Annotated in this window: 34 protein-coding genes (1 of these 34 only partly in view); 13 read left to right on the top strand and 21 right to left on the bottom strand. The window is 37.5% G+C overall.

Annotation, left to right across the window (positions count from 1 at the left end; genetic code table 11):
• Positions 1 to 63 precede the first annotated feature (63 nt).
• Positions 64 to 1,143 carry an IS110 family RNA-guided transposase gene (locus BUC21_RS06745; RefSeq protein ID WP_073400511.1) on the bottom strand — a complete coding sequence of 360 codons (1,080 nt, stop codon included), beginning with the start codon at positions 1,141 to 1,143 and terminating at the stop codon, positions 64 to 66.
• Between the two features lie 759 nt (positions 1,144 to 1,902).
• Here BUC21_RS06745 and BUC21_RS06735 point away from each other — a divergent pair.
• Both BUC21_RS06735 and BUC21_RS06730 read left to right on the top strand, forming a co-directional pair.
• The gene (locus BUC21_RS06735) at positions 1,903 to 2,964 is read left to right on the top strand and encodes a M20 family metallo-hydrolase (RefSeq protein ID WP_073400507.1); all 1,062 of its coding nucleotides are present in this window, start codon (positions 1,903 to 1,905) and stop codon (positions 2,962 to 2,964) included.
• 6 nt (positions 2,965 to 2,970) lie between these two features.
• Positions 2,971 to 3,921, top strand: coding sequence for a GNAT family N-acetyltransferase (locus tag BUC21_RS06730; RefSeq protein WP_073400505.1), 951 nt, complete (start codon positions 2,971 to 2,973; stop codon positions 3,919 to 3,921).
• A 4-nt stretch (positions 3,922 to 3,925) separates the two neighbouring features.
• Here BUC21_RS06730 and BUC21_RS06725 read toward each other — a convergent pair whose 3' ends face one another.
• The 7 genes from BUC21_RS06725 to dut form a co-directional block, all read right to left on the bottom strand.
• On the bottom strand, positions 3,926 to 5,542 hold the full coding sequence (locus tag BUC21_RS06725) for an asparagine synthase C-terminal domain-containing protein (protein WP_073400503.1): 1,617 nt from the start codon (positions 5,540 to 5,542) through the stop codon (positions 3,926 to 3,928).
• Between the two features lie 10 nt (positions 5,543 to 5,552).
• The gene (locus tag BUC21_RS06720; RefSeq protein WP_073400501.1) at positions 5,553 to 6,740 is read right to left on the bottom strand and encodes a glycosyltransferase; all 1,188 of its coding nucleotides are present in this window, start codon (positions 6,738 to 6,740) and stop codon (positions 5,553 to 5,555) included.
• Complete coding sequence (locus BUC21_RS06715) at positions 6,715 to 7,971, bottom strand: oligosaccharide flippase family protein (RefSeq protein ID WP_073400499.1); 1,257 nt, start codon at positions 7,969 to 7,971, stop codon at positions 6,715 to 6,717. The genes BUC21_RS06720 and BUC21_RS06715 overlap by 26 nt, the downstream gene beginning before the upstream one ends.
• A gap of 6 nt (positions 7,972 to 7,977) precedes the next feature.
• Positions 7,978 to 9,399, bottom strand: coding sequence for a murein hydrolase activator EnvC family protein (locus BUC21_RS06710; protein WP_073400497.1), 1,422 nt, complete (start codon positions 9,397 to 9,399; stop codon positions 7,978 to 7,980).
• Complete coding sequence (locus BUC21_RS06705) at positions 9,396 to 10,256, bottom strand: lipoprotein insertase outer membrane protein LolB1 (protein WP_073400495.1); 861 nt, start codon at positions 10,254 to 10,256, stop codon at positions 9,396 to 9,398. Before BUC21_RS06705 ends, BUC21_RS06710 begins: the two co-directional genes overlap by 4 nt.
• The gene (locus tag BUC21_RS06700; RefSeq protein ID WP_083547624.1) at positions 10,253 to 12,067 is read right to left on the bottom strand and encodes a tetratricopeptide repeat protein; all 1,815 of its coding nucleotides are present in this window, start codon (positions 12,065 to 12,067) and stop codon (positions 10,253 to 10,255) included. The genes BUC21_RS06705 and BUC21_RS06700 overlap by 4 nt, the downstream gene beginning before the upstream one ends.
• A gap of 73 nt (positions 12,068 to 12,140) precedes the next feature.
• The gene (gene dut, locus BUC21_RS06695; RefSeq protein WP_073400493.1) at positions 12,141 to 12,575 is read right to left on the bottom strand and encodes a dUTP diphosphatase; all 435 of its coding nucleotides are present in this window, start codon (positions 12,573 to 12,575) and stop codon (positions 12,141 to 12,143) included.
• 106 nt (positions 12,576 to 12,681) lie between these two features.
• On the opposite strand from dut, the gene BUC21_RS06690 reads away from it, so the two are divergent.
• Positions 12,682 to 14,007, top strand: a complete 1,326-nt coding sequence (locus BUC21_RS06690) for a deoxyguanosinetriphosphate triphosphohydrolase (protein WP_073400491.1) — start codon at positions 12,682 to 12,684, stop codon at positions 14,005 to 14,007.
• A 42-nt stretch (positions 14,008 to 14,049) separates the two neighbouring features.
• Here the strand turns inward: BUC21_RS06690 and BUC21_RS06685 are convergent, their stop codons facing one another.
• The 3 genes from BUC21_RS06685 to BUC21_RS06675 all read right to left on the bottom strand — a co-directional run bounded on the left by BUC21_RS06685 (position 14,050) and on the right by BUC21_RS06675 (position 18,224).
• Complete coding sequence (locus BUC21_RS06685; protein ID WP_073400489.1) at positions 14,050 to 15,987, bottom strand: KUP/HAK/KT family potassium transporter; 1,938 nt, start codon at positions 15,985 to 15,987, stop codon at positions 14,050 to 14,052.
• A gap of 404 nt (positions 15,988 to 16,391) precedes the next feature.
• Complete coding sequence (locus BUC21_RS06680; RefSeq protein ID WP_073400486.1) at positions 16,392 to 17,378, bottom strand: glycine N(alpha)-acyltransferase GlsB; 987 nt, start codon at positions 17,376 to 17,378, stop codon at positions 16,392 to 16,394.
• Positions 17,379 to 18,224, bottom strand: a complete 846-nt coding sequence (locus tag BUC21_RS06675; protein WP_073400484.1) for a lyso-glycine lipid O-acyltransferase GlsA — start codon at positions 18,222 to 18,224, stop codon at positions 17,379 to 17,381.
• Between the two features lie 206 nt (positions 18,225 to 18,430).
• Between BUC21_RS06675 and cysS the strand changes: the two genes are divergently transcribed.
• Both cysS and BUC21_RS06665 read left to right on the top strand, forming a co-directional pair.
• The gene (cysS, locus tag BUC21_RS06670; RefSeq protein WP_073400482.1) at positions 18,431 to 19,906 is read left to right on the top strand and encodes a cysteine--tRNA ligase; all 1,476 of its coding nucleotides are present in this window, start codon (positions 18,431 to 18,433) and stop codon (positions 19,904 to 19,906) included.
• Positions 19,907 to 19,977: 71 nt separating this feature from the next.
• Positions 19,978 to 20,382, top strand: coding sequence for a hotdog fold thioesterase (locus tag BUC21_RS06665; RefSeq protein WP_073400480.1), 405 nt, complete (start codon positions 19,978 to 19,980; stop codon positions 20,380 to 20,382).
• Here BUC21_RS06665 and BUC21_RS06660 read toward each other — a convergent pair.
• From BUC21_RS06660 to BUC21_RS06640, 5 genes are all read right to left on the bottom strand, one after another.
• A complete protein-coding gene (locus BUC21_RS06660) occupies positions 20,372 to 21,160 on the bottom strand; it encodes a DUF3108 domain-containing protein (RefSeq protein ID WP_394332751.1) in 789 nt (262 codons plus the stop codon). The genes BUC21_RS06665 and BUC21_RS06660 overlap by 11 nt on opposite strands.
• A 25-nt stretch (positions 21,161 to 21,185) precedes the next feature.
• Positions 21,186 to 23,084 (bottom strand): Ig-like domain-containing protein, encoded by a 1,899-nt coding sequence (locus BUC21_RS06655; RefSeq protein ID WP_073400476.1) that lies wholly within the window; start codon positions 23,082 to 23,084, stop codon positions 21,186 to 21,188.
• A gap of 97 nt (positions 23,085 to 23,181) precedes the next feature.
• Positions 23,182 to 23,832 (bottom strand): carbohydrate-binding family 9-like protein, encoded by a 651-nt coding sequence (locus BUC21_RS06650; protein ID WP_073400474.1) that lies wholly within the window; start codon positions 23,830 to 23,832, stop codon positions 23,182 to 23,184.
• A gap of 82 nt (positions 23,833 to 23,914) precedes the next feature.
• Positions 23,915 to 24,433, bottom strand: a complete 519-nt coding sequence (locus BUC21_RS06645; protein WP_073400473.1) for a DUF4348 domain-containing protein — start codon at positions 24,431 to 24,433, stop codon at positions 23,915 to 23,917.
• Between the two features lie 79 nt (positions 24,434 to 24,512).
• Positions 24,513 to 25,781, bottom strand: a complete 1,269-nt coding sequence (locus BUC21_RS06640) for a DUF2851 family protein (protein WP_073400471.1) — start codon at positions 25,779 to 25,781, stop codon at positions 24,513 to 24,515.
• Between the two features lie 115 nt (positions 25,782 to 25,896).
• Between BUC21_RS06640 and dapB the strand changes: the two genes are divergently transcribed.
• From dapB to BUC21_RS06620, 4 genes are read left to right on the top strand one after another with little or no spacing between them, the layout of a single operon-like run.
• Positions 25,897 to 26,616: a 4-hydroxy-tetrahydrodipicolinate reductase gene (gene dapB, locus BUC21_RS06635; RefSeq protein ID WP_073400469.1), complete on the top strand. Its 720-nt coding sequence runs from the start codon at positions 25,897 to 25,899 to the stop codon at positions 26,614 to 26,616.
• Between the two features lie 10 nt (positions 26,617 to 26,626).
• The gene (lepB, locus tag BUC21_RS06630; protein WP_073400467.1) at positions 26,627 to 28,111 is read left to right on the top strand and encodes a signal peptidase I; all 1,485 of its coding nucleotides are present in this window, start codon (positions 26,627 to 26,629) and stop codon (positions 28,109 to 28,111) included.
• Positions 28,111 to 29,061 carry a signal peptidase I gene (lepB, locus tag BUC21_RS06625; protein ID WP_073400465.1) on the top strand — a complete coding sequence of 317 codons (951 nt, stop codon included), beginning with the start codon at positions 28,111 to 28,113 and terminating at the stop codon, positions 29,059 to 29,061. Before lepB (BUC21_RS06630) ends, lepB (BUC21_RS06625) begins: the two co-directional genes overlap by 1 nt.
• Positions 29,061 to 29,690 carry a WbqC family protein gene (locus BUC21_RS06620; protein WP_073400463.1) on the top strand — a complete coding sequence of 210 codons (630 nt, stop codon included), beginning with the start codon at positions 29,061 to 29,063 and terminating at the stop codon, positions 29,688 to 29,690. The genes lepB (BUC21_RS06625) and BUC21_RS06620 overlap by 1 nt, the downstream gene beginning before the upstream one ends.
• Positions 29,691 to 30,118: 428 nt before the next feature.
• On the opposite strand, the gene BUC21_RS06615 is transcribed toward BUC21_RS06620, so the two are convergent.
• The gene (locus BUC21_RS06615) at positions 30,119 to 31,339 is read right to left on the bottom strand and encodes a M16 family metallopeptidase (protein WP_073400461.1); all 1,221 of its coding nucleotides are present in this window, start codon (positions 31,337 to 31,339) and stop codon (positions 30,119 to 30,121) included.
• Positions 31,340 to 31,446: 107 nt separating this feature from the next.
• Here BUC21_RS06615 and BUC21_RS06610 point away from each other — a divergent pair, with 107 nt between their 5' ends.
• The 4 genes from BUC21_RS06610 to BUC21_RS06595 all read left to right on the top strand — a co-directional run bounded on the left by BUC21_RS06610 (position 31,447) and on the right by BUC21_RS06595 (position 35,572).
• Positions 31,447 to 31,983: an LOG family protein gene (locus tag BUC21_RS06610; protein ID WP_073400459.1), complete on the top strand. Its 537-nt coding sequence runs from the start codon at positions 31,447 to 31,449 to the stop codon at positions 31,981 to 31,983.
• A 10-nt stretch (positions 31,984 to 31,993) separates the two neighbouring features.
• Entirely contained in the window at positions 31,994 to 32,599 is a 606-nt protein-coding gene (locus tag BUC21_RS06605; protein WP_073400457.1) for an SIS domain-containing protein, read from the top strand.
• Positions 32,587 to 33,507, top strand: a complete 921-nt coding sequence (locus BUC21_RS06600) for a carbohydrate kinase family protein (protein WP_073400455.1) — start codon at positions 32,587 to 32,589, stop codon at positions 33,505 to 33,507. The genes BUC21_RS06605 and BUC21_RS06600 overlap by 13 nt, the downstream gene beginning before the upstream one ends.
• Positions 33,508 to 33,697: 190 nt before the next feature.
• Positions 33,698 to 35,572, top strand: coding sequence for a DEAD/DEAH box helicase (locus BUC21_RS06595; protein ID WP_073400453.1), 1,875 nt, complete (start codon positions 33,698 to 33,700; stop codon positions 35,570 to 35,572).
• Positions 35,573 to 35,725: 153 nt separating this feature from the next.
• On the opposite strand, the gene BUC21_RS06590 is transcribed toward BUC21_RS06595, so the two are convergent.
• The 4 genes from BUC21_RS06590 to BUC21_RS16725 all read right to left on the bottom strand — a co-directional run.
• Entirely contained in the window at positions 35,726 to 37,858 is a 2,133-nt protein-coding gene (locus BUC21_RS06590; protein ID WP_073400451.1) for a S46 family peptidase, read from the bottom strand.
• A gap of 123 nt (positions 37,859 to 37,981) precedes the next feature.
• Entirely contained in the window at positions 37,982 to 39,475 is a 1,494-nt protein-coding gene (locus tag BUC21_RS06585; protein ID WP_073400449.1) for a lipopolysaccharide biosynthesis protein, read from the bottom strand.
• 95 nt (positions 39,476 to 39,570) lie between these two features.
• Positions 39,571 to 40,596 carry a Holliday junction branch migration DNA helicase RuvB gene (ruvB, locus tag BUC21_RS06580; RefSeq protein WP_073400447.1) on the bottom strand — a complete coding sequence of 342 codons (1,026 nt, stop codon included), beginning with the start codon at positions 40,594 to 40,596 and terminating at the stop codon, positions 39,571 to 39,573.
• Positions 40,597 to 40,845: 249 nt separating this feature from the next.
• Positions 40,846 to 40,881: the end of an OmpA family protein gene (locus BUC21_RS16725; RefSeq protein WP_073400445.1), read on the bottom strand. It continues 1,050 nt past the right edge of the window; only the last 36 of its 1,086 coding nucleotides appear in the window; the start codon falls outside the window, past its right edge; it ends in the stop codon at positions 40,846 to 40,848.

Here is a 40,881-nt window from a genome sequence, read left to right as displayed (position 1 = left end):
AGCAGGCATAGCTGCAAGAGGTGGCTAGCGGTCACTCTTTATATAGGTTTTATATGGATATTATTATTTAACCATTCCATATTCGTATTTATGTTTCTTTTTTAGAGTGTAATATATTCTGTTTAACAATTTTCTTGCAATTCGTATGATTGCTTTATTGGGTTCCATTCTTTTGCAAAGCTTAATAAAACTATGCGTCAGAGCTGGATCTATTCTTGAAGCAACCCAAGCACTTTCAATCAGACCTTTCTTTAAATGAATTTGCCCTCTAAAAGTCATTTCTCCATTGTTGCTTGTTTCTCCACTCGAATGACAAGTTGGTATTATTCCTACAAAACAGGCTAGCTTGTCCGTGTTAGAAAAACGTTCTATATTTTCTATTTCCAATAGAAAAGTAAGTCCTGTAATCAAGCCTATTCCGGGAACACTTCTTATTAATTCCATCTCTTTAATATATTTATCAGAAATAGCCAAGCTATGAATTTTCTTATTCACTTCTAATAAAAGAAGGCGCTGTTGTTCTACTTCTCTTATTAATAGGGATAATGCTTCATTTCCATTTTGCGTATTTAGAGATATTTCTTTTAACCATTTAAGAAAGCGTTTTGACCAATGACAAGATGACTTTTCAAATTCAGGAGGATAAGCTATTCCATAAAAATAAAGAAAAGACTTTATTCGCTGTTTGAAACGAACCAGATCCTTGACCAACATTTCTCGAGAACGGACAAAAGAACGATTTTCTAAGGTCTCAATCAATGGAATATGTATTCCGGTGAGTTCTTTTGCTCTCAGAGAACGGGCTATTTTCTTGCTATCGTAAGAATCATTCTTATGCACATGTTCCTTTTGACTAGTCGGTATGTCAGCGGGATTGACTACTATGTTTTTTATATTCAACTTTTCCAGTTCAAAGTGAATATGAAATCCACAGAATCCGGCTTCATAAGCAGAATAGTAATTACCACCAGGAAAATTTTCATCCAGATATTTCCATAATAATATGGGAACTGGTGGCTGACTAAAAGTCTTATGATGTAAATGTTCTGTGTAGATTGTCACTGCCCAACTCTTTAGATGAACATCAATTCCAACATAAATATTTTCTCCATTGAAATTTACTTTGTTACTTTGTGTACGCATAAGCTTTGAATATTTGAATGTTTAAGTTTGGTACCTCAAATATAAAAAATACTCTTAGCTTATGCTTCTTATTTTTTCACTTCAGCATATTTATTGCAAACATAGGATCTGCCACCTACTAAAAATTATACTTCTAGTAATCAAATGAATACAAAATTGGCTAGTAGGATAAGCTGCATAAAGGGTGGAGAGGGTGGAGTAAAAAAGAGCTTTTTCGGTTTCCAGAAAATAAATTTCAATAATTCAGCAATTTGCGGAATTATTGAAATTAGATTTCTCAGAACGAAAAAAGAACAATTTCTCTCCACCCTGTCCACCCCCACAAAATAAATTGATCTGATATTCAACACTATACAAAATAGCGAAAACAAATTCAGCAGGCGATTGAGAAAATTACCGATTATCCGTAATCGGTTTAATGCACTAAAGAAGTCAACCCGTCTATGAATTAATAAATTAGTAAGTCAACTGATTATAGGCTTAGGAACAGTAGTAGTCAACTGGAAGCAGTTTAAGGCAGCTCCCGGCAAATATTAATCATTTATTGGCGGGAGGTTGAAACGAACATGTACATGTTCGGGTGCAATCATGTACATGATTGGGTTCAAACATGTACATGTTTGAAAAAAGGCAACCTTTTGTTTTTGCTAATATCTGGTCAATGAGATACTAATTTATACTTCAGGAATCTTAAACTGACGAAAACATTTATACAAATCATAATTATACGTATATTTGTGTTTCAAAAAGCTAAATTTAATGAATACAGAATATCTTTTATCTGAAGCGGTAGGCTTACTAAAGTCTCTTATTTCTATCCCTTCTTTCAGCAGGGAAGAAGAAGCTGTTGCCGATTATCTTCAAAACTACATAGAATCCATCGGAATTGAGACTAGAAGAAAAGGGAACAACATTATTTGTGTTGCTCCTATGTTCGACTTAAGAAAACCTACGATATTGCTTAATTCGCATATAGACACGGTTAAACCGGTTAATGGATGGCGAAAAGACCCCTTTTCACCGACTGAAGAAAACGGGAAACTGTACGGATTGGGTAGTAATGATGCAGGGGCAAGTGTGGTTACGCTTTTTCAGGTTTATCAGGAATTGTCTAAAACGGAACAGAGTTATAACCTTATTTTCGTGGCTTCCTGCGAAGAAGAGGTTTCCGGAAAAGAAGGGATAGAAAGTGTGCTCTCTGAACTTCCGCCTATTACTCTGGGAATTGTGGGGGAACCTACAGAAATGCACCCGGCCATCGCTGAAAAGGGACTAATGGTTCTTGATGTGGTGAGTTATGGAAAGGCCGGACATGCTGCTCGCAACGAAGGGGTAAATGCCATTTATAAGGCTCTTGATGATATCAGTTGGTTTAAGGATTTCAAATTTGAAAAGGAATCGCCAATGCTTGGACCGGTTAAGATGAGTGTTACTCAGATTAATGCCGGAACTCAACACAATGTGATTCCGGACAGATGCTCTTTTGTGGTGGATATTCGCAGTAACGAACTTTACTCCAACGAGGATTTATACAACACGATTAGGAAAAACGTGAAAAGCGACGTTAAGGCCCGCTCTTTCCGCCTCAATTCATCGCGCATATCGGAGGATCATCCTATCGTGAAACGTGCCGTTAAAATGGGAAGAAATCCGTTTGGATCTCCTACTCTTTCCGATCAGGCATTGATGCCTTTCCCTAGTGTGAAAATGGGGCCGGGAAAATCATCTCGCTCACATACTGCAGATGAATATATTCTTATAAGCGAAATTGAAGAAGCTATTGAAATATATCTTAAGTTGCTCGACGGACTTAATATTTAAAAGAGAATGAGTGCAAAAGAACAATACCGGGATCTATGCAAAGAAGAAAACAGCATTCCTCTCTTCTGCCAGGATTGGTGGATGGATGCTGTGTGCCTGGATGAATGGGATGTTCTTTTAGTCGAAGAAAAGGGGCAAATTGTTGGAGCATTGCCTTATCATCTAAGAAAGAAACTTGGTTTTCGCTGTATTGTTCAGCCACAGCTTACGCAATATAACGGCATCTGGATAAGAAAAAAGCAGGTTACCGCAGACTATGAACGTATTTCCTACGAGAAAAGGGTTTTCAATAAGCTGATAAAGCAGCTGGAGCAGCTTGGATTATCTTTTTATCAGCAATGCTTTCACATGAGCATTACCAATTGGCTTCCGTTTTACTGGCATGGCTACAAAGAGACTACCCGATATACTTATGCGATTAACAGCATTGGTAATCCCGAAAAGGTTTTTAGCAGGTTTAGTCCGGCCAAACAAAGGCAAGTAAGGAAGTGTGAGGATAAATTGCATCTTTCCTTGGATATGAGGCCTGATGAGTTTTACAGCCATCATAAACAATCATTGCAAGAGCGTGGCGAGGTGATTAGTTATTCATACGAGCTGTTTCAACGGATTTACAAGGCTGCCCAAAACAACAATGCCGGACAGATATTTGCCATTAAAGACGATGAGGGCGAAACTCATTCATGCCTTTTAGTGGTTTGGGACAAAGCATCTGCTTATACGCTGCTGTATTCCATATCGCCTAAACATGCATCTTCGGGGGCATCTACACTGGTAATATGGGAAGCTATTAAGTTTCTGGTCAATAAAACAAAGAGTTTCGATTTTGAAGGGGGGATGATTGAAGGAGTTGAGAACTCTTACAGACAGTTTGCAACCATGCAAAAGTCTTATTTCTTAATTGAGAAGTACTATTCAAGAGTGTTTAAGTTGCTTTTTAAAATCTATAAAAAGTAAAAAACTACTTTACACTATATTCTCTCTCTAACTGCAGTAAGTACCAGGCAAATGTTGCTCCATTAAAACTTCGCAAATCTTTATCCATTCCCTTTTCATGGAGCTCTTGCATCAATGCTCCCATCATGTATTGAAATCCCACAGAATCGAATTTCCATAAGTTTCGCTTGCCTTTAATGAAAGGGATATATCGCTTTATTATATTTTTTAATGCATACAGAAACGGATGAAAGGCTTTAGCCAGACAGAAATCGTCTTCAAATGCAATGCCTTCCTCTGCAAAAAGCTCTTGTAATACTTCGTCATACAACTTTTTACCCAACTTATAGTCGAAAGGCATTGAAGAGAAATAATCCATCAGCTCAGCATCAAACAAAGGCAGGCAATAACTAAATCCAAAATACTCCCAAATCTTCGATGAATTGACTATATATTTAGCTTGTCTCTCTTTCTGATCCCAGTTTTCTATCTCTTGAAATGAGACTGATTGAGAACTAAATTCATTCAACTGACTGGTAAGAGATAACATTATATTTTTTCGCTCTGCCAAAGCTGCATCTTTTCCTTGAAAGTGCGTATTAAACAGATCGGTTGCAATTTGTTTTCTATCACTATAATTGCGCATAAACGGACGAAGATGACTACCTGCTATAAAATCTCCACCATGTCCGGGAAGGAAAATTGTATCAGAAGATATTTTTTTCTCCTTGATAAGATACTGAATTGCCGGATACTCCTGATAGAAATAGCAGGACGAGAATTGCGTGATATAGCTGCGATAACCGAGGAACTGAGGATCATAAATATACCTGTTATCGCCATGCTTCATGTAGTCAATAAACAACCACTCAAAACCAAGGCGGTTTGCCACTTCCTTAGAGTGCTTAAGCTCTGCATTATCTACAGGTTTACCATAGGTGAAGCACAAAACACGTTCATATTTCTCTTTATAGAGCAAATAAGCTATCAGCCGTGAGTCATATCCTCCGCTTAATGGAATTGCCACCGGACGACCATCTAATAGATAAACCAGACGTTTCCCAACATTGGATATTATCTTTTTCAATCCTGATTTCCAAACATCATACTCTCTGTTTTTATCGATTTCACCGATCAATGAATGATATATTACAGAATAGACAGACTTACTGTCCACAACAATATATTCGCCCGCCTGAATCTGGCAAATGTCTTTTAGTAAAGTAGACTTCCCGGTTGTATATCCAAGAAAAGCAAATTCATCTTTCCGTTCTTTGTCTATAACAAAAGAAGTAACTCCGGCAAGGTTATTAATATCATCGGTTATATAAACCTTTCCATCTACACAGGTATAAAAAACAGGGAATGAACGCACTCTGTCTACTGCTGCCCAAACCGTTTTTTTGTGTTTTATCAAAACAGCAAAACAGCCGTTTGCCTCTTTTATCTTTTTTGCAAAAAGATCTTCTGATTCTACATCCGAAAAGTAATTCAGCAATTCTTTATCCTGATAAAAAGAGCCATCAGGTGCAAAAAGATATCCTTTTGCGCAGATTCCATCGGCAGAAAACCATGCACGGTTATTATTTCGCTTCAGTGTAAAGCAAATCCTGTCGCTGCTATATGATATTACTTCTTGCATATTCTATCTGTTATTTCTTTGTATAAAGAACTTTTTCGTAAATAGAAATCAGTTGTTCTGTCACTACATCAGGGCCTGACACAGAATTTACATGAGCAGAGATTGCTTTGTAATCAAACTTATCTCTGTTAAAAATCATCGTTTTCATCGCATCAGCCAAAGCTACTACGTCTTCCACCGGCACTCTATATCCTTCTTTAGGAGTAACAATAGCTTCGGGAACAACCTCTGTACAAACAACAGGCAATCCGGTGCTCATAGCTTCAAGAACAGCTATTGATTGTGCTTCAACTCTACTTGCCAAAACAAAAGAATCGGCATTCTGAAGTTCAGAGAGTACACCTCTTGAATCATTCCATCCGGTAAAAACAATTCGGTCTCTGTGCATGCATCCGGATAATATCTTCTGAAAAGTTTTATCTTCGAAATTATCTCCAACAATAACTAACATAACATTCGGAATATTATTGCATAGACGATCAAATGCAGGTAAAAGGATATCGTATCCTTTGGGCTGAGAGAAACTATTTACTGTAATAAAGGTAAAATTATCTGTCCGTTCACGAGGAAGATAATGAAAGAAATCTGTATCCAGAATATTTGAGATCACCTGAATAGGAACTTCCTTCAGCAAAAACTCTTTAATCTTATCAATCAGCTGTTGAGAGACAGGAATAACATAAGATGCATTCGAAAAGCCTTTTTCCAAAAATGGTTTATAAATTGGAATAAAGCCTTCTTTTGCCAATGTAGAACGCAAGCCAAATCTACCTCGATGCTCTGTTATCACATAAGGAATATCATACTTTTGTTTTATAAGATAGGCAGCATAACCACCCCACATGCAGCTATGAGCATGTATCAAGTCTGGTTTACCGTATATTTTAACGTATTCATCGAACAAATTCATTGTTTGTTTGCTCCATGCAAGTATATTTGCTTTATCCAGTTTTGGTATTCGTCTATAGTAATAACGGAACGTTAGCAACCCATCTTCCATTGATTCAAAAGAGTGCCATGGAAAGGTCAAAGCCTTTAATTTATACTTCTTCCAAGGCAAAGCAACGTTTGCTAGAATATGAACCTCCAAACCTTTTCTTTTAAGGAATAGAGATTGATCTCTACAAAACTCTCCGCCTTCCGGAAGATACCAGGAAGGAAGCTGCAGAATTCTATATGGTTTTAAGGGATTGCTCATACTTTTTCACCAATAGCAGATACCAGGTTAATTGCGCCATTAAGACAACAGCAGAGACAAAACTAAACAAAATAATTGCCCAGACAAAGTTTTGGATATAAATACCTATAATTAAGGAAATAAGACGAGCTACAATATAGATTATCTCTATTATCAAGGCTATTCGTTGTTTGCCAAAAATAGGTGGAATAGATGATAAGGAGGCAGTAAACAAAGAAATTATTAGCCAGGGTATCATTATCTGAATATACAAAGCCGATTGTTCCCATCTTTCTCCTAAAAAGTATCTGAGAACTAACGGGGAAAGGAAAAACGCGAGTATAAAGAGTGGAGTAACTATGAGAAGAATCTTTTTAATTGACTGAATTAAATTAGTCCAAATAGGTTCCAGCTTATTGATCCTTTCCGCCATGCTTTGCGAAATAACTTGATCAAGTGAAGTGCTTAACAAGTTTATTGGTCTGAATCCGATTGTAATTCCCATTGAAAACAGCCCGATCTCCGCCATTCCAAAGTAACCGGACAAGAGCAGTATGGGCAGATTCCCAGAAACCATATTAATAAACGTGTGAGGCAATGTATATAAAGGAAATTTGCGATGCTCTGAAGCTGCTACCAGAATCTCTTTTTTATTAAAATGAAAGAGTTGATTCCATGTTTCTTTTCGGGTGAAACAACTTAATATGGAGATGAAATGGCTCGATAAATTGGCCCAAACGAGTCCCATAAGTCCGGCTTTCAGGAAACCGGAGCCCACTTTCAATCCATTATTAATAAGTCCTTGCCACAAAGTATATCTTGCTGTTAAAGCAAATCGTTTATTGTAATTAAACCAAAAGATAGATGCCTGAGCGAAGGCCACTATAAAAACAAAGAAAGGTAAATAGTAGATTACTCCTTCCAGACTTTCATAATGGAGTATACTTAAAATTTGGTGCGAACCTAATAATAAAACAATAAGGATGAGTAATGAAAAAACAGCATTTATCAAAAAGCAAAGATTAAAGGTGTTGGCTGCCATTGATTTGCTTTTCGATAAAACAATAGCCGAATCATACTTTCCGTTTGCAATAACTGATAATAGCCCTTCTATACCAAGAAACAATGCCAAAATGCCCAATTCATCGGGCGAATAAAGACGAGCAATAACCGGCAAAACTGCAAACGCAATCCCTTGTGAGATTGCGTTTGCAGAAAGCAGAGTAGCGCTGTTCTTTATAAGTTCTTTCATCTTGTATTATCTGCTAATCCATGCTTCCGGGTTCAGTTTGGATGTTTCTTTACGCAACTGGAAGTGTAAGATTGTACGATCTCCATCCGATGGATCGGAGTAAACTCTACCAATTGTTTGTCTTGTGCTAACCTTTTGCCCTTTGCTTACTGAAGCTGATGACAGGTTACAATATACAGAGATATAGCTACCATGACGAATGATAACATTCATCAGTCCGTTTACCTGGAATACAACCGCCACTTCTCCATTAAAGATAGAACGTGCCAATGCTCCGGGTTGTCCTTGTATGTCAATTCCCTTATTATCTAATTTCACATTTCTCAGTCCTTCTACTGCATACTGGCCATAATGACTCACAATAAGATGTGGACCGGTAATAGGTGAAGGCAAAGATCCTCTGTTGCGTTCAAAGTTATCCGAAAGCTGTCTGTCAGAGCTGTCCATTGAAAAGACTGGTGCCGGAGCTACCTTTTCTCTTTCTCTGGTTTCAACCTTCTCTACTTTTTCTGGTTTTTCTGCTTTTGCAACCCTGCTGCTTTTTTCCGTTCTTTCCGATTTGCTTTCTGAAGCAGCTCTGCGTCTTGCCTCTTCTGCAGCTTCAGCCTTTCTACGTGCCTCGGCAGCTGCTTCTGCTTTACGACGTGCTTCGGCAGCAGCAGCTTCTTTTCTAGCCCTCTCTTCCGCACGTTTGCGGGCCTTTTCTATTTCAATATTGATTAAACGGTCAATCTGCGCATTCAGCTGATTAGCTTCTCTTCTATGTTTAGCAATCTCTGATTGCAATCCTTTTTGCTTTTTCTGGAGATCAGAAACCATAACTTTCTTCTGCTGTTCCTGCTCTTCAAGTCTTTTCTTTTCTTGTTCGCCTTGAGAAAGAAGGTTCACTTTTGCAACTTTTACCTGTTCAACCTCGTTCTTCTTTGTACCTATCTGGGCTTGTCTTTTAAGAATTTCCTGTCCTTGTATTCGCTGATAAGTTGCATACTCTCTTACATAACGAAGACGGCGATAGGTTTCACTTAAAGACTTAGCAGAAAATATAAACATCAGTTTCTCTTCAATGGTTTTATTCTTATAGAGATACTGAACGGAAGAAGCATATTTCCTCTTTTTATCGAGCAAATCGAGTTCCAGATTACGCAGTTGCTGAGAAAGGGATGTTACTTCCTGATCAATGGACTGCACATCTCCTTCTATCACCTTTATGTATCTTTTTCTATCTTCAATTTGTCCGGTAAGTGTATTTAAGCTCCTTAGCTGACTACCTACATCTTTTTTTGTAGTCTTTAAAAGAGATTCTTTTTTTGATATTTCTTTCTGAAGCACACTTCTCTTGCTTTCAAGCTGCTTTATTTTTTTATTTGTCTGAGCCGGAAGAGCCGTTATGAGGAGAAAGCTCATCAATAAGAATAAGAGACGCTTCATAATCCTAATAATACTTTTAATAAATCGTTGAAATCCATCTTTTTATATTTTGAAGAGACAGTTGTAGGGTATTCCCAATCTCCATTCTCTGTCAGTTTGGAAAGGTCTATTTCCGCAGAAAATGGTTTCTTTCCGCCTTCAAAAGAGATATCCATGCGAGATGGAAAACTTTTAAGTCCAAATGGCTGAAAGTCTGAATACTTCCAGTTTAGCTGATAAGGAGCCGAAATGGTAGATATTGAGCTTTCAAGCAACTGCCCTGTATTTGGGGTAGCAGAGAAACTGTATAAGAAGCCTTTTGATTTTTTCTGTATTTCCATTGTCTTGTTATCAACACTGGTATTGACAGTAAACTCCGACAACAGATCATTATTTATCTCCTTCTTTCCCGGAACAAAAAGTGCATTGGTGAAAAGAGCCTGTAAAGTATAGAAGTCCATATCTGTATTAGCCATTGTTGTAAGCTCAGAAATAGGTTCTTCTACGTATTGCTTATTAATCCGGTCGATAATCAATACTTTAGTAGGCGTAAACTCAACTCTTCCGGCTTCAATGCCAAGGAAAGGAACGATCGACATTTGAATAACTTCATTCTTCTTCATGCGGATTGTTCCGTTTACAGATATGTCTTTACCATTAGAGTTAATGGTTAATTTCATTTTCGACGAAAAATTGGTTATCGAAGGAGTGTTGTTTGCTACACTTCCCAGATAATCCAGATTCTCTGTGACTGCAGCAGCAGGTTTGCTTATACTCTTTGCGGACTTACAAGCGGATAAAGCCAATACTAAACAAATAACACTGAATCCTAGTATTGTCGTTTTCTTACAACGGCACTTCAAAGCACTTTTTCTCATTCTGCAATATATTTCTTTTGTTCTATTTTCTTCTTTAATACCTCTGATTTGTTCCCCATTTCACGGGACTTTATCCAATATTTCAACGCATCTTCTTTCAGCCCGTTCATATAGTATACATCTCCGCAATGTTCAACAACCACTTCACTTTTATCGCCTCCTTTTTTCATGGCATCGTCCATGTAGACTTTGGCTTCGGTGTATTTCTTTTTAATAAAAAGTATCCATGCATAAGTATCGAGATATGTATTGTTATCGGGCTCTGCCTTTATTGTTTTATAACTCATCTCTTCGGCTTTATCAAGGTCTTTCTTTTCCACAGAAAGATAATAAGCATAGTTATTCAGTGCACCATTATTATCGGGATTATAAACCAAAGACGAATCATAGGCAGCGTAAGCTAAATTTATCTGCTTTTTAGTATGGTAAATGTCTCCCATCATACTATAAAAGTCGGAAACTATTTTTTTATCACTTTTATCGTTTACGTGCTGAACACCTTTCTTAAAAGTACCCAATGCATCGTCTATACGTTCTGCCTGATAATATGAAAGTCCCAGGTAGTAATAAAATTCCAGAGACTCGGGAGTTATTTCAATAGCCGGTTCGCAAATTTTAATAGCCTCCTGAAAATCGTTTCTTTTTATTGCATAGCTTAGCAGTTGCAAGCGTGCCGGAGTATTTTCAGGTTCTAATTCAATTATTTGTTTCAAGATTGGTTCCGACTCTTTATCCATTCCTTTGGACAGAAGATACTGAACATACAACATGGGTATCTGTGCATCTTCCTGTTCACCTTCCATCATTCTATTGAATAGAGGAATAATCCGGGTGCTGTCTTTTCCTGTTTGCTGAGACTTTGCAATCATCTGACGCATGATGTCTGCTTTGATATCACTTTCCACTTTCTTATTAAGCAGCACAGAATCTACTTGCTGTTCATACTTATCCAACTGTCCCGTTTGTTGATAGTAACTGGCTAAGGAAACAAGTACTTGTGTGTTTCCAGGTTCTGTTTCCAGCACTTTCTGATAAGTAGCGTATGCTTCTTTTGGTTTTCCGTTATTCAAATAAACATCGCCCAACACACACAAATATCGCATATCGTTAGGATATTCGTTGGCAAGACTTTCTATTTCATTGAATGCTTTTTTGTTGTCCTCCATCAACAAATACATACGGAATTTCTCCATACTAATCTGCTCGGTCTTTCCGCTTTTCTTTTCTAAAAGATCAAGCGCTTTAACTACTTTAGCATAATCCTTTGACTGGTTATATAAATCAATCAAAGCCATGATGGGTTCCTGACGATCAGGAAATTGCGTGGTCATTCTTTCGAATGCTTCGACGGCTTTCTCACTCTTTCCTTGTTGCTGATAGATTGATGCAAGGGTCTGGTTGTACCAGTAATTACCAGGGGCATTTTCTACAGCCTTTTCTATGCAAGCCAGTCCTTTTTCGGGCTGCTTGAGGAAGAAATAGAACTGTGATATTTCTGAAAGAGAGGATGCAGCATTTGGATCAATAGATAAACAATGCTGGAAAAGTTCAAATGCCTGAGCGTATTCGCCTTTTGATTTCTGACGGGTTGCTTCAAGAAAATAGTAATCGTATTTTCTCTGTAATTCGGGAGATAATTGGGTTGCAACTGTTATTGCCGGAGACTCTTTCGTATTTTGGACTGTTTTCGTCGATGTACCACAGGAAGAGAAAAACAGCAAAGCTGACAATGCTCCAATATGCCACGAAGCTAAACCTGCGATAATCGGCTTTAGTCTGTATGTTTGAGAAAAATCAGTTAGTGCAACCATTTCTTATTTTAATATTTATCAAATTAAACTTTACTGTCGTGATTGTTGTCTCACCAAAGCATTTACTACCCAGTTACTTTTTACCGGTGTGACCAAAACCTCCGGCTCCACGTTCTGTTTCACTCAAAACTTCAACCTGTTCCCATTGGGGTTGTTCATGACGTGCAATGATCATTTGAGCCACACGTTCACCATCTTGAATGACAAAATCATCGGCCGACAAGTTTACCAGGATAATACAGATTTCACCGCGATAATCAGCATCGATGGTTCCCGGAGTATTGAGAACTGTAACGCCTTTTTTTATGGCCAATCCGCTGCGTGGACGAATCTGTGCTTCGAAACCTTCTGGCAATGCAATGTAAAGTCCGGTTGGGACCAAACATCTAGCTAAAGGTTTTAACGTGATTGGTTCATCAATATTGGCACGAATATCCATTCCTGCCGATAATTTGGTCTCGTATGCCGGAAGCTGATGCTTCGACTTATTTATAATTTGTACTTTCATAATCTGTTGTTATACATTTGATTTGCGAAAATACGTATTTCGTCTCAATTAAATGCTTTATTAAAGGCTTTTTTATACTTTTGCAGGTAAATAAACAGTATAAAGAATGAATTGGAGAGATTTGATTTCGGCTAAGCGTTTTGGGATGGAAGAGTTTCACAAACATCGGGAAGAAAACCGTTCTGAGTTTCAGCGGGATTATGACCGATTGGTTTTTTCGGCTCCTTTCCGTCGCCTGCAAAACAAAACGCAGGTTTTCCCTCTTCCGGGTAGCATCTTTGTTCACAACAGACTGACGCACAGCCTGGAAGTTTCGTGTGTAGGACGTTCATTGGGTAACGATGTAGCGAAAGGACTTCTTTCTAAACACCCCGATCTTCATGATTCTTATATCTCTGAGATTGGTGCTATTGTTTCTGCCGCCTGCATGGCTCACGATCTTGGAAATCCTCCTTTCGGACACTCTGGAGAAAAGGCCATTTCAACATATTTCTCCGAAGGAAACGGCATAAAACTAAAGGAGAAATTAGAACCAAATGAATGGGAAGACATTATTCATTTTGAAGGAAACGCAAATGCTTTCCGACTTCTGACTCATCAATTTGAAGGAAGGCGAAAAGGTGGCTTTGCGATGACCTATTCAACTCTTGCTTCCATAGTAAAATATCCGTTTTCATCGAGCCTGGCTGGGAAAAAATCTAAATTTGGCTTTTTTATCACTGAAGAAGAAGATTTTAAACGAATAGCAACGGAACTTGGTATTATTTGCCTTAATGAGAATCCGCTTAAGTTTGCACGGCATCCGTTAGTTTATCTTGTTGAAGCTGCAGACGATATCTGCTATCAGATGATGGATATTGAGGATGCACATAAATTAAAGATCCTGACTACCGAAGAGACTAAAGAACTGCTTATGGGATACTTTGGGGAAGATCGTCTGATTCACATGAATGAGACAATGAAAATTGTTAGCGATACCAATGAGCAAATTGCATATCTCCGTTCGTCTGTAATTGGTTTGCTTATAAAGGAATGCACCAATGTATTTCTTGAAAACGAAGATTCAATATTAGCCGGAACTTTCAATGGCAGCCTTATAAAGCATATATCTCAAAAGCCAAAAGAGGCTTACGAACATTGTGAAGCTGTTTCTTTTAAAAAGATCTATCGTTCGGGAGATGTGCTTGATATTGAACTTGCTGGTTTCAACGTTATAAGCACATTGATTGAATTATTTATAGCTGCGGTTACTTCGCCCGAGAAGGCTTATTCTCAGTTACTAATTAACAGAATGTCGGACCAGTATAATGTAAATGCTCCTACTCTTTACGGCAAAATACAAGCAGTACTGGATTACATTTCAGGCATGACTGACGTTTATGCGCTAGATCTATACAGGAAAATAAAAGGAAATAGTCTGCCTGCGGTATAATAACCACTGACAGACTATTTATAAAATTGGAACGTTTAATATTTAAACGTTTTCTTTTTTATCCAGAGGAGGAGTGCTCTTTAATGGAACATATTCCAATGTTACTACAGATGGATCCAAATCCAGAATCTGAGTATCGGATGTAGAACATTTCTTGATTAAGTAATAGAGCAATAAAAGTGTTTTCTTGATTGCCGATAACTGCAGATTACGCGCAATTCGTTCAACCACAACAAACCTGAAATCTCCCTCGATATTTCTTTCCCTTAAAGACGGATATCGGCTTAACAAATCAACCTGACCGGTTTCTTCCATCTCTTTACAGATAAGGTGAATAAACTTATCCATGTGAACACCTTGCTTGAATCCAGAATAAATATCTAACCGGAACATCTTTTGAGGTACAAAAGTTTTCACGGTATATTTAAAATGATAAGGTTCATCACTACGGTGAAGATATACAAACCAGTATGTATCTGCCCTCTTAGGCTGTTTGTTGATAAGAGAATAAACGATTTTACTCTCCATTTCATCGGGATACTTAGCACGGGTAACGTATACCAGGTGAGTAGCAAATTTAGGAATAGATTCATCTTCCGTAATCTCTTGAAGACACTCAATAGTAGGCGCAATAGGCTCGTATGTTGAACAGTGGTTCTTTATACGGCGGCCATTATACCACACATACATAATAGCAAATATGCAACCGGCTATAAGCAATGTTGCCCAACCTCCATGAGTAAACTTAAACATATTGGCTATAAAGAAACTACCTTCCAGTGAAACGAAGAAAGCAGTTAAGGGAATGCTTACAAACAACGATATTTCTTTTAACTGGAAATAAATAAATAGCAAGAATGTTGTCATTAACATCGTAATGGTAATGGAGAGTCCGTAAGCAGCTTCCATATTTGAAGATGAACCAAATGCTATTACTATCAGCGTACATAATATCATCAATGAATAGTTCACCTGAGGTATAAACATTTGCCCTTTTACTTCTGTAGGATATTTAATTTTGATATTTGGCCACAAATCCAGTGATATTGCTTCACTGATAATTGTAAAGGAGCCGCTTATCAACGCCTGGCTGGCAATAATTGCTGCCAATGTGGCCATTGTAACACCGATAAATGAGAACCACCCCGGCATGATAGAAAAGAACGGGTTGATATCTGTTACAATCTTGTCAGGGTGACTGATAATCCATGCACCTTGTCCCAAATAGTTTAGTATCAAGGTTAGTTTTACATAAACCCAGGATACACGAATGTTGTGCAATCCGCAGTGACCAAGGTCGGAATAAAGAGCTTCGGCCCCGGTAGTACAAAGAAATACAGCACCCAATATAATAAATGCATCCGGGGATTCTATTAACACCTTAATTGCATAGATCGGGTTAAATGCTTTAATAATAAGAGGATACTGGAAATAAGCTAAAAGACCCAGAATTCCAATCATTGTAAACCATAAAAACATAATCCGGCCAAATGGCTTTCCTAAACGGGCTGTGCCCAATGGTTGAATGAGGAAAAGTGCCAGAATAATTGCCAGAGTGACAGGTATTACGGGTATTGAAGGAACCAGTGCGTTTAATCCTTCCACAGAAGATATGACCGTAATGGCGGGAGTAATAATACCATCGGCCAGCAGAGTGGCTGCTCCAATCATAGCAAAAACGTATGCCCAACGATATTTTTTTCGGATTAAGGCAAACAAAGAAAGAATACCTCCTTCACCCTTGTTATCTGCCCTAAGGGTTACAACCACATATTTGATGGTTGTTTGCAAAGTCAATGTCCATATAATACAGGAAATTGCTCCAATGATATAATCCGGACTTGCACGCAATCCATCGGGCATGCCATTTACAATAGCTTTCATTACGTACAAAGGAGATGTTCCGATATCTCCATACACAATTCCGATGGCTAAGAATATACCCATCATTCCGAAGGGTACTTTGTGTTGATGTTTCATTTTTTATTTTTTAAAAAGCGGCGCAAAAATACGTAAAAATCTCATCTAAACATACAAAGATAGTAGTTATTAATAGAGGGAAGCATCGCTACACAACAAATTTATCTAAAATTACCTATTAACCTCTCTAAATTAATAAGATAATGGCTCTAAATCTACTAATAAGCAACAAAATAAAATAGAGAACCGACAGCTATTTTGTATCCTCCGATTGATAAAATTGATCTATATACTGGAAATAATATAAAAGTTCACCAATACATGTTGATACCTTGTACAAAAGATTGTTTTCTTTTGTACAGAGGAATTAATTGTTTTGTACAGAAGAATGCAATCTTTTGTACAGGGAAATAAAAAAGGAAAGGTTTCCCTCTCCTTTTATCTATTATATTTATTATAAATAACTAGTCGGCTTTAAAAATAATCTTATTGGCACCAGAAGTTATCAGGCACGATTGAGGATTTTCTTTAGCAAAAGAATCAATATGACGAATTCGTTTATCTTCAAGAATCTCATCTACAGCAATCAGAATACCGGTTTCTTCTACATCTCCAAAGCCATAATTGATAGCTGTTCCAAACATTTTCATTGTGGGAGAGAGTCCCATATATGCATTTACCAAAGGAGGAATGTTATAGCCAAGCTTACGAACTTCTGTATTCAGGACCTTATAATCTTCCTTGAAGGCATCTTTGTCAAAAAGCTTAGCAAGTTCAGACTCATCAGCTTCCAATTCCAATGGTTTCATCGGTGTAATGAGGTTTTCCTTATCACCAAAATGTTTTCTTAAGAAATAGAGGATCATGTCTCTGCCATGACGATGAAAACTTGGATACATGGTAACTTTACCAAAGAAATATTTCACAGTTGGCATTATTACAGTCAAGGCTCCAAGCCCATCCCATAAATTATCCAGAGCAAACAGTCCCTTTGCTCCTGCCCTTGTGGATTGATACTCAAGCGTTACGAAAGATCGTCCTAATTCTATTGTAGTGGGAAGATATTCTTTAATGAACTTCTCGGAAAAGTCAAACATGTGAGAAGTAGCAAGTATCGGATGTCCTTTCTCGTCAAAATTGACATCTGTACCAAGTATATAACGATAACCTCCAAGTATTTCTTCAGCTTCAGGGTTCCATACAATCAATTGCTTATATGGATTTTCCATTGTATCATACTCATCGATATCTACCGAAAGGCCCGAACCTCCTCCGGCAGCACGGAAGGCTATCTCTCTTAAACGCCCAATTTCAAGCATTACGTTTGGAGAATCCTGATGCGTAACAATATAAATATAATTGTTACTTTTATTGGTCATTCGCAAGCGTTTATCATCTGTAAGTTCTGCCTTCAAAACTTCTTTGCTGATCGGCTTTATTATATCTTCCATTTATTTTGTGTTTTTTTCTTTTTGTGTATTGAGCTTATAAACAATCTCCCTTACATAATCTGCCCATTCTGCCGGAGATTTTGATTTATCAAAAGTTTTCCAGGGAATAGGTTTTCCTATTATCAGGGTAAATGTTTTATGTCTGTTCTTAAACATCTCATCTGCCAGATAAAGCATTTCAATATTTACTTTCACTCCGAGGTTCTTCCTTATGTTGGCCAGGTTGTAAAAGAAGTCAGAATTCCGACCTTCAAAATACATTGGAACCACATCACGCTGCATCTGTACACTCTTTACAATAAATGTCTTTGTCCACGGAAGATCGGCAATTACTCCATTACGTCTGCGCGAACACATTCCTGCAGGAAACATTATCATGTGGTTATCGGATGCAAAGCCAGCCTCTACCATTGCCGGGAACTGCCTTGCCTGCGAACCGGTTTTGTTTACCGGAATACAAAGCGGTGCCAGATTATGAAGATTCATTAAAAGGTCATTAACCAGATATTTAATCTTTCCATTATAGTGCTTACCCAATACATACCCAACTGCAACACCGTCTAATCCACCTAAAGGATGATTGGATACAAATGTACAAAGACCTTCTTCCGGAAGGTTCTCAACACCTTTTACATCAACTTTTGCATCCAGAAAGTCCATAGATGATTCCAGAAAATCTACTCCTATCCTATCCTTCACACTTATCATAAATTCATTCAGTTCTTCCTGATGAACAATTCTTTTCAAGTATGAAATGATAAATTGCGGGATATACTTAAACTTACCCGGCGCTTTTGAGCGAAGCACATTATCTATGTCTATGAGAAATACAGAGTCGTTAGCCATTTTTTAATAAATCAGGATGCAAAATTAAACCATCTTTTGAATTACACATAAGGATTTATTAAAAAAAAGGGCTAAAATGCACATTTTCTTATCTAAAACTCCTTTCTTTTTAAAATTTGATAACAGAAATAGAAAATTTACGTAATCAAATAGAATAGCCACATAAATTATTTATTGTACATTTGTGCTTTCAAAATAAATGAGTTATGGAACATCAATTGACGATTTACAACACATTAAATAGAAAGAAGGAACTATTTGTCCCTTTAAAAGAACCTCATGTAGGAATGTATGTTTGTGGTCCTACCGTATATGGTGATGCACATTTAGGACATGCTCGTCCGGCTATTACATTTGATTTATTATTCCGTTACCTCAAACATCTGGGATACAAGGTACGTTATGTTCGTAACATTACCGATGTAGGCCATCTGGAACATGATGCAGATGAAGGAGAAGATAAAATTGCAAAAAAAGCACGCCTAGAGCAATTAGAGCCAATGGAAGTTGTTCAATATTATCTGACCCGCTACCATCATGCAATGGAAGCCTTAAACGTTCTTCCTCCCAGCATTGAGCCTATGGCTTCAGGACATATCATTGAACAAATGAATTTTGTACAAAAAATACTGGATGCCGGATATGCTTATGTAAGCGAAGGTTCTGTATACTTTGATATTGAAAAATACAGCAAGGATCATAACTACGGAAAACTTTCCGGAAGAAATGTGGAAGAGCTTCTTAGCACCACCCGTGAACTTGATGGACAAAGCGAGAAAAAGAACTCTGCTGACTTTGCTTTATGGAAAAAAGCGTCACCGGAACATATCATGCACTGGCATTCTGAATGGAGTGAAGGTTTCCCAGGCTGGCACATGGAATGCTCGGCAATGGGTACTAAATATCTGGGCGAAGAATTTGATATTCACGGTGGCGGTATGGATTTACTGTTCCCTCATCACGAATGCGAAATTGCTCAGTCGGTTGCTGCTCTGGGAAAAGAAACTGTTCATTACTGGATGCACAACAATATGATTACTATTAATGGTACAAAGATGGGTAAGTCTTTGGGTAATTTCATTACTTTGGATGAGTTCTTCAACGGATCTCACCCAATACTTACACAAGCGTACAGTGCAATGACCATTCGCTTCTTTATTCTTCAGGCTCACTATAGAAGTACAGTTGACTTCAGCAATGAAGCTCTTCAGGCATCAGAGAAAGGCTTGCAGCGATTGATGGAAGCAGTAGCCAATCTGAAGAAAATAACTCCGGCCGCTACATCTACAGTTGACGTTAAATCACTTCGGACTAAATGTTATGAAGCAATGAATGATGACATGAATTCACCGATTGTCATTTCTCATTTGTTTGACGCAACTAAGATGATTAATAATATCCTGGCTGGAAACAATACTATTTCTACAGAAGATTTGAAAGAACTGAGTGATGTATTCCACCTCTTTATGTTCGATATTCTTGGACTTAAAGAAGAAGCTAGTGCAGCTCAAAGCAATACAGAAACCTATAATAAGGTGGTGGATATGCTTCTTGAATTGCGCATTCAGGCTAAAGCAAATAAAGATTGGGCAACAGCCGACAAGATTCGAAATGAGCTTACCGCTTTAGGATTTGAAATCAAGGATACAAAAGAGGGTTTTGAGTGGAAACTCAATAAATAAGATATAGAAAACATCGAAGAGTGAAAAAGCGAAGTCATTTGCCTTTTCACTCTTTTTTTATCTAAAATAACATGACTGCAAAAGATTTCTTTAAAGATGACAGGTTTGCTGCTCAAGCTGGAATAACACTCCTGGAAATAAGACCAGGATACGGAAAGGTTATGATGGTTGTTACTGAACAGCATTTGAATGCCGGTAATACCACACAAGGCGGGGCAATCTTTACTTTGGCAGATTTAGCATTGGCAGCAGCGGCAAACTCTCATGGTAACCTTGCGTTATCATTAACTTCGTCCATCAATTTTTTCCGCACAAGCGGACCTGGAGATACTTTGTACGCTGAAGCTACTGAAAGATTTATCCACAAGCGAACCGGACATTACCATGTGGATGTTACAAATCAAAACGGAGAACTAATTGCCGACTTTGAAGCTACTATGTACCGCAAAGACAACAAACTACCTTTTAGTTTGTAACCAATGAGGTTAAGGGATGTCTGTAATTCCTTACGCTCTTAAGAAAAGCCTTGGCTGATCCAAAATTCAGAAATAAATCCAAGCGAACAGGGAGGTGATTAGCATCATCTGTTACATAAAAAGTAATCACTTCTTTTTCTTTCTTCTTTTTATATTCAACCAAAGAAAATACCAAAGTACGATATTTTGCACCATCCTGAACCTCAGTAATCTGCCTTCCTCTATATATAAGTGTCTGTTCTTCGATCTTTATTCCGGTAGCCATTTGGAATTTTATACGTTGCCCAACTTTATAGTCTGTTGGATCAAATGATCTCGCCTGAGCAAGAATACTCAGCATATCGTACATACAACGGCTATCTTCTGCAGATGATATTTTAGGCGTACCAAAGTTCTTCACCCTATTCTGTTTGGCATAACAAACTCCATTCCGATAAGAGAAGTGAACTTCATCAACAGTATACTTTCCTCCCTCTTCAGCTCCTTTACGGAAATAATAAGGTTGTAATTGATCACCGATAATGCAAGTAAGAGTATCTCTCATCTTAAAAAAGAAATCGGCTGTTTTACTGCCAAAAGCCATCAAATTTATGCGATAGGCAGGTTTAGCACCATAATTCATCGCATTTGTAGTGAGACTGGCCTGCCCTGCTTTTGTCCAGACAAATTTCCAGTTGAAATAGAGATCATACATTACGTGCTCACCCGAACGAAAAGCATCGTTTTTGGACTCACACTGTGCATGCGCCGAAGGAGTAACACCTACGAGCATGAACATAAATATAAACGAAATGCAGCAAGACTTAATAAGTTGACCTTCTGCTTGAATTCGTTTTACTATTTTGAGATTTCTTTTTCTTCTTATTTTCATCTGGCTTCTGTTTTTTAAGTACATCTAGCTTTTGTTTATCTAAAGACACACCACGAACATTCCATTCTTGTTCAACTTCCCAAAGAGCTTTCAGCTCCAGTTCCTGATTATAATAAAAGACCTCTTCCGGTGGAATTCCCTTTTCATAATTTCCGGTATCCCATACTCCATTACCATTGGTATCATTTACCAATCGTACATAATACTTGCCGGGATTAAGGTAATAAAAGTCAGCTCTGCCATTTACAACTTTTATTTTTCGTATTGCTTTATCCTGTCCATCAAGCAATTCTGCATAAGCTGTAGAATCTGCTCCGGTGACATTCATATACAAAGAAGCATATTCATCAAGAGAACGGACTTTGAACGTTGATTCTATTTTATTAGAGAAGAGTCCATATATACCATGGAATGCGGTAGAATCGACCTTAAACTCGTATTCCTTTTCGGGCTTCCAGTCGGCCATAAGTTCATACGTTAAGGGATGGAGCGTATCCTGCCTGAACACAAAAGGAACATCAGTCCATAAGGAATCGACTTTTTGTTTAAGGTGAATGGCAGTACTATCATAACGGGCTATCGGTTCTTCGAACTCAAGCCTGATATTATTATATACGTCAAAACTGGAAGATGCAGAATTCTTTACCTGTAAAAACTTAGTAGGTTCCGGTTCATCCTTTTTGCTTTTTTTAGGCTCCACAGATCCCTTTGCTTTCTTCACAGCCAAATTAAGAGTATCAGTTCTTGGAACAAGCTTCCCTAATGAATCTGTATAAAGATAGTTAAGGCTCATACTCAAAGTATCTTTTTTATAGTTCAAAGAATCCTTTATCCAATAATTAATAGTATCGTTCTTCAGAGATTTCTGAATAAAGAAAGCATCTTTCTCATTGAAGTTTAATCCTTTAATCACAGGTAACGAGCTAGCCGCTGTAGCAAAATAGAGCGTAAATTTATGAGGAGTTAAACGCTCGCTTTTTATTAAATACTGTGTTTTGAAATCTTCTTTAAAAGAACGGAGAATAATATCGTCCGGAAGATAGTGAGTATACTGTTTTGTGAGAATTGTATCTATAGTAATTGTGTCTTGCCATACCGTATCTTGTCTGCTACGAGTTTCAAAATGCGGGGTTACTTTTGAAGGATAAACTGCTATTGCCTCACTTTTCTGGTCGAAAGCAAAATTCTGATTAGCGTCCTGCAATCCGAAAATACGATATGTTCCCGGAGCAATTCCTTTAATAACAAAACGTCCACGGCTATCAGTCCGTGAAACTCTTTCAAAAGGCAGTTTTGTAAAGGCAGAATCAGCCAGATTGGAATGAAGGCCTACCAATATTCCTTTTACAGGTTCCAGATTAGAAGCATCAAGCACATAACCAGAAACTTCCATCGTGTCTATAGCTGTTCCCGTTGAAAAAGTATATGTAAAATTACCTAATGGATTCCCTTCGTTGTTATCAACAATAGCATCCGAGAAATCCACAGTATAAGTTTTGTTTGCTTTCAGAGAATCCAGCAAACTGACCACAACCTTCTTCCCACTCTGCTTTATCTCGGGAGCCATCACCTGTGGTGGAGATACTATTACCTTTTCGGAAGCATTCTCAATTTTAATAAACTCATCGAACTCGAGAACAAGTTTTGTTTTGTTGTTATTCAAAGCTCCTATAGCCGGGGTACTTCCAACAAACTTTGGAGGAGTTTCATCAATTGGACCACCAGTAGGATTACCTATATTTGCACATGAATACATAGCCAACGTTAAAACGCCAGCACCAAAAGCACTTAGAAAAGCATGCTTTACTCTATGATTTTTAAAATTTATCATGCTGCAAAAATAAATGATATCTACAACTTAACAGCATACTTTGGCATAAAATATACAAAATAACAGAGTGTTTATTCCTCTGCTACTGCCAAAAATACTATTCAAAACATAACTTCCCAAAAAACTCAGGACGATGAAAATCCGGCTTTTCAGTTTCTATCTGATTCCAGGAAATATAATGAGGCGTTTTTAACTCATCGCCACACTTATAAAAATTGCCTTTTATAGTTGCGTCATCAAGAGACTTAATGGAATGTTTAAAGAACACTGTATATGGTACTATCAATGAAAGTTCCCATGAACAATGGCCTACACGTTCTTCAAAAGGATCTCTTCCCAGACTCGCCCATCGTTGAACTCCTGATAACACATCTGAAGAGGCACGTTCACGATCATGTCTGTCATTTCCAACACCTAAAAGAACTGTCCCTATACAATTGGACTCAAGATTGTAATAAAGGCCATCATTTGCCAGGCTCACGAAGAATTCAACACAAGAGTCTGTCCATACAGAGCCATTGTCTTCACCATATTTAGCTCTTACAGAATCTTCTTCCACCTGATAATTAAGCAGTATGGCATTATTTGTATGTGCAATACGGAATTTCACTTTCGGTTTATATGGATAACTATCCCAGTTTACACAGCCAACTGTATTAAACTCTATTTTTTCCTGATCCATAACAGCTGACAGAGAAGCTACAGAAAGGTCCTCTGTAGTTATTTTCTTTATGTTAAGTTGTTGCATTATTAATAATTATAATTAGTTGCACAAAAATACAATATAAATAACGGAAAGCAATAGTTGCTATCGTAAAGTTAAAGCATTACTATGGATGCTGTTCTATAAATTCTTTGTTTTCTGCCTGAACTTCTATTACTGTTTTTCTTAATTCGTTGGCCAGCACACTAAAGTTATACCATCCGGTTAAGCAATCAGTAAGAAACCATTTACCATTAACCAAATCAAAACAAACACGGAGGTCGAGTTCAGACTCTTCATATCCGGCTTCAAATTCCACATGAGTTGGGTTTTTCACAGTAAATTTAGAGACATAAACGCCTTCTCCTTCAACCACATTACGTTCTTCAACAAATGTTTCTTCATCTAATAGAGGCCATTCATTCTTAGTGAATGGAAAACTTTTCTCGCCTTCACCTTCTCCCAAAGATAGAACGATATCGGTTTTTAGCGGGAATTTTATCCGTGAATACTGAAAAGCGGCACTGTTAGTAAACTTTTTCAGAAACAAATTAAAATCTTCCGCAGCCGGAGCTGCCGTAACAGAGAGTATATTTGCGAATAAAGACAAAAACAAAAAACAAATGATTAAACTGTTCCTTTTCATCTTTTATGTGTTTATGTTACATATATTATTACTACAAAGATAGACGAAGAATTGAAATGTCAAACAAGAAAGATAATAATTATTTCCGCTGTTTCAAATATTCAAATCCTATGCGACAATATAGACATTTTTTCTTATCACAATACTCTTTTTTAAGTTCCAGCAAAGCCTGAGAATCAGACGCATTATTTACATTTAACCCTACTCCACTCCACATTCTGGTAACATGATTATCTTCTGCTTTCAATTCTTCAAGGAAGCTTCCTGCTCTCTGGCAAAGAGCTTCATCGGCTTTGTGTTTTCCATAAGCGTACAGGAACGGAACCACGGTATTTATTACTAACAGATTAAAAGATGAATTGCTCAGGTTTTTGCTTCTTCGTGGAGAACTGTTATAAAATTGATAATGCTCTTCCCAATAATCGGAAGGAGATGTATGCAAGATATCCCTAATTGCTTTCATTGACTCTGCTTCCATCAGTTTTGAGAATACGCCCCACCCATTTGAATAAAGAGATGCTAGCTGAGCTATTCTGACATGCGGAAAATTCCCTGGTCTTAAGCGGAGAAAACGCCAAAGCGAAGCATCCATAACAGGTAGCTGAAAAAGATGTTTCATATATGCAAACTCTTTCTGCAATCTCAAATAATATGGATCGTCTAACTTTTCTTCGAGCAGCCCTGCCTGACCAAAGAAAATTGCTTCGATTTTAAACAAACTATCCCGGTGTTTATCTACAGCCCGAAGAGGTATCAAACCAGCCCACTTCTCAAAAGCATCACCATTGAGACCAAAACCAAAATTACGCGCCAAAGTAATGAAGAAAGCATCTTCCCAATTAGAATTACAATGTTTTAACCGGGCATTGATAGCTTCAGCTTTATGTTCAAGTCTCTCACTTTGCAAAACCGATAACCATGAATGAATAGCAAATCTGGATATTTTAGGAATTACATCATAACAAGGGGGAAGCATATCTGCACGATGCAAAGATTCATAGTTTTGCTCGATTTCAACGGGACAGTTAAGCTGAATCTGAGGAATAGGTTCACCGTTGGTACGGGCTATTTCACAGTCAATATCACCCGACACATGAAGAATTACCGAATCATAAACCTTATCTTTATCATGCCCATGCCGGAACCAATCGGAAGCTTTAGAATGAATCTCTACATTCCCAACCCACATATTTTCGCCAATTTTTACTTTCGCATTAAAAAAATCAGGTCCGGAATCTGAGTTTGGCAGACCGGGATCAATCACCTCAACCCCCATTCCTTTAGTAGTTTGAAGTTGTTTTAAAGGAAAGATTTTGTGTTTCCAGATATAATGTAATAATTGTTCCATTGTTAATGAGCTGTAAATATCTCGCAAATGTAATAACTTACCTCTAAATTAATTATATTTGCATCATTATTATTCCTTATTATCGTAAAAATATAAACAAAAAATAGGAAATTATATGAAAATAGCATTGATAGGTTATGGAAAGATGGGTAAAGAAATTGAAAAAATTGCCCTTAGTCGTGGACACCAAATCGTTAGTATTATTGATCTTAACAATCAGGATGATTTTACTTCGGAAGCATTCAAATCGGCAGATGTCGCTATAGAGTTCACCGCTCCGACAGTTGCTTACAACAATTACATTAATGCTTTTAACGCTGGAGTAAAAGTGGTATCAGGAAGTACAGGATGGATGGACGAACACGGAGACGAAATAAAAGATCTATGCAAAAATGGTGGTAAGACTCTTTTCTGGGCATCAAACTTTAGCCTTGGAGTAGCTATATTCTCTGCAGTAAATAAATATCTTGCCAAGATAATGAATCAGTTTCCTACTTATGACGTAACAATGAGTGAAACTCACCACATACACAAACTTGATGCACCTAGTGGTACTGCTATAACCCTTGCCGAAGAGATTCTTGAGAACCTGGACCGCAAAGACAGTTGGGTAAAAGAAGAGGCAAAAGCTGCCAGCGAACTTCCTATTCATTCGATTAGAGAAGGAGAAGTTCCGGGCATTCATACTATTCGTTACGAATCAGAAGCTGATAGTATTTCCATTACCCACGATGCAAAAAACAGAAAAGGTTTTGCCCTTGGTGCTGTTTTAGCAGCTGAGTTCACTTGCGGCAAACAAGGATTATTGGGCATGAGCGATTTATTTAAATTTTAAAACACAAATTATGAGAAAAGCAACACGCAAACAATGGCGTAACTTTGGAATCGTCACTGTATTATATTTATTATTTCTTGTTTGGGTAAGTAGCTGGTGGGGACTTTTTGTTGTTCCATTCATCTTCGATGCATATATCTCAAAATTAGTTCCATGGAATTTCTGGAGAACATCAAAGAACAAGACTGTACGCAGTGTGATGAGTTGGATTGACGCTATTGTGTTTGCTTTGGTAGCAGTGTATTTCGTAAACATATACTTCTTTCAGAATTACCAGATACCGTCTTCTTCATTAGAGAAATCTTTGTTGGTTGGCGATTTCCTTTTTGTTAGTAAGATGAGTTATGGTCCTCGTGTGCCTAACACTCCGCTATCTATGCCATTGGCTCAACATACATTGCCAGTTTTCAACTGCAAATCCTATATAGACTTCCCTCAATGGGGCTATAAACGTGCACCAGGTTTCGGAAAGGTTCAACACAACGACATTGTTGTCTTTAATTTCCCTGCAGGAGATACTGTTGCTATTAACTATCAACAATCAGATTTCTATACTATTTGCTACGATGCAGCTAAAAGAACCTGCCCTAGCGTAAATATGGATAGTTTAACCCGCGAACAACAAAGAGCGGCTTACGACATTTATTATGCTGAAGGACGAAAACTTGTAATGGCAAACCCTACCGAGTTTGGAAAGATTGTGGTACGTCCTGTTGACCGTCGTGAGAATTACGTAAAACGTTGTGTAGGATTGCCCGGAGATACTTTGAAAATAGTTAATGGACAAGTATACATCAATAGCGTACCTTCCAAGAATCCGGAGAACCTTCAATTCAACTACTTCGTTCAGACAACAGGTGCTTATATTCCTGATGATGTGTTCCGCGATTTAGACATCAGCTTGGATGATCAGACTTTATTGCCTAACGAATGGAATGACGAACTGAAAGGTCTTGGCTTCACTAAAACAGATGGTCAAGGCAAACTATCTCCGGTTTATCATCTTCCTTTAACTAAGAAGGCTTATCAGGCTCTACTTTCAAACAAAAAGTTAATTGCGAAGATAGTGATGGAACCAGAAGATTACACCGGACAACTATACCCACTGAACCTTTATACAAAATGGGATAGAAATAACTACGGTCCTATATGGATTCCAAAGAAAGGCGCAACAGTTAAACTTACTGTAGATAATCTTCCTATCTATGAACGTCCAATCCGTGCTTACGAAGGCAATAAGCTTGAAGTAAAAGGTGGAAAGATATATATCAATGGCAAACAGACCAATAGCTATACATTCAAAATGGACTATTACTGGATGATGGGTGATAACCGTCACAATTCTGCCGATTCAAGATACTGGGGATTTGTTCCTGAAGATCATATTGTAGGTAAGCCAATTCTTGTATGGTTATCTTTAGATAAAGACAGAAATTGGTTTAGCGGAAAAATCCGTTGGAATCGTCTATTTAAGTTCGTAGACAACATTAAATAATGAGACCAATAGCAAAGGACTTCTTTTTCTGGATAAAAGCATTAGTAATTGCAATTGCAGGGGTATTACTCCTGCAATTCTTTGCTTTTAGCTCCTGTTACATTCCTTCATCGGGAATGGAGAATTCTTTGTATCGTGGTGATCAGATTATTATTAATAAATGGGCATACGGACTACGCCTGCCTTTCATGTCGGCTTTTGGCTATAAAAGAATTAATGAGCGCCCCGTTCAAAAGAACGATATCGTTGTTTTCAACAATCCTCAGGCAACATCTACTACCCTTCCTGCAGATAAGCGGAAAGTGTTTATAAGCCGATGCATGGGACTTCCGGGAGATACTTTAATGATTAGCAATCAATACTCCATTATTTGCCCAAGAGCAGAAGTCAATCCCGACCATAAGCAGCTCTATGTATACCCTAAAGAGAAGGAAAGCTCCATAGAGAAAAACATAAAGAAACTAGGTATTGAAGATAACAGACTGCTAGGCTACAACAAGAATGGATATGTTCGCAGTTTCAGCCGTTACGAAATTTATCTGTTAAACCAGGAAATTCAGGATTTAAAGATTAAGTCTATTCTTCCCGACACATGCAAGCAGACTCGTTCCTTAATTGTTCCGGGAAAAGGCCGGAGCATTCGTGTAACTCCATGGAACATTTATTTCTTAAAGAATGCTATCAATGAACACGAAGGCAAGAAAGCATTCATTATCAAAGATTCTCTGCTATACGTTAACGGAGAAAAAGTATCCTCTTTTGTGTTTACGAAAGACTATTACTGGATGGTATCCAATAACTCCATAAATATCAATGATTCGCGCATTTTCGGATTCGTTCCGAAAGACTATATTATCGGAAAAGCATCTTTTGTGTGGTTTTCGAAAGACAGCCAGGCCGGACTTTTTGGCGGTTACCGATGGAAGCGATTCTTTCAATCTGTAAAATAATGAAACAAACAATTTATCTCAGCTCGGCATATCTGGCTCCAGTGGAATATTATGCACGGCTATATAGCTGTGAAAAGGCATTTATTGAGCAACACGACAACTATATTAAGCAAACCTACCGCAACCGATGCACTATTGCATCTGCCGATGGCCCGCTAACACTCTCAATTCCTACCGAAAAGCCCGAAACGCTTAAGTGCCCGATGAAAGATATTCGCATATCCGATCATGGAAACTGGCGTCATTTGCATTGGACTGCCATTGAATCTGCCTACAGCAGTTCTCCGTTTTTTGAGTATTACCGAGACGATTTTGCACCTTTTTACGAACAGAAACATGAGTTTTTATTCGATTTCAACGAAGCTCTCTGCAAGCTTGTCTGCGAGTTGATTGATGTTCATCCCATAATGGAGCGTACAACTGAATACAAACAGTCATTCCTGCCAAATGAGATTGATTTCAGAGACCTGATACACCCCAAAAAAGCTCCTCAAGAAGGTTTTACTGCAAATCCATATTATCAGGTATTCGATGCACGACACGGCTTCCTGCCCAACCTGAGCATTATTGATCTTCTTTTCAATATGGGGCCTGAGAGTTTGCTTGTATTACGTGATGCAAATAAATAAGAGAATATTGCCTGCAAAAGTTAATCCGGATTTTAGATGATCCGGATTTTTTTGTTTTTGTATGTATTTATTTCAGAGGTGGTGACAAACTTTAAAGAAAACTTCTTTTATATGTCTCGTGCTAAAATTTAGCACCGCGGCTACCAAGGCGTTTCAGAAGGTACCCCCTTGTTACCCCCCAAATTTATTCTAGCAATAAATCTGTTTTTGGAGAGAAGAAATGATCAAGCAAAACCATAGCGATAATCTATTGATTATCTGACTATAAAACAAAATATTTCGGAACTCAGCCATTAACGGCAACAACTACAGAACGTAAGTATAAGTACAAAAAAATTATTTGCCTATAAATAAAATCTATTCACCAATAAAACAGATTCATTGGCCAATGGATTTATTTTATTGGTGAATTAATCGGCAAGTAAACCTTATCGATATATAAGGGTTGAAAGCATTTCTTCTGCAAACATCTCATTAGCTACCTCCAATAATCCTTCGGCAGTTAAAGACTCGATGCGATGGAACAAGGCTTCCGGTGAATCAAATTTATTGTAATGCAGAAAAGATTTAGCCATATCGAGCGCATTATTCTCATTATTGTCTGAAGCTACCCCTATTTGGCCAATTAACTGCTTCTTTGCCGCATTCAATTGCAAAGCAGTCATTTTCACATCACGAAGATGTTTCAACTCCTTATAAGTGAGATTCAGACAAGCATCCACATCTTCAGGATCGGTTCCAAAATAGATACAGAAAACTCCGGTATCAGTATAAGAAGTGAGATTGGATTCTACGCTATACACCAATGCTTTTCTTTCTCGGAGAGAAACATTTAGCTTACTATTCATTCCCGGACCACCAAGAATATTATTTAGAAAATACAGTGCAGTACGTTTCTCACTATAAGCATCATACCCCCTGCCACCAATCATTACATGCGCCTGATTTGTATCTTTAGGAACAACCAGATGTTCCGGTATATAAGCTGGTGGAGAATTTCTAATAGTCTTATATTCAGAAAACAACACATCGTGCATAGATTTTTCTACCAACCGAACAACCTTCTTGAAATCGAGATTTCCCAATACAAAAAAGACCATGTTCGTGGGGTGATAATAACGTGATGTGAAATTTAATACATCAGCAGTAGTAAAATTACGTAATTGCTCCGGTTTTCCAAGAATATTTCTACCCAAAGGATGGTTCTTGAAAATCAGATCCTCGAAATCATCAAAGATAAGCTCTGAAGGAGTATCGTCATACAACTTAATCTCATCAATAACAACCTCGACCTCCTTATCAATTTCGCGTTGAGGAAAAGTGGAATGAAACACAATGTCAGTCAACAACTCAACAGCACGAGGGAAATGTTCCGTTAAAAAGGCCGAATAAATCACCGTCTCCTCTTTATTCGTATAAGCATTCAAGTCGCCCCCTACGTTCTCCATCCGGTTAATGATATGCCACGCCTTGCGCTTTTCAGTACCTTTAAAACTAAGGTGCTCCACAAAGTGAGCCATCCCCTGCTCGTTTTCTCCTTCATCGCGGGTACCTGCATCTACAGCATATCCACAATAAGCAACCTTTGATAATGACGGGGCATGAATAATACGTAATCCGTTAGGTAAAGTATGTTGATTATAATGCATTTTCTTCTTGTTTCATATTTTAATAACGATGCAAAAATACAATAAAACTTATTGTGGTTTATAGAAAAATATAGATATTTGTAGATTAAAATGAGATAAGCCCTTATATGAATAAAATTGGTATCTTCTGTTCTGCCTCGCAAACAATTGATGATATATATTTCCAAAAAACTGAGGAATTGGGAAAATGGATGGGAGAACAAGGTAAAACGCTAGTTTATGGTGGTGCAAACATGGGATTAATGGAATGTGTGGCACAAACCGTTAAGCAAAGCGGAGGAAACATTATTGGCGTAATACCTTCAAAACTGGAAGAAAGCAAAAGAGTGAGTGCTCTCCCCGACAGATTTCTTCATACCAAAAATCTAAGCGATCGAAAAGATATAATACTTGCCGAATCGGATGTTATGATTGCCTTACCGGGAGGAATAGGAACATTGGATGAAGTTTTTCATGTAATGGCCTCTGCAACCATTGGATATCATTCAAAAAAGATAATCTTTTATAACATAAATGGTTTTTATGATGATTTATTGACTGTCCTAAAGATGTGCGAAGAGAAACAATTTACCCGAGGTGAATTATCTCTTTACTATGACGTGGCCAATACATTTAAAGAATTAACCAACCTACTAAACAAATAACAAAAAAGTCATGATTGAATCAATCAAAGATCTATTAAACAAAGAAGCCGAAGCCGTAAGAAATATTCCAATTACAGATGCTTACGAAAAAGCTGTAAAACTAATAGTGGAACAAATACACATAAAAGGGGGAAAACTGGTAACTACCGGAATGGGTAAAGCCGGCCAGATTGCAATGAATATTTCAACTACATTCTGTTCAACCGGAATTCCTTCTGTGTTTCTTCACCCAAGTGAAGCACAACACGGTGATTTGGGCATTTTTCAGAAGAATGACTTATTATTACTAATATCTAACTCTGGGAAAACAAGAGAAATTGTTGAGCTTACACAGCTTTCCAGAGTTCTTAATCCAAATTTAAAGTTTATCGTTATAACAGGTAACCCGGACAGTCCGTTAGCACAAGAGTCGGACATTTGTCTTTGCACAGGAAATCCCAAAGAAGTATGTGCATTAGGAATGACTCCAACAACATCTACTACCATGATGACAGTTATTGGTGATATTCTGGTTGTAGAAACAATGAAACAAACAGGCTTTACTATTGAAGAGTACTCTAAACGCCATCACGGTGGATATCTAGGCGAGAAATCAAGAGAAATATGCGAAAAGTAATTGGTATTGGCGAGACTATTCTCGACATCATTTTTCAGAACGAACAACCTTCGGCTGCAGTGCCGGGAGGTTCTGTATTTAATGGCATTATATCACTGGGCAGAATGAATGTCGATGTCTGCTTTATCAGTGAAATTGGAAATGACAAAGTAGGAAACATTATCAAGAGATTCATGGAAGAAAACAATGTGAAAACCGATCACATCAACATCTTCCCCGATGGAAAATCGCCTGTTTCACTTGCCTTTCTTAACGAAAACAATGATGCGGAGTATCTTTTCTACAAGGATTATCCTAAACAGCGCCTGGATATTGCATTCCCCCAAATAAATGAGGATGATATTCTTATATTTGGCTCCTTTTACGCGCTCAATCCGGTTCTTAGAGATAAGATGACAGAGCTGCTGGATTACGCTAAAGAACGTAAAGCAATTATCTACTATGATCCAAACTTCAGAAGTACGCATAAATACGAAGCTATGAAACTAGCTCCTGCTATTATCGAAAATCTGGAATATGCAGATATTGTAAGAGGTTCAGACGAAGATTTCATCAACATGTATAACTTAAACGATGTAGATAAGATATACAAAAATAAAATACAATTTTATTGCCCCAATTTCCTTTGTACTGCGGGGAATAAATCTATAAGTTTGCGAACAAAACAAGTATCCAAAGAGTATTTGGTAGAACCAGTCAACTCTGTAAGTACAATTGGAGCCGGAGATAACTTCAATGCCGGAATTATCTATGGATTATTAAAGTACAATATTAGTTATCACGAACTTAGTAACTTAAGCGAAGGTATGTGGGACAAAATTATACAGTGCGGGAAAGATTTCTCTGCCGAAGTATGCAAAAGTTTCAGTAACTCCGTTTCTAAAGAGTTTGCAGAAAAATATCAATAACATTCCATTATAGCACAAACAGATAGTCAAAGCAATAAAGTTCTGATACAAATTACAAGAATTTTACGCTATTTTTATAGATATTTAAATGAAAAATGCTGCTGAAAAGTATTCTTTTACAGCATTATAACTATTTATCCGTACTTTATGCGTATCTTTGTGCCCGAATTGAAATAAGAGAAAGAAATTAATGAAGACATTCGAAGAGTTAGGCGTTTCCCCGGAGATACTTAAAGCAATTGAAGAAATGGGATATGAGAATCCCATGCCAGTACAAGAAGAAGTAATACCGTATTTACTGGGAGAAGGCAATGATGTAGTAGCTCTTGCACAAACAGGAACAGGTAAAACAGCAGCATTTGGGCTGCCTATTATACAAGGTATTAATGTAAATAACAGAGTGCCACAGGCACTTATCCTCTGCCCCACACGTGAGCTTTGCCTGCAAATAGCAGGAGATCTTAATGATTACTCAAAATACATAGATGGGCTAAAAGTTCTTCCGGTATACGGAGGATCATCCATTGAAAGCCAGATCAGAAGTTTAAAGAATGGTGTGCACATTATTGTTGCAACTCCAGGACGTCTGCTCGACTTGATGGAAAGAAAAACCGTGAAACTTGCCACGGTTAAAAACGTTATTATGGACGAAGCTGATGAAATGCTTAATATGGGCTTTACAGACAGCATCAATGCTATCTTGGCTGACGTACCAAAAGACCGTAATACATTGCTGTTCTCAGCAACTATGTCACCCGAAATTGCACGTATTTCCAAGAACTATCTGAATAATGCCAAGGAAATTACCATCGGCACAAAAAATGAAGGTTCAAAGAACGTGAAACATATCTATTTTACGGTTCAGGCTAAAGATAAATATCTTGCGCTGAAACGTATTGCCGACTATTATCCTCAGATTTACGGTATTGTTTTCTGCCGTACTCGTAAAGAGACTCAGGAAATTGCTGATAAACTGATTCAGGACGGATACAGTGCTGATTCTTTGCACGGAGAACTTTCTCAGCAACAACGTGACGTTGTAATGCAGAAATTCCGTGTACGTAACATTCAGATCCTTGTAGCTACAGATGTTGCTGCACGTGGACTTGACGTTGACGACCTGACACACGTTATCAATTACGGTTTACCTGACGAAAGTGAGTCATACACTCACCGAAGCGGCCGTACAGGACGTGCAGGAAAAACCGGTATTTCAATCTCTATCATCAACTTGCGCGAGAAAGGAAAGATGAGAGATATAGAGAGAAAAATTGGTAAGAAGTTCATTGTTGGAGAAATGCCTACCGGAAAACAGATCTGTGAGAAACAGCTGATTAAGGTAATTGATGATATTGAGAAGGTAAAGGTTAATGAAGAGGAAATTGCCGACTTTATGCCTGAAATCTATCGCAAACTTGAATGGTTGGATAAGGAAGATATTATTAAACGAATGGTTTCTCTTGAGTTTAACCACTTCCTTGAATATTACCGTGATGCGCAAGACCTTCAGAGTCCAACAGCTGAAACCAGCAGAGGAGAACGTAATACAAAAGGACGTAGCTCTGAAAGAGGAATGCATCAACCTGAACCAGGATTTACCCGTATGTTTATCAATGCCGGAAAGGCGGATAATTTCTATCCGAACCAATTAATTGAACTGATCAATAAAAACATGAGAAAACGTGTTCAGATTGGTAAGATCGATTTATTGAAAAGCTTTTCATTCTTCGAAATAGAAGATGCTCAAGCGAAATCTGTTATGGATTCACTAAATAAAGCATCACTGAATGGCCGTTCAATCTCTGTTGAAATAGCAGGCGAAGATAATCGCGGAGCAGGAACAGGTAGAGAGAGTCGTGGAGGAAGCAGAGAAAGCCGCGGAGGAAGCGGAAGAAGGTATTCTGACAGACCAGCATCAGCTGCACCAAGAAGAAGCCGTGAAGAGCGGGGATACTCCTCTCAAAGAGGACCTAAAAGGAGAGATGACAATCAACAATCCTTCAGAGATGAAAAACCAGACTTCAATAATGAAGAAGGTTGGGCAAGAAGGAAATCCAAAAAATAAATATTTAAGGCAGCTTTTATAAAGCTGCCTTTTTTTATAGCCCAATGCTATATTCTTTAATTCAATTGGATTAAAACTACATAGTCCGAATAAAAAAGTCCTATTATACCCTTATCTTAAAAAATAAAGATACGATAAAATGGCAATAAATAGTTATTGAGCAAGTTTAAGTTCCTGAATAAGATGAGGTGCTTTGCCGTATTTCTCAATTATAAAAAGAACATACCGGATATCTACTCCAATGCATCGTTGCAGGGCACTCTCATACTCAAGATTACTGCTCATCCCTTCCCAATTTCCATCAAAAGCTAATCCTATAAGCTCTCCTCTACCATTAAACATTGCACTTCCGGAATTTCCTCCCGTAATATCATTATTAGTGATAAAACAAACATTCATTTCACCCTTTTTATCGGCATATTTACCAAAATCCTTTTTAGAAAGCAAATTGAGTAAGGCAGGCTGCACCCAGAAATCGGAATCTCCTTTATAACGCTCTACCTTTTCAAAGATGCCTTTTGTAGTTGTAGAATAATCTATGCCTGAGGAGCTATTTGCTGAATATGGAGTTACAACACCAAAGCTTAAACGCATTGTTGAATTTGCATCAGGATAAAAGCTTTTATCCTCACACATCTGACGTACTATTTCACTGTAAAATCTTTCATCCCGGGATATTTTATTATTTGCATCAGCCCCAATCTGGTAGAAATCAACAAATTTAGTAACAACATCTACGGCCAGCGAAAGAATAGGATCCTCGAACATATTAAATGTGCTATCCCGACTATAAATACGCTCCAATCCTCTGGGAGTAGTCATCTCGGAATGAGAAAAAATGTAATCTGCATAAGCCTGACAATCTCCTTTATACTTTTCATCAATCGTTTTATACGTATCGGGCAAAAAGGTAGTATCAACCTTCTCGCGATACTCTTTTAGCATTGCAACCAGCACCTCCTTATCGATGGAAAGGCTTATATTTGAATACTCTTTAACCATACTTTCGTATATCTTCCTCCCAGCAATAGAATCACTAAAGAAATCTGTACTAATAGCTTGTGTGGATAAGGAAAGTAATTCTGAAGCATTACCAAAACACTCTCCAAAATAAGAAGAAGCATGAATCAGTTTTTTCCTGCTTTCATAGCTTATTCTTAAGGAATCAATCAGATTACCATATAATTGTTTCTTCTCATCCTTATCCTCTATAAAACGAGTTATCTTATCCTCTAATAGTTTTCTTTTGCCAATGATATTAAGCTCTTCAATGGCCTTATTCATACCAATGCTGTATTTCCAGTAATTAGAGCTTGCTGCATATTTGGAAGCATACATTATACGAATAGAATCATTCGATTCCATCGCCTTTTTCCAAATAGCCTGCTTTATGCCCCGAACATCAATCATTGACTGGTTCTGGGTTTCCATCTGCTCTTCAATGCCAAAAGAAGAAAGGTAACGATCTGTTGATCCTGGATAACCCAACGTCATGCAATAGGTGCCATTCTGATATCCTTTAAGGGAAATAGGCGCAATATAAGATGGATGAAATGGCTTATTTTGAGGAGAATAAAAAGCTGGCTGGTTATTATTATCAGCATAAATGCGGAAAACAGAGAAATCTCCCGTGTGTCTTGGCCATACCCAATTATCTGTATCACCGCCAAATTTACCAACAGAAGAAGGAGGTGCGAAAACCAGTCTGACATCTTTATAATCTTTATAAACAGAAAGATAAAATTCATTGCCACCATAGTAAGAGCTTACCACTCCTCTTAGCAATGAATCTTTTTCAGAAACTTCATTCTCTATTACAGAAGAAAGAGAATCTACAATATACGAGCGCTTCGTTTCATCCATTCCCGGATGAATATCTTTCAATATTCTCGAAGTGACATCTTCTTGCCGTATAAGGAAACTCACAAATAAATCAGGATTGGGAAGTTCGTCTTCTCTTTTATCGGCAACAAAACCATCTTTTATATAATCATGAGCTACTGAACTATGATTTTGTATAGCATCAAAGCCACAATGATGATTTGTAAAAACCAATCCATCCTCAGAGACTACTACGCCTGAACAATATCCACCAAAACTAATAATCGCATCCTTTAAAGAAGGAACATGCTCATTGAACAATTGACTGGAAGGCATTTCAAGCCCTAATTGCTGCATCAGCTGAGCCGTTTTCTTGTCTATATGATTCAACATCCACATCCCCTCGTCTGCCAAAGAAACGAGCGAAACAAAAAACAGAACTAAGATTAAAAAGCTCTTTTTCATAAGCGTGTGCTTTCCATTAAAAAAACCGAATAAAAATAAACTAATATATTATTCGGTTCTTTGGAAAAACAGCTGAGAACCACCAGACTCCCACCGCTTTTATTTAAGGCAATTCACTAAAAATCATTTCTTTACAAAACGATTAATAATCGGAATCTGCTTCAATGGAAAATCCTTCTTAATAATATATGCAATAAAGATAGAAAATAAAATGGTTTTAAAGCACAAACGTAATAAAATGTTATCTATTTTCACAAATTCAGAGATAGCATAAAGAACTACAGTAAGCAAACAATATTTTCCAATTCTCACCATATCATAATTAATAGGATATTTCTTTTGCCCAACAACATAAGAAAGGATCGTTACTATAGCATAACCAATAAGACTAGCCCATGCACAAGCCATGTAACCATAATGAGGAACAAAAATAACATTCAGAATAATGATTAAGAAGCAACCTATTCCAGAGAAATATGCACCCCAAATTGTCTTATCAATCAACTTATACCAAAATGACAGATTAAAATAGATACCATTCAGAATAGCTGCAAGCATTACGATTGAAACACAATCTAACCCATCCCAATAACTTTTATCAATTATGTAGCGGAAAATATCGAGATAGAACATTACTCCAAGATAGGCTATCAGCGAAACAATAATAAAATACTTCATTGCATCGGCATAAAGCTTTTTACTGCCTTCTTCTTTATTTTTCCCGAAAACAAAAGGCTCATAAGCATAACGGAAAGCTTGAGTAAACATGGTCATAACCATTGCTACTTTACTTGCTGCTCCATAAATTCCTAATTGTACGCGGGCCTCATTCTGATCTGTAAAGAGGAAAGGAAAAATAATCTTATCAACTACCTGATTTAATATTCCGGCTATTCCCAGGATAAGAATTGGAAAAGAATAAATCATCATCTCTTTCCACAACGACTTCTTGAATTTGTATTTAAAGCCGGTCAGTTCACGATAAAAAGCAAACTGCTGAATCACTGTGCAGATTACATTGGCCACAAATGCATAACCAACCCCATAGCTTGGATTGTAAAACCAGGAAACAGAAGCAGGGAAATGAACTAATAGCCATGGGCAACAGACAAAGAAGAAGATATTCAGTAGAATGTTTGGAATAATGAATAAGAACTTCATTGCAGCAAACTTTATCGGTCTTTTCTTGTATCGAAGATAAGCAAAAGGAATGCATTGGAAGGAATCAAGCGCAACCACAATTGCCATCATAGCAACAAAATCAGGATTATTTTCATATCCCAGGAAAGTGGATATCGGTTGAAGAGAGACAAAACACAATAAAATAAAAAGTAATGAGCTTACACCTACAGATATTAATGTGGTTGAGTAAACAATTGTAGGATCCTCGTTTTTCTTATTCACGAAACGGAAAAAACCGGTTTCCATTCCATACGTTAAAATAACCAGCAAAAGTGCGGTTATGGAATACATATTCGTTATTACACCGTATCCTCCTGAAGCAGCAGATAATTTTGCTGTATAGAGTGGAACCAATAAATAATTCAAAAAACGACCAACAATACTGCTTACACCATAAATTGCAGTATCTTTTGCCAACGATTTTAATCCGGCCATACTTCTATCCTATTGTTTATTTATCAAACATATCTCTTTAATGAATCAAGAATTCAGATTGCATATTATATAAAGAGATTCTTAAACATTATATCTTAATCAAAAAGAGTCTTTTGACTGCTATAAAGACTTCTTCCCAAATGCTTGTAAGCTAACTCTGTAACCTCTCTACCACGAGGAGTTCTCTTTAAAAAACCTTCCTTTATTAAAAAAGGCTCGTAAACTTCCTCAATTGTTCCAGGATCTTCGCCTAATGCTGTGGCTATTGTTGTGATTCCTACAGGTCCACCTTTGAATTTATCGATAATAGTACACAGTATCTTATTGTCGATCTCATCAAGCCCATACTTATCAATATTAAGAGCCTCGAGAGCGTAATTTGCAATCTCGGTATCTATAACACCCGATCCTTTTACCTGTGCAAAATCTCTCACCCTGCGAAGTAAAGCATTAGCAATACGCGGAGTTCCACGGCTCCGGGAAGCTATTTCTCCAGCCGCATCTGAAGAGCAAGGAACATCTAGTATTCTTGCAGAACGTTTAATAATTCCACTTAATATATCATCATCATAATACTCTAAATGAAGATTTATTCCAAAACGCGCCCGTAACGGGGCAGTCAGAAGTCCACTACGAGTAGTTGCTCCAACCAGAGTAAAAGGGCTTAAATCTATCTGAATACTTCTTGCAGAAGGCCCTTTATCAATCATTATATCAATCCGATAGTCTTCCATTGCAGAATAAAGATATTCTTCCACAACAGGAGATAAACGATGAATTTCATCGATGAAAAGGACATCATTTGGTTCAAGACTTGTTAATACACCGGCCAAATCGCCTGGTTTATCAAGCACAGGTCCTGAAGTTATTTTGAACCCTACGCCCAATTCATTTGCAATAATATTTGAAAGAGTTGTTTTTCCCAATCCGGGAGGCCCGTGAAGTAATACATGATCGAGAGCTTCAGCTCGCAAACGAGCAGCCTTAACAAATATACGAAGATTATCTACAACCTTGTCCTGACCACTAAAAGACTCAAAATCTAAAGGACGTAAAGCGTTCTCATAATCCTTTTCTTTTGTAGTAAGCTGATTATCTCGTATATCAAATTTTTCTTCCATATCTCACAATAATGAAGCTACAAAGGTATGAAAGATTAAAGAGATATAATCTAAAGGAAACATAAAATATTTATGAAAAAAGATTCTTATCTCTTTTTTCATTTCACAAAGTATCGAAATTAATAGCTTTCTGGATAAAAGAGAAAGGTATCTGACAAGCCGCAGCTTAATCAAATACCCTTCTTGAAAATTACTCACGTAAGTTTCATTACCATTAAGATCACGCTTGATCTCTCCTAACTATAAATTTCAATCTGCAACACATATAACTACTCTATTCCAGTT

Source organism: Bacteroides luti, from assembly GCF_900128905.1.
GTDB classification, from domain to species: domain Bacteria; phylum Bacteroidota; class Bacteroidia; order Bacteroidales; family Bacteroidaceae; genus Bacteroides; species Bacteroides luti.
The sequence above is the reverse complement of the archived record's forward strand: the minus strand, read 5'-3'. Positions and strand labels throughout refer to the sequence as shown.

Bases quoted from the DNA above. Each gene is read 5' to 3' on its own strand.
- BUC21_RS06745 (WP_073400511.1), bottom strand. From the start codon at position 1,143: ATGCGTACACAAAGTAACAAAGTAAATTTCAATGGAGAAAATATTTAT.
- BUC21_RS06735 (WP_073400507.1), top strand. From the start codon at position 1,903: ATGAATACAGAATATCTTTTATCTGAAGCGGTAGGCTTACTAAAGTCT.
- BUC21_RS06730 (WP_073400505.1), top strand. From the start codon at position 2,971: ATGAGTGCAAAAGAACAATACCGGGATCTATGCAAAGAAGAAAACAGC.
- BUC21_RS06725 (WP_073400503.1), bottom strand. From the start codon at position 5,542: ATGCAAGAAGTAATATCATATAGCAGCGACAGGATTTGCTTTACACTG.
- BUC21_RS06720 (WP_073400501.1), bottom strand. From the start codon at position 6,740: ATGAGCAATCCCTTAAAACCATATAGAATTCTGCAGCTTCCTTCCTGG.
- BUC21_RS06715 (WP_073400499.1), bottom strand. From the start codon at position 7,971: ATGAAAGAACTTATAAAGAACAGCGCTACTCTGCTTTCTGCAAACGCA.
- BUC21_RS06710 (WP_073400497.1), bottom strand. From the start codon at position 9,399: ATGAAGCGTCTCTTATTCTTATTGATGAGCTTTCTCCTCATAACGGCT.
- BUC21_RS06705 (WP_073400495.1), bottom strand. From the start codon at position 10,256: ATGAGAAAAAGTGCTTTGAAGTGCCGTTGTAAGAAAACGACAATACTA.
- BUC21_RS06700 (WP_083547624.1), bottom strand. From the start codon at position 12,067: ATGGTTGCACTAACTGATTTTTCTCAAACATACAGACTAAAGCCGATT.
- dut (WP_073400493.1), bottom strand. From the start codon at position 12,575: ATGAAAGTACAAATTATAAATAAGTCGAAGCATCAGCTTCCGGCATAC.
- BUC21_RS06690 (WP_073400491.1), top strand. From the start codon at position 12,682: ATGAATTGGAGAGATTTGATTTCGGCTAAGCGTTTTGGGATGGAAGAG.
- BUC21_RS06685 (WP_073400489.1), bottom strand. From the start codon at position 15,987: ATGAAACATCAACACAAAGTACCCTTCGGAATGATGGGTATATTCTTA.
- BUC21_RS06680 (WP_073400486.1), bottom strand. From the start codon at position 17,378: ATGGAAGATATAATAAAGCCGATCAGCAAAGAAGTTTTGAAGGCAGAA.
- BUC21_RS06675 (WP_073400484.1), bottom strand. From the start codon at position 18,224: ATGGCTAACGACTCTGTATTTCTCATAGACATAGATAATGTGCTTCGC.
- cysS (WP_073400482.1), top strand. From the start codon at position 18,431: ATGGAACATCAATTGACGATTTACAACACATTAAATAGAAAGAAGGAA.
- BUC21_RS06665 (WP_073400480.1), top strand. From the start codon at position 19,978: ATGACTGCAAAAGATTTCTTTAAAGATGACAGGTTTGCTGCTCAAGCT.
- BUC21_RS06660 (WP_394332751.1), bottom strand. From the start codon at position 21,160: ATGTTCATGCTCGTAGGTGTTACTCCTTCGGCGCATGCACAGTGTGAG.
- BUC21_RS06655 (WP_073400476.1), bottom strand. From the start codon at position 23,084: ATGATAAATTTTAAAAATCATAGAGTAAAGCATGCTTTTCTAAGTGCT.
- BUC21_RS06650 (WP_073400474.1), bottom strand. From the start codon at position 23,832: ATGCAACAACTTAACATAAAGAAAATAACTACAGAGGACCTTTCTGTA.
- BUC21_RS06645 (WP_073400473.1), bottom strand. From the start codon at position 24,433: ATGAAAAGGAACAGTTTAATCATTTGTTTTTTGTTTTTGTCTTTATTC.
- BUC21_RS06640 (WP_073400471.1), bottom strand. From the start codon at position 25,781: ATGGAACAATTATTACATTATATCTGGAAACACAAAATCTTTCCTTTA.
- dapB (WP_073400469.1), top strand. From the start codon at position 25,897: ATGAAAATAGCATTGATAGGTTATGGAAAGATGGGTAAAGAAATTGAA.
- lepB (WP_073400467.1), top strand. From the start codon at position 26,627: ATGAGAAAAGCAACACGCAAACAATGGCGTAACTTTGGAATCGTCACT.
- lepB (WP_073400465.1), top strand. From the start codon at position 28,111: ATGAGACCAATAGCAAAGGACTTCTTTTTCTGGATAAAAGCATTAGTA.
- BUC21_RS06620 (WP_073400463.1), top strand. From the start codon at position 29,061: ATGAAACAAACAATTTATCTCAGCTCGGCATATCTGGCTCCAGTGGAA.
- BUC21_RS06615 (WP_073400461.1), bottom strand. From the start codon at position 31,339: ATGCATTATAATCAACATACTTTACCTAACGGATTACGTATTATTCAT.
- BUC21_RS06610 (WP_073400459.1), top strand. From the start codon at position 31,447: ATGAATAAAATTGGTATCTTCTGTTCTGCCTCGCAAACAATTGATGAT.
- BUC21_RS06605 (WP_073400457.1), top strand. From the start codon at position 31,994: ATGATTGAATCAATCAAAGATCTATTAAACAAAGAAGCCGAAGCCGTA.
- BUC21_RS06600 (WP_073400455.1), top strand. From the start codon at position 32,587: ATGCGAAAAGTAATTGGTATTGGCGAGACTATTCTCGACATCATTTTT.
- BUC21_RS06595 (WP_073400453.1), top strand. From the start codon at position 33,698: ATGAAGACATTCGAAGAGTTAGGCGTTTCCCCGGAGATACTTAAAGCA.
- BUC21_RS06590 (WP_073400451.1), bottom strand. From the start codon at position 37,858: ATGAAAAAGAGCTTTTTAATCTTAGTTCTGTTTTTTGTTTCGCTCGTT.
- BUC21_RS06585 (WP_073400449.1), bottom strand. From the start codon at position 39,475: ATGGCCGGATTAAAATCGTTGGCAAAAGATACTGCAATTTATGGTGTA.
- ruvB (WP_073400447.1), bottom strand. From the start codon at position 40,596: ATGGAAGAAAAATTTGATATACGAGATAATCAGCTTACTACAAAAGAA.